The sequence below is a fragment of the Paenibacillus sp. SRL342 genome, assembly GCF_984798905.1.
Genome location: NZ_OZ481791.1, coordinates 57,672 through 115,342, shown reverse-complemented (window position 1 = coordinate 115,342; position 57,671 = coordinate 57,672). Strand labels below are relative to the sequence as shown.

Below are 57,671 nucleotides of genomic sequence, written 5' to 3'. Positions count from 1 at the left end.
CTAAAATTGATAAATCCAAATCAAGTAATAAATGCATTGCTAAAGACTTTCTATGATGTTAGGATAATATCATAGGAGTTGATGAATCATGAGTAAAAAAGAAGAAATCTTAAACAAAGCTTTACCTATGTTGAACAGCGGAATGTCTGTACTCCAAATATCTAAAGTTATTACAGAAGTGAGTTACGCTACATTAGGCAGATATCTAGGTGAACATGCACCAAAGAAGCCGAGACTTACAGATGAAGATAAGGCGACAGCATTACAAATGTTTGACAAAGGGTATACAACTGTGGATATAGCAAAGGCATTAGGTAGAGATAACAGCAATATTGGGATTTTCCTCAAATCAACAGGAAGACAGCCAACAGGAAAGAGGTCTGGATTACTGATAGAGGAAGAAGAAAATATATGTCATCTTTACATAAATGAGTTGCTAACTACTAAAAAAATTGGAGACAGATACAACGTCAGTGAAAGGACAATCGCAAAGATAGTAACTGACAATGGTTTTAAGTTACGAAGCAGTGGAGCGATACCGAAGATAGTCAATCACGATTATTTTGAGATCATTGACACAGAGGAGAAAGCGTACTTTCTTGGGCTTATAATTTCTGATGGTGGAATTATTAAAAGCTACAACAGAGAAAATCGAAATCTATCTATCTCACTTTCGCTTGATGAAGCTGATGGATATATGGTCGAGAGATTGGAGAGCGTCTTGTGTAACTCTACGGGAACAGCAAAACTAGATGTTAGAGGTTGCGTATCCTTTAGAGGTTCGTCCCGCAAGTTAACAGAAGACCTTGCTAAATATGGAGTAGTGACAAGAAAAAGTGCCTTATCATACTTGCCAGAAGTTAAAGAAGAACTTGTTCCACATCTCATTAGAGGTATATTTGATGGAGATGGTACTGTATTCAAAGCTAAGAGTAGAAGTGGAGCAACATTCGGATTTTATGGCACAGAAAGAATCTGCAATGAAATCAAATCTTATCTTATCGAAAAGATAGGTGTGAGCAACAACAAGGTATTCAATAAAACTGACTCCAATGTAAGTTTTGTATACTTCTCCAAAAAGGCTGATGTTAAAAATTTCTATCACCTCATGTACGACAACGCAACTATTTATCTTGAAAGAAAGCGTAATGTTTTTATCAATCATGTTAATACCGAGGTAATCATTGAAAGTAACGAGTCAATGACACCGTAACGCATAGGGATTGAAACTGCTTTGCAGAATAAAATATCCCCAAGAGTGTCCACCACGAATACTGATAGAGTATACCTGTCTCTTTGACAGCCTAACGTAATATCGAGGGTGAAAATGTATGCTGAACTCACCATGAATAGACATGGGATGCCATGAAAATGGAGGGAGGAAACTCCCAGAAGTAGAGGATAAAAAGCCTTTACGATAACAAAATTGAAGAAGTCGATGGAACTGATGACTGAGTGTAAAGCTGAACTATGGGCTGGACTCAGTAAACGTGGATGGACTTCAGATCAACTGGAAACATTGTGGGAGATCATGATTGACTTTGCATCATATTCCTTTAATAAATCTCACGCTATGGCTTATGCAATCATTGCATGGCAAATGGCGAAACTTAAATACTACCATCCAGTAGAGTTCATGACCGCACTGCTCAACAGTAAGATTGGTAAGATTGATGAGTTGTCTCATTATATTAGTGAGTGTCAGCGCATGAACATAAAAGTCAATGTTCCAGATATCAATAAGAGCCAAAGAAAGTTCACCTATGAAAATGGTGAAATTATTTTCGGTCTTACAGCCATTCGTGCCATTGGTGATCCTACTGTTGACTTGATTGAGAATCTGCGGAAGCTGTATGGCGAATCGTTCAACTCTTTTAAAGACTTCTACAGTTTCACTGTACAAACAAGCAATATTTCTAAAACTGCTGAATCAATAGCAAATCAACAACTGGAAGTTTCTTTTGACATGCTTCCTTCTGACGCAACAATCAACCTAATCAAAGCTGGAGCATTCGGTAACGACAAGAATGATATTCTTACTCAATTGGCTGAGACAACTTACACACCTCTTAAATGGACTCCAAAGAAAGGTATGCCAGCTAAAGGAGATTTCAAAAAAGCTAACTACGAAATCTCTGATGAAGACTATTCTGATAAATCAAAACGATATGACATCTTCAACAGCTACAAGCATAAGGACTACTTAGCTAAAGAGAAGATTAGGAAGCAGAAACACATTGACAAATTCTTTGAGAAGTATGTGGGGGATTTTGAATCTTATGAGTTCGATACAATGGGTGCATATCTAACTATAAGTCCATTTGATAAGTATAGAAAATCTATAAAAGATTTCTACTCGTATAAAGATGGAACTGACAAAGTGTTAGTGGTAGGAACCATCGTTAAGAAGGAAGTTAAGAAGTCTGGTAGAGGTGGACAATACGCCAAGCTTAAAGTCTTGACCCCACATGGAGTCGTTAATGCTAAAGCCTACTCAAGTCAATACAGTGAATTTAAACATCTTCTAGACAAAGGAACCAACGTTGTTATCCTTGCCAAGCGAAGCAAAGATGAAGCGATCGTATTCAAAATGAAGACGTTCGATGAGTGGAAAGATTTGATTGATAGGAAATTAGAGTACAAAGAAAAAGTGAAGCAAAAGGAGGTTGCTGTTTAAATGAAGACATTTACCGAAGAACAACTTAAATTGATTCACACAGCAATGATGATTCAAGGTTTGAAGAATGTTGGCGTTTCTCTTCTTGCTAATGACGAAGAAGAGAAGTTTATTCAGATGGTTTTTGATGCCCACAATAACCTAACAGACGAAGAAGTCGATGTGATGATGAGAGAGACAACTGTAAGATATCTTAAAGACTTAGGCTTTCTCAATGAGTAAAAGATATAAGATCAAATCAAATGGAAAGCTATTTGAGGAATGGATGAGGGTTTCAGCAAGCCCTCATTCCAAGCTTTTTCTACATGGAGCATCTGTAATTCAGAATGATATGGAGATGACAACACAACAGTTGAATGCTTGGTATAAAGAGGTTGGCCTAATGATCGAAGCTACAGAAGAACACTTTGAGTCAATTATCAATGAGATGAAGCAGTTAAGAAAGAAGACAGTTAATTACATTACCAATTTAAATAAATAGGAGAGTGATTTTAAATGAAGTATTCTTATTTTGTTTCATATAAAGGTCTTAATGATAATGGAAGCATATCAGACGGAATGATTGATATCAAAACAGATACACCAATTGAGTCATATGAAGATATTATGAAAATAGCAAAATACATTGAAAAGAATTATGGGTGCAAACAGGTGGTCATCAACAATTATATTAAACTTGAACGTTAGGAGGTGAGTATTTTGAAAGAATATTTCGTAATTATTGTGAATGTAGATTACAACATGGAGTCTGAAGACAGATATTATAGTCACTATGACAATTATCCACCCACTGAAGAAGTTGAGAGAGCATTAATTCATTTTAATAACTTCCGTAGTCCAACATCAAGACTTAAAACAACTTCAAATTACGCAAGAGTAGAGAAGAGGTATAGACTCACTTCTTAGATGTTATCACACCATATTTAATTGGCTTTCTTCACTCCTACAAAAGTGATTGCCAAATAAATATGACGGAGTGATATAAATGGAACTAAATCTGACTTTGCCAGTACCAACATCTATCAATAAGCTGTACGTGAATGAATTTCAATGGGATAAAAAGTTGAGGAAACGTGTGCCTACTGGTAGAAGAATCCTATCAACTGAAGGTCGAAAAGTTAAAGCACAAATTCAAGGACGTGCAAGAGTTCAAATGCTTGAACAGCCTGAATGGGATTACGAGTGGACTAAAGATAATTACGTTTACCAAGACACTATCATCTACTTTGCCAGAAGAGGATCAGATGATAATAACATATACAAGCTTCTAAATGACTCTCTTGAAAAAGTAACTTATGAGAACGATTCAAGGGTGCTAGTCAGAACCCAACGTATTGTGTACGATACAAAGAACCCTCATATAGAGGTAACGATCAGGCCAGTTGATTTTGTGGGTATCTTCGAGAATCAGAAGGTGTTAGACGACTTCTCTCTAAACTGTCAGTCATGCTCAAAGTACCGTAAGGGTGGATGTTCGATCCTCAAGGATTCGATTGCTGGAACAGTAAGAGAAGAGGTTGGTAGTATATACGATCCAGTATGCACAGCCTTTAAACCAAAGAAATAAACTTAAGACTGCTACTATATGTGGCAGTCTTTTAAATATGCGTTGACGCATATTACATATTAGATTATACTAACTATAGTAACTATGATAACCAAATGCATTGGCGGTGTTCTTATTGACTAACGATAAAAAAACATTCCCTTTAAGGATTAATAACCAATATTCTGATGAGATAAACTGGTATGTATTTCATACAGGAAGTAAATCAAAACATCAATACATTCTCGATGCAATTGCTGAGAAGATCGCTAAGGACAAAATAAGCCTTATGGAAAAGGGGCTAGTCTATGATGAGAAAGCGAACGGAAGCTGAAGTTGTATTTTTCGAAGACATTAGAGACAAGAAACGTATTGCAAGTAATATATTTAAACGAGTTGCTACCAGAAAAGGTGGCGTTAACTCTGCTTTAAAGACTCCATACCACTACATGACAAATAAACAGAAGAAAGAACTTAATGGAGAGGTGATTAGTGTGAACGTAAATGAAGTGCTATCGAACACTAAGTTTAAAAAGCTAGATAAAGGAACACAGAAGTTAATGTTGGAAGCGTGGAGAAAGAAATTAAAAGATGTTGAAATATATGAAAAGATGGGAATAGCATCTAACACATATTACCGATATCTGAAAGATTTAGATGTTAAAAACAGAGCAACATTAAAAGGAACAGTCAAAGAGAATGGAGATGGAAATACTCCTTTCAGGATCAATGAGTACTACACGTTAACCTATAATCAGTTTAAAGCTTTAGATAAAAAACAAAAAAGAGAAGTGGCTCAAATTATTTTTGACAATCACTCTATCATCGAGGTATCCAGAGAGTGGAATATTACACAGGCTAATATTCGTTCTTTGAAAAAATATTATTGGAAAGATAAAGTATCCGAGGAAATAACCGATATAAAAGAAGAGGGAGCGAATGAAGTGATGATTGAAGAGTCACCGAAAGCGGTAACACCTGTGGTCACCGAACACTCACCTATTGTAACTGTAGATAATTTGGTAGAGAATTTCTTCTTTACATTCAACAATCAAGATGGTGACAGAAAGTCAATTATTCGAAAGCTGAAATATCTTCTGGAGGAACTTGAAGATACAGATGAATCAACTAAATTCGATGTTCACATGACCATACGTGGCACAGACCAAAGAAGATAACAAGTTGGTATTAATAGAACTACCATCATATACTAAGGGGACTAACAACTATGAAAAAATCATTAAGAGACATTAGAAACATTGCTACAGGAGTAATAGCTGGTATCGCTCTGACAGCTACAACAGCAGTAACGTTTGCAGGAACAGATAATATTCAAGCACTCTTTAACCGTGATCTTAAGTTTGTTGTAAATGGAGAAACCGTTAAGTCTGGTTCTCCTGCTTTGACAGCTAATAATTCTACATACCTTCAGCTTAGAGATGTTGCTGACATGCTGGATTATAAAGTTGGTTACGATGGTAAGACTAAGACTGTTACACTAACCGATCAAGGATCGATAACGCCAGCAAAAGAAACAAGCACGAACAACACTACGAATACAGCAAGCACGAAGCCTAGTGCCGCAAAAGATGATCTAACAACGAATGATTATGACTACCGTAAGCTTCCAATCACATTGGATCGAGGAAATGGAGACATCAGTATGACGTTGAACTCCATTACTCATGACGATGAGAAAGTATATTTTAACTTTTCCATTTCAAATCCTACAGGCAGAAAATTTCAAGTAATGGGTGAAACTTCAGCATCGAATATGGGTTTGCCTGACAAAAAACTATTCGGAGCAAAAACTACTAACCAGATGTATGACAAAGAGTACGAGTATCAAATTGCTTATAACAAGTCTAACTTCAGCAGAGACACTAAAAATGTAAGAATAAATCTTAAAGTTAACTATTACTCGTTAGATATGTATTCTTTCAAAGTAGATACGACTGGAATGTTTGACGATCTTTAAGATGTGTGATATTATATTATAGCTTGCTGTAGGGGTTTCATATATTTTTGTTCGGGTTTAATGTGAAACATTCTACAGAAAAAGACTATTGGGGCAATAACCCTAGTAGTCTTTTTTATGTTTGACTGCGTTTCTAAGAACTGGTATTATTAGGAATATCATTATTCGACATTATGATTTATCATTGGCCTGACTTTAGTGGGGTTAAGAAAACCAAGAGAAAACGCCATCACTATCATCATTGTCACCATTGTTGATTGATGATAGAATAATAGCCGATCCTATGGGATCGGTTTTTAATTCCGACTATGGCCACTCGGATTAATCTGAAAGGATGATAGTTATGATCAGGAAGCCTTTACCTCAGTTTAACTCTCTTAGTGAAGCTAAAGCGTTCTATGAACAGTATGGTAAGCTAATCTATTTTGGTCGTGCTGGCGAAAGATATGAATACTGTGTATATAACTATCATGTAAGAGACGGTCGTATGTTGCCTTTAAACATATATGATGATGGTAAAGTAGAACTACGATGTTGAATGACATAAAGATACCCACCAAGAAAACCCTTATAAAATAAGGTTTTTTTTGTTTTTGGTAGGGAACTTTGTGTCAATTTTTAATGACATAAAGTTCCCTACCAGGCTGGAATTTGACATAAAGTTACCCACCAGACTGGGGGACTGACATAAAGTTACCCACCAGACTGGAGAATGACATCATAAAGTTGCCTACCAAGTTCCAAATTTGCTCCGTTAATTAGAGACAAAGGGCATAAATGCATGAAAGTAGGGTACTTTGTGTCATTTTGGTAGGGAACTTTGTGTCAATGTACATACGAGAATAGAGTTGGTTTACATAATCCTAATTATGTTAACATACATATGCACAAAAGTCGTATTTTGACTAAATGTCTAGAAATAGGCAAAAAAATACCGATCCTCCTTTTGAAAAAATCACCGACCCCCACATGGAGGAGGATCGGCTTACCTAATTCACATTAAGAGAGGATGGTCTTAAATATAGTGTATCCCACTATCCCATCTTTATACATCTAATATTATGATCCCCAACCGTGACCTTCAATCATTATGTCCACTCCTTATATGTAAGACCGACATCTTCCTCTGAATGTCGGTAAAAATAAGCTTTACAATCGATATCAAAACCGTTAAGCTTACCGTCTTATTATAACATATAGATGCGATAAAATGAAAGATCAAGTGGGACATGAACAAGATGCGATGATGCATTACTATAATGAATTTCTCACTATATGAATTATTCACAATAGGGAATGGTCTACGGTTTCGCCTACTTTTTATTTCTCGCTCCACTCTACTGTTCTACAAACGAAAAAAATGCACCCTCCCAATTAAGAGAAGGTGCATTTGGTTACTTCGTACTTTCCTTTGTGCTTAAGATGTCAGAAACGACACCGATAGCAAACCCTACGATGTCGGCAATCGTTTTTGAATCGACTTTATCTTTGATTGCTTTGGGCAGTTTGTTATAAAGACCCAAGACAATCTCCGCTTCTTTCTCACGAAGTTTATGCGTGAGATTATCAACCACAACATCATAAACCTTATTACCTTGCTTCATATACAATACAACAATCAGAGCGATTAAAAGTAGCGCAACAATGTATTCCATTAAATCATCTCCTTATTTAATTTGTACTAAAATCTTTTGAAGCAATTGAACATAATCGCGAAGGTCAGACTTGTTCATAGTTTGAATAACCGAGAAAGATACTGACTCATCGATACTTTCAAGTTTAACTTGCTCAACTCCAGTTTCAACGCCATCAACGATCACTGGTACAATTGTGATCTTGTTACGCTTATCCGCATCAATCGGAATCTCCACTTCGCTGATTACTTCGGAAAAATCTGAATAACGTACTACGACTTCCATGAAGATCACATCCCTTAGTTATTTTTTTTAAGCAATAAATAAATTTGAGGAACAAGTCCTTTGCTGGTGAGCCAATCTTCATCCTTATCCTCATATACATCCACTTGCTCACCAGCTTTTACTTCATTAACATCTGTCGTTGCAACACCTTGAAAAATTGGTTTTGGTGTTTGTTTGGATTTCTTCCTAGTAACAGCTTTCATGCTGTTTACAACGTCCTTTGTACCTTCCAGATCAAGAACCACTTCATTTTCTTCGAGAATAGTAAATTGCTCCTTGTCCACCATATAAACCCCTCCTTAGTTTTGTGTTCTGCTGATAATTGCGAATGTCAGTGTAGACAACTCACCAGCAGTCAGTGTTCCATCATTTACTTTCTTAATCCAAGTTTCAGGACTATTGATTACAGGTTCACCATCAACAATTACCTTCCCAAACTTTTTAACGCCTTCGATAATCAATGTCTTTTGCCAACTAGCCATCTCCATTGGTTCATCATCTCCCCTGTCTTTTTTATCCACTACTTTAGGTGCATTGAGAATTTCATTCAGCTTATCTACTGTCTTCTGACCAGCAACACCATCAACAGTGAGTCCATTATTGCTTTGGAAATCTGCTACAGCGTTATATGTAGCCTTGCCGAAGTCACCATCAACAACCAATCCGTAACCAAGTGTGTTCAGTTTTGATTGTAGCGCAACAACGTTATTGTTCTTGTCTCCCATTTTGATCACTTTCTCAACTGGGACTGGAACTGCATCCACCTGAGCACCAGAGCATTCCTTGTATTCAGCAATGACATCATTCAAGAATTTAGACCATGTAATCCCCATCTTAACGAATGAATTCAATGCTGGATCAGTCTTACGCTTAGGATCAAGAACGTAGTGACCAGTAATGTATTTGGCTGGATCAAGTTTAAACTTGTAACATACGTATGCAATGTACCAAATATAACGCTTATACGACTCCTTATTGTCAATCTTTCCTCCATAACACAATTCAGCGCCGATAGCGATGTCATTTGCATCATCACCATACATCTCATTGTCTTTGGTGACATTGTACAAAACATGCCATGCTTTCTCTGGTGTACCTGTAGTTGCAGGAATACACTCGATAATATCTTTGTCATCAATGAATGTATGCGCTGAAGCCGACATTTCATTTCTGGAGTTTTCGTAGTAATTTACATTTCCTTTTGCTGTACTTCCCGGATTTCCCGTATCATGACCTACAACAAAACCAACTCGTGGCATCTTGATTCCCGATCTTCGCTTAGTACCTTTGGTGAGATATTGCGTTTTAATCTGATATTTCATTTTAAAGGCCATATTTTTATCCCCTCCTAAAAAATAAAGCTTCCGATAGATTACGGAAGCTTCGTGGTTGTGCTTGTGTCTACTTTCTTGGTGTCTAATTCTTCGTTGTCTGAGTAGTCAAATTCAACAACAGGCATCTTTCTTTTCCCTGATGTCGTAAGACTTTCTGCCACCTTGATTCCTGTAAATGCTCCGAGTTCATACATCAGCAACATAAGCAAGTTATCTGAGACATCACCTACGACCGTAACCTGATGTAGTGCAACAGTAAGGGTAATGAAAAATGCTAGGATGATTGCAGAAACCTTAGTTTCATCCATTGATAGTCCATCTTTAATCCACTTCATCGGGTATCACCTCATCTTGACTCTTGTTTTTGAAACTCTGAACCTGTTCCGTCAGAAAATCGACCTTCGTTTGTAATCGTTTATTATCCATAGTCAACTCTAGATTGATCAAGTGAAGTTGAGCCACTTCTCCACTAAGACTTCTGATCTCAATCCTTGCTTCCTCTAATTCTAGCTTGTAGCTGTTCATACCATCCTTCAACTCTTGTCTAAACGCTTTCTCATCCTCAGACAATGCTTGTCTATCATTTACAGCAATATCTTTTCCGTTTGTGTTTTTTACAGCTAAGAATGTACCAATAGAAGCAGTAATTGCTGTGAGTGCAGGAATTATAATTTGCATTACTTCAAACGTCATAGGGTTCACCCCATTTCTTTATTTGTTTGCATCACTCCCTCTTTATATAAAGTGATAAGTGAGAGTTCAATTTAATTAATAGACAACACGACTTTGCACAAAAAAATAAGAGGAATGCCCGATCTACTGGACACCCCTCTTATTTGACTATAATCCTGATTGACTCAGCGAATATAGTACATCAGTGAATAATGAATCAAGTACACTGAGATTACAGTTGTACTTCAGTAGAACCAGTGAAGCTATCTTGTTTCAACTTCAGTGCCGTAATTGCAGTTTCAATACGTGTGACAACAGTGTCTGCAAATGCATTTGCCACTGTCTCAGCCTTATCACCATATGATGCTTTGGTAAACACTCGATTAATTGGAAGATCGGTTGGAAGATATTTATATGTATCTCCGATTGTTGTTTCGGGTGTTGTACCACCCTTAACAGTTAACTCTCCACCAATATTTACTTGCACCTTGCCGAAGTCTTCGAACAACTCTGTTTCTTCTGGTTGAATGTCGGTAATAGAAATGCTTACCTCATAGTTGTTGTTAGACAATTTCTTATCGATCACCAATCTCATCTACATTACCTCTTTCTTTTGTAAAATTTTAGGTTCATAATAGAAAGTGTTAGCTAGAGCCTATTTTTCTGATTTTGCACCCCAACGATTTATTGAATTTACCTGTCATTAATGTAAATAAAATCTATATTTTATTTACTCTTCAAAGTATCTCTCCTCAGTGCCACCATCAGTCAAGATGACAAGATAGTCACACTCAACATCATCATTAATCATGATTCCCACTGATGCACTGGAAGCCATACCTTTTTCCATTAACTCATCTGCTGTGAAATACATTCCACTCTCAAAAACCATTTCATTGGACAACATTCTATTTGCCATCTCAATATTCATCTCAATACGAACTACATCGTCTTCCATACAAATCATCTCCTAATTTTAAATTTATCTGTTGAACAGTGTCATAAACGATCCCGTAATCTCTTTGATCCGATTTGTAGTCTGTGGATGAAATACAATGCAATCATATTTCCTATCACCACTAACACCACCTACATATGCTTTAATCGGAATACTTGCCGAATCAAACTGCTGATTAATGTTATTGACTACACCTGAAATTCTCGGAATCACTTCAAAGCCATAACTAGCTTCAGCAATAAAGATTGTATACGTGGTATCATCATCCATCTGGAAGGATAATGAATTATTCTGCGCTGTAATAACTAGTGTCTTATTGATCTCATTATCTCCCCAGATCCTGCTATAAATATCGGTATAGTTGTCCATATTAACCTCTCCTTATTAACCCCTGCCTTTCGACAGGGGCATGTATTTTTAGATGATAAAGTAGTATCCACCAAACGTACCACCGACATGGAAATACGACTGTAAGTCACTTGCATCTCTCTGTCTGATGAGAGCGAAGGTATCAAGATCATTGTCTCCTGCTACTCTTGGATAAAGGAATCCATGTAAGTCTGGTCTTGATACACCCATCGTAGATTCGACTTCAGAAACTTGTCTAACCTCAAAGTGACCAACCAATTCACTTACACTGTAAATCATCATGGTAGCACTCAGTTCTTCTCTATGTTTAACGTACAGATTTCCTTCAAAGTCATAAGGAACTCTGATCTCCATGAATCCTGCAATCTCTGGTCTGCTGACTGCAACATATGAATCTAAAGGCGCATAATGCGGAACCTCAATCGTTGCATTCATATCGCTGTTATCACGTACTTTTACGATCATGAATCCACCAATCTCAGGACGAGATACAGCCATTGATGCTCTTACATCTTCATCGATAGTGTTTTGTACTTGAAGTCTACCATTCATATCATGTGATCCAATTGCACGAACCATCAGTTTAGCTTCGATATAATCTCTACTAATCGTCAGGAATGAACTCATATCACTATCTCCTGCTCCCCTAACTACGAGTTTGGATTTCAGCGAGATGTTAGGATCAACTGTGAACCACGCCACTAAATCAGGTTTGCTTACTGAGACGATTGACTCTTTAGAATCACTTGTTTTTATCTGCACTGCGAACGTTGCACCGATCTCACTCTTATCTCTCAATGCTACTGAGAGTCTAGCATGTTGATCTGGCTTGCTTGCATTAAAATAAGAGTCCATATCGTTGAGTACTGGAACTTCAGGTCTGTGAACGTACAGGGAGCCTACGAACGAATCATCCCAACCATAGTCACTGTGAACAGTCAACATTGCATTCAGGTCACTGTTGCCAGCACCGTAAATGAACATTGTGGAGTTAATTTCAGTTCTACCCAAACTTTGAATCTGATTTGTGATATACGAGATATCAAGTATAGGCTTAAATCTACCTTCTCTCGTATAGAAGCTTGTAGAATGACTGTCGCTTGATCTGATGATTAGACCGAGGTTATTTACATTTCCATCTACCCACTTCAGGAACAATTCTCTTAAGTCAAACTCAATGTATCTTTCTACCTTATTGATGGTATATGTGTTACTTATAAATTCAATTGCATTTGGCTTATTGGCATGTGTAACACCCATCTCAAACCACTTAGCATCTGGCAATTGCAACTCAATGTTAGTTTCATCCAAGAAATCACCAACATAATACAATCTCATGTTTGCCTTCTCTAGCAACAGCAAATCTTGCACATATGTTCTTACGTTATCAAACTTGATGAATGATTCTAAATATTCATCTTCCACAGATGATAATGAATTACCTATCATCATACGCTGAGAGTCACCATAGTTGATTGTCTGAAGATCACTTCTACTTCTTGTTGTAGAATCTTCTGTGCTCACGATCTCTACATTCTTTCTTGGTGGAGGTAAAATCTCAAATATACCAAACATCCTATTGTTAGGTCTGATCTCCAAGAATGAATCTAAATAAGTGGAACCTACAACTTCCAAGAAAGCACTAATTTCACTGTTACCACGATACTTGATGTCCAACGTAGCATTAAGGCTTTCAGTTGCCTGTGCTCTTACGCTCAAGCGAGAATGTAATGAATCTTCTCCTCTTGATCTGATCAACATTGTTGAATCTATTTTACTATCTCCTGTTTGATACAAAACAAAAACACCCTCTATTTTATTAGAGAGTGTTCTTATTTTGAGTGTACTGTTTAAATCCTCGTATTCCCAAACGTCATTCATTCATCCTCACTTCCGATCTCATTGTATTGAGACTTATTAAGCCCTGTCTGCATTCATCCTAATTTCGAATCTTCCAGATGGTGTCTCATCTGCTGTTACCACTGTGCTGATACGCACAGCAAACTCAACCTGTTCTCCTGCTTTAAGTACATCAGGATACAACAACTCAGGGAGTGGGATAAATGGTGATTGCTCTTTAGACAGTTCCACTTCTACTCCATTAAGAGATGGCTGTATACATGTTAGAGAGATGTTTTTAACATCATAACCAATATTATTCTTCAACAACACTTTCTGATCAATGGTTGTTTGTCCTGCTATAATCTGTCCAAAGTCCATATATTTCAATACTTCTCCGAAGGCAGTACTGAAGAAGCTTCCTAATTCATCAGTGAACACTAATCCTGAGTGTGTTCCTATAAATGTCATTATCCAAGAGTCCGTTTGACCCCAATAATCTTCGAATTCAACCTTCAGCGTATTATCTACACCAAAGTTAATCATTCTGTCGTCAACCACAAAGTTGATATCAAATGGAGAATTTTGTAATGGGGTAAACTGACCATTCGCTGGATAATATGGACTACCATTCAAGCTAACACGATATCTAACCTTACCTTTGTCCACATCATCTAATACACCTTTAAGCTTGTTTCCTAAGAAGGTCAAGTTTATTGTTGCTGTTGTATTGAGAAGATAAAAGGCAACATCTTCAACCTCTACGCCATTTCGTGCCGCTTCAGCAATCATCTTAACATCTTGAAGTTCTACTTTATTCGTATAGTGCTTACTATCATCAAGGTAGTATCCGATTCGAGTGATCTTCTTTGTCTCTTCGAGTGGTATCTTATTGAATTCATCAATACTCATACCCTTATTCCTGATGATCGTCTTATCAATCATGTCTAATGCTCTCCATTTGTCAAATCGATAAGTCATCCAAGTCAATCCAGAGTCTAGAGAAACAACGAATTTCAAAGTGCCATCAATATGTTCGGGTGCTATCGTTGCAACAATTGACTTTAGACCACCATGTAAAACAATGTCTGATGGTTGCACAATTAATTGTTCAAACGGTAGTGCGTCATACGTTAGCATCATGTCCCGATTACCTGCAATTACCTCTTCATCATTCGTCCATGTAACCACGTCAAAATCTCCCTCAAGTTCATCCAATGGGGAGTAGTTAGCCGTGACATTCAGTTCTGATGATGTTTTACTTGGATCATCTGTATAGTATAGAACGTCTACATTATCACCCAATTCTTCGTAGAGGGTAAACGGTTCAGTTTCGATTGTAATCGTTGATTCGGTTTGATTAGGGTCGTCAGTGTACTCAATGATTTTGATCTCTTTGTCTTCCCATTCTTCCGCTAGTGTGAAGGGATCGGTTTCGATGTTAAAGGATGTTTCTGTTTTGGTCAGGTCGTCAGTGTAGTGACACAGCTCCACTTCGCCAGTAAGTTGTAACCATGCGGATTCAGGAATAAGTTCAAGGCTTGAATTTCCATAATTAAGATAATCTTGTTCTGACACAGTAATACCTATATCAACCCACATAGAATCAGAGTAATACTTATATAGGTTGTTGTTGAGGATAACAGTTTTTTTTTGATAAATTATCTCAAAAGGCTTTAATTGACCTGATGCGACAATATCAATAGCATCTAAATTCACAAAGGAAGAAGTATTTGTTATTTCTACACTATGTTCAGTATCATCTAAATTTAGTAGTTCAAAAGCAACTATCTGATTTTTTGTTGCTCCTGATTGATTCATACTATAAATAGTTTTATCAATTTTTACTTTCACGTCAGAATTATAGGTAGTGCTTATTGTACTAATTATTCGAATTTTTTCCCCTGTAAAATTAAATCTTATACTAGCCGAAATATCTGAAGAGGCTGTTAAGGTTCTATCGTAGTAATTAGTAGAACTGTAATTGCTCCACGTTCCAGTATAACCTATGTTAGCATCTGCGTTATCAAACCTTTGCCACCCTGATTCTGGCGCTGTTAGCACTTGTCCTAATGCCATTCTCTCAACACTCCTTTCTAAATTCTAAATTAAAAAATCATTTCACGGACTTATGTGATTGATGCTTTCTTGATTGGTATTTTTGATGTGTCTATTTTCTGCTTGAAGACTTTGCCTGAACCTAGTAATTCTGACGAACTATTTATATCACTTATCGATGCAATATTGTCATATAAATTTATATCAACACCTTTACTCATTCCATACTTGTTAAAATCACTCTCTGATAACGAAGGAACTTTTACAAGCTTTGGCACGATTATTTCAAACATTTTCAATTCATTCACATCTGTATAGTTTGCAAAACCATTATTCGCAGTCCAGTTTAATCGATACATTTTAAATTTCATATTGTGCCAAGAATCATCTAAAATATATTCTTTATCAGTGAACCTAACTGTCCATGTCTGATCGACCTGTCTATCCAATACAGTCCAATTCAAACCATCGTTTGAACCTTCAAAATTCCAATCTTTAGGCATTTTGTTTAGGTGGGTCGAGTCGTTTGATCGAACTACATACTTATATAAAGAGATGGCAACAGGAAATTCATATCCCAAACTTCCAACTCCCGCACTACCACTTGCTGAAACGTATCCTTCGGCATCATCAATACCGTTGAATGCTTTCCACGGAGGATAAGTTGTATTATACATATTTTCAGCAAAAGCCCTGCCAGATGGTACAGTATCAGATGTCATTTTAGGTATAGATGTACTTGCACTTTTACTTTCGGATATGATGGAAAGTGTTTCGCCTTCTGATGAAATCAAGAATTTATTCGAAGGATAAAATCCATAGGCTGTATATCCGTTCGGGACAGGATGCACAAATGGAGTTGCTCCAAAATTCACAGTAAACACTATTGTATGAGAACCAGAATTCCTAAACCATGGAGCGACTTCAGTAAGAGATTTTATATTTGTATGTGATACACCCATACTTACACCGTTTTTATAGTATTCAAGGGTTCCATTATCCAAATCTAGTGCGATTCCAATTACATCATTTATTTGCCACGATGACCCATAAGCCGTGTTTTCGGGATATTTGTTGCCATTGCCAGTATAGATACTTCGGGTTTTTTCATCTGCTTGACTATTTGTTGTAATAACAAAACTTTTGTCTGCGATTCCTATAAATAATGCATTAGTTGCACCTGAAATATATTTAACTTCCCAATACCATTTCCCTTTCGTCTTGTAGTGTGTAGCCCTAATATTTCCTACACCAGTAAGTGAGTCTGTTAAATTATTATTAGTCAAAACATTTCCTGTCCCATAAACATCTAGAGGATTAAGTGATACATTTACAAATGGCACTAATATCAACTCCCTTCAAGATAAAATAGAACACATCATATAGATGTGTTCATAAAATTTAGCCAAGCGTAATTTTATCCACTCGGCGTTTTGACATATCAATTGTGTGTTCAAAGATTTTACCTGAACCTAATAATGATTTATCATTTTCAACTGATTTTAATCTGTCTAGTATTTCATTGACAACAACTCCATCAGATCCATACTTTAAACATTCTGTTTCTTCTCCTTTTGGCAATTTAAATAAGGTGTACCCACTCAAGAACTCAAACATCTCCAATTTAGCAACAACGGTTATAGAATTACCAAAGTTTTCCTTTACATGCAAGCGATAGTAAATATAAGGATGGGTGTTCTTAATATTAAATTCTCTAGTTTCACTTGCGTTCCATACAGAAGTAATGCTTTTCTCATCTAATACAATCCAATTCACTCCATCATTTGAAGCCATGAACGACCATGATTTTGGAGCACTATCCTGCGCGGAATTTCTGCAAGTAATTTTATATTTTGATATTATCTTTGGAATCGGGAACTTATATTGAATCCAAGCATTCGTTACTCCTGTTGCTGTTGCCCAAGCATCTTGTCCATTTATATTGGTTTGATTGAATGCTAAGTAAGGCTGGTAGCTAGTAGCACTAGAGACTGAACTAGCAGACGCTTCTCCACTTGGTGCCGTATTAGATGTCATTATAGGTATTGCGTTATTAGTTGAAAATAAAACAGGAGGAGATGCATAATATCTCCCACCAGATAAAAGTAAGGTTTTATGCTTTATATCATAATGCGAATATCCTTGCGGTACTGCATATGAGAAATCCTTTTTATCAAATCTAGCGGTTGCAGTTGAAGGTACATTAGTTCCTGATGGATTTCCGTAAAAAGGATATACAGTTCCAAGAGATTTTACGTTAGTAAACGCTACGCCTTGTGACGCACCATTCTTCCAGAACTCAATTGTTCCAGCATCCATATCCAATAGTACGCTTATGATATCTCCTGAGCCAAAAGTGACTCCATAAGAAGTGCCCGAAGTTCCTCCCCACTTAGCCGCTCCACTAAAATAACCTCTATGATTTGCAGTGTTCCATATCTGTCCGCCTGTGGTAGTGCTAGTTACACCTACTATTGCACCTGCACTTTGTATCAGCACCTCCCAGTACCATTTACCTGAAGATACTCCATCTCCAGTAGCTATCGTAGACTGCAAGTGAGTAGGGAGTGTAGCAGTTAAATTATTATTACTCAAGGTTACGCCAGTAAATGATCTCCATGATATGCTCATATCCTTATTAATGCCCCCTCTCTATATGAAACGATTATTCTATAAACAAAAAGAAGTAGAGCGTTTAAGCCCTACTTCACACTTACACTTGTTATTTCAAAGTACTTCTTCAGATCAATACTTCCTTTGAATATCTTGCCTGATCCTAGTGCTCCATTGGCAGTCATAGTCTGAATGAAAACTTCATTCTTCCTATCAAATACAGACAGATCATCCATTCCGTCACTAATAAAAGTGTCTTCCGATGGTAAAGTTGCGGATATTGTCTTCCAAGTTAAAGCTTCAGCGTCAAACCTTTTATACGATCCTTCATGATTAATAAATGTTGATTGCATTGGACGAGATGTTATTTCAAGCAAAGGTCTATAGCCAAAGGAATTACCATAAGTATTTGATGCTCCAGCACTTAGAGAACTCGCAGTACTACCACCTCTTCGCATACGAGCAGAGGAATTCCCTGCCACTGTTGTAGTGTTCCAAGTAAGAAAACCATAGTTCCAAACTAAATTGTCTCCAGCAGTGATTGTTCCATTCAAGTTTGAATTAACAATATAATTTATCCATTCATTGTCTGCATCAGCACCATTTATTCCACCAGTAGGTATTCTAAAATCATAATCATACTTATGATCATTCATATCCACTCTTACACCAAAAACATGTCCAGCAGAGTTGAGACTGTCCCATGAAATGGTATGCTGAATGGCACGATCTGCAATCAGTACCTTTTTGCCATTGTATTCGTCCACCATAATGAAGTAAAAATCACCATTTGGTGTTGCTGTACTTGTAACAGGAATGAAACCAGAAACTTCTTTACCAAGTCCACTGAATGAACCAACCGCTCCTGAAGTCGCAACGTAATTGCATCTGATCCGCTTACCAATCTCAAGTTCCGCAATACTTGTGACTTCATCAGGATGAAACAAACGACCTGTATCGTCAATATCTATGGCATCAATATCTAGACTCCCTGTACCAAAAGCCAGTTCTACTGTATGCTCTATATTTGTGAGGTTTATCTTTTCGAATGTTAATGTCTGAAATTGAGAGACTCCATTTTGGCTAAAAGTTTCTTCAACTCCATCTATCTTAATCTTAACATCACCTCTTGCTGGATCACGATAGCCTATAATTCTTAACTTTGTCCCAACAAATTTAAACGATGCTTTAGCGTTCACATCCGTACTGTAATTATTGCTCCCGTTATAGTAAGAAGCATTCGAAGTATTTATCCAACTGCCCTCGAATTTAACTTCACCTCTTTGACTATCATACCTCTTCCACCCTGCTTCTGGTGCTGTAAGTGGTTGTCCTAATGTAGCCATCTATTACACCTCCATATATTCAAATACAGGACGAAATCCAATATAGTTTTGTGATGACGAAGATAGTGTAAAAGCTATATCTCTATTGTCTGATCTTGATTCATATCCACGCACAATTCTCATGGCACTAGTTGCACTTAAAGATGTTCCAGCATTTGTAGTCCATGTGCCAATAGCTGGAGATTCTTTAGTCCAAGAAAAAACATTAAGATGATGCCAAACATTATCATCATTGAGCTTCACCTTTCCACCCAAATGACCATTTTTGATATACTCATCCCACTCATTAATTGTAGGGAATGCTCCAAACCCTAAATCCTTCATGCTCAAATTTCCGTTTGCGTCTGCATATCCAACACCGCCAGATATGCTACGGACTATTCCAGAGACACCACCAAACGTTTTAGGCAACCCTTCAATGATTTTACTACTGTTCATGGAATCCCATGTTACTGTGTGATGCCTTATCCTATCAGAGATCAAAAGACCTTTATCTACTTTAAGAGCGTACCAGTAATAGTTGTTTAAACTTGCTGTACCTACTAGTCCGCTTACAGGTATTTCAGTAGTACCAAGAGTCCCATCTATAAACTGTTCTCCAGCAGAGTCGTATCGCCAAACAATATAATCACCGATCTCCATGTCTGCTATGTTTGCTCTTAATTGTCCTGTCGTTGCTGGAACTGGCATAATATCACCCCTTCTTTACTCTAATCTTATCTAGCTTTTTAAACTTAGATCCTTCAATAGTGCTTATAAACACCGAACCATCTATATTCATCTTTTCAATATAGTTCTTTTTCAGAGACAATGAGCCACTTTCACTCTCAATAAATCCATTGTCATACTTGCCGATCACATCAAACTTATCTGCGTAAAAATTAGAATCTAAACTCTCTGAGAAAATTTCAATCTTGATTCTTGCATATTTAGCAGGAGCATTAGTGATCGCTCCTGTAGGTTGCGTTTCTTCATATTCGCCCCACGTAAAACCATCTTCAGATGTTTGAACATAAAGTTTGTAGGTTGCTCCACCAGCTATATCTAATGTTCGTGCAACATTCTTAAACGCTGTAATCTTATCTTGTATAAGAATGGCTTCGGACTCCCAATATCCATTTCCCACATAGATCGGATTGCCATCTGAATCTTTTCCTATTTCAACAAGTTTAAGAACATTATCCTTAAAAACTGTATCACTGAATTTACCTTTAGATAGATCGACTCCAATACCTATCTCTTGAATAGCCATATCATCTCACCACCATTTATTTAATTGTCCAGTTAATCATTCCAGCCATATCTTTCTTCAAGTCTGCTTTGATTTCATCAACCACCGCACCATTCCTACGAATGATAAGTTTCCCACCCAAGTCTTTATCAGCAGATATTTTAATCTGCATGTATGCAGACTCGTCAGCAGGAATAGCCATAACGCTTTGGAAGTTGATATTGACACCAGACAGCTCCATTTTCTTTTTATATCCAACATTGTATTGCATGATCTTATGGGTAAATGCACCCTCACCCTTTGCCATTGGATGTGCATCAGATACAGCATCTTTATATGTGATCAAGTCGTTATAAACCATTGCTCTACCTGTGAGTGGATATTCAACACCATCTGCTTCATATGAGATTGTGATTCTGTGATTGTTGATCGTGAATACGCCATTACCTACATCGAAGTAAGCTTGAGAGTCTTCTCCAATCAAACCAAACTTAACAACCTTATTTCTGTCGATCTTGTAGAAATCATTTGACTTGCCACCTACGAAATCAAACTCTGCAAGATGATTTCCGTCATAATATTCAGCCACCCAAACAAAACTCTGTCCCTGTACAGGGGATTTCGTCATCTGACGATTACCTAAAATAAACATAATTGAAAACCTCCATTGTATTGGATATAGTAGATAAAAATAAAAAGGATGAAGAACAAATTAATGTTCTCCATCCTATAAAGTGATTAGTAAAGCTGTATTTTCGTTTAATATAACAGGACTTTCTTCAGTTCTTATACATAGCGATAAGATATTCTAATTTTAAAGTCTTGTCTTCCGGCATCAGCATTAAGCGGAACGACCGCCTGCAAGGTTACAGTAATAAAGTTACCAGCAGAGTTTGCAGGGCTACCATCATTTTGTACGCCATAGATTTCTTTGGCACTTGGCTTATGATTAATTGCTACAGTATCCCATACAACCGAACCATCTGTAACTGATGTTCCTGCTGTAGTAGGCCATGTAGGTGCTGAACCACCCGATGTACCTGCTGTAGTAACAACGTAAATATATCCATTAGCCACAGAAGGATTAACTGCTTGTCCAACTGTATAAGCTGTACTTGCTACCCAAGTAGTAGCTGTAAGACTCTTACGGTGTTTGGTTGTTCCTGTAGTACCAATCGCCTTACTGAAGTCTGCACCAATTTTAGAGGATGCTTGACTTAAATCATTCTCGCCAAGTGAATCTACTTGAGCGTGGAACCAGTTGTCTTTTACAGATTGAACGATCTTACCAACAGTATTACCTAGACCACCATCCATATCACGAGTTGTGATTGTGCAATCTTCCATTTTAGATACATCAGCTATACCGCCTTTATTATTCCAAACGTTAAACGTAAAAATATTACTTTCATCTCCTGCGTCAATAACTCCAAAGTCGAATGGAGTTGGAACTTGTGCCGCATGTGTAGAGTCATACCACATGATAATTGGTTTTGCCATTTATATCATTCCTCTCAAATTATATAGTTGTTTCAATAATCACTTCTAACGTGACATTCTGAAGATTTGCTCCTTGCTGAAGGACTTCGAGCCTGAATAGATCGCCTTCTTGCACATCGCTATCAAATATTGTTGCAGTTCCATCATCGAAGTACTTGTCATATCGAATGAAGACATTATTGGTCATGATCGTATTCCAATTGACCATATCTCTTGATTTCTGAATGACAATCTCTGTGTCTGTATCACCTTTGATTCCACATAGAGCCTTAACCCCGATAATATTCCCTTTGAATGGAAATCTAGCAATTACTGATTGAACACCAGTAACAGGAAAAGAAGGCAACACAAAAACAAGCACTCGCTTCGAGTATGTTTTCTCGTCGATTACTTGTAGTCTTTCATAATCTTCTTTTGACAAAAGCCCATCGATATTTTCATCTGCTAGAGGAATATTTCCTCCAAACATATCAATCGGAACCCAATCGATCCCATCCCAGCGATATCGAATACCAGTATCATAAACTTGCACTGTCCATCCAACTTGCGGGTTCGGATACTGAACAGCAATATCTGTCTCCAGATTCACATAAGGAAGAAAGACAAGCCTTGTTGTTTGATATGCATCCTTAGCCATATCAGTAGCTACAATTGCTTCTTCTTTGGCTTTAATGGTTTCGCTCGTAGCCTTTTCAGATTCATCAATAGTGTCCAACATTAAGTCTCGTATCGCTTCATAATCTCTGATTTTCTTTTCTGCGTCATATATACTTTCTTTTACTCTTTCGATAATCTGATCTAAAGACTCTACTACATCATTCATCTCATCTTGATGATATATTCTACTTGAGGGATATTGAATAAATCCTCTACCCTTGTATATAATGTTCACAGTTTTTGACTCATGAGATTCATGAAACTGAATGACTCCTGTCGAATAGTTAACGCTGAATTGATTCTCTAAAATCATCTTCTTTGGAACACCTTCATAATTTATTTCCATTAGTCCAGCAATCCTTACCCTTGTAAACTTGTCTGGGATTTCAGAAAGAACTACTTTTTGCATTCCCACTTTCAAATACTCTGCCCTATCTATATAGGGATCTTCTGCTGTGCCATCTCTCCATATAATATGGATTGGATCAAGATATGAATAATCTGAATATGGCATGTTTCTCACCTCCTTTTCAGCTATCATCCAATATTCACATTACTACTTCCACCACCATTTATAGTAGAACTTGTTCCTGCGTGAGTGCTCACACGAGAACCTTCTACCGAAACTGATTTGCCGCCAATAAATACACTCTTGGAATTTCCCACAGATACACTACCTGAAGCACCCGAATGTGCTCCACCTGTGTATCTTCCATCAGGAATGGAGTACTGATCTGTTTCGTCTGTTCTGTCTCCTTGTAGTACGGGATTCTTCCCATTAATGAAAACACGACTAGAGGAAGCTATGCACTTCCCCTTGACAGTCGCACTCGTTGTATAACCACCAACCCATCCATACGTAGGCCATCCATCTGAATCGGTTCCAGTTTGCTCATATCTTTCATAGCTTATATGACCACTTGCAGTCGTATCAGCTATTGTTGCATCATTTAAAGCTACTTTCGGCATTTACTATCATCTCCTAGTTGATATCGATTCTAGTGCCTACAAGTTTGATTCCAGTAGAAGAAATCTCAATATAATTACTCGCACTAGCTTCAAGACGAATTGTATGACCATTAGTGTAAGCCTTAATTCCTGCTCCCTGAGATTCTAAGATAATCCCTTCTGTACCTGAACCAACTTGGTTAGTCATCCAGATTCTTCTTGTATATGTTCCCGGTGCTTTGTAATCAAACTTGAATGCGCTTTGATCTTTGCGGATAAATCCAATTTCATTGTCACCATTACCATTACCAATGCCCAACTTAATTGCCGCAAAGCCAGCGTGACCTTCGCCTTCAACAAAGAATTTTAACTTTTCAAGGTCATTTTCGATATCACCCGTTCCAGTGTAGAAACTGAATATGTTATCTCGGATATAAATATAGTCTTGCACTTCCACGCTATTCAAAGTCTTTAAGGCGTTTACAGTAAGGTTTGATATGAATGAGCCATCAGGAAGTTTGATAGGTTCTTCATCTTCATCTCCAACAACGACTAACTTCTTCGCTCTCAATGTTCCATCAGTATGAATCCAGAATCTCGGATCGCCATTAACATCAATCGCAATACCCTCATTCGCATTCAAACGAATTTGCTCTCCATTTTGACCATTGATCGTGATACCATCAAGCCAATCAAATATAATTGCATCTCCAAGCTTTGCATCAAGGATTCTAAGTTTTCTTGTGCTCAATTCATCAGCGTATAAGTTGCCTTCAAGATCAACATAAAATCTCTTCTCCCAAATGGGACTACCAGCAGTTCCAACGTTCTTCTCGATCTTGATGCCTTCTGTAGCGTTTAGCGTGGTTCGGTTCATCATATTACCTCTGGTAACTACAATTCCGTTTTCAGCATCGATTACAGTATTATTGTAGTTTCTGCCCAACTGCAAAGAAGACTTCTCTAGGAAGTCTGCAAGTTTGGCTCTAGCACCTTCGTAGGCTTTATAGAAATTTTCCCAAACCAAATGGAACTGATATCTTGTCGAATGAAGATCATTGATGATATGCGTGGTTCTATTCATATCTGCGAATACAGGATTCATGTAAGATGTGAGTGCATTGTACGCTGAAACTAATTCATTCCCTGAAGATTGTAATTGATTTCTAGCGTCATCCAAACCATAGTAGGATGAATCTCTGTCATTATAAATAGTGGTTGCGTACCGATTTATTTGCTCGTTTAGGGTCACATACTGCTTGGTAATGCTCTTATACACATTGGCTAATACGATCTTCTCTGGAGACATAATCACATCATCTAAGATGATAGAATCTATTACAGTGAAGTCAAAGTTGAGTGCATCTGCATCAAGTAACACATCTCCGCGCTTGGTCTCAATTCGAAGGCGTTTTGCCACCAGATCCTCTGCAATGAGGGTTCCATCTTCGTAACTTGAGTTTCCAATAGAAGCATATACTTTATTAGTCCATTTGTTATTTTCCCACTTCTGAAGCGCCAAACCATTCGTAGCATTCAGAACCGAACGATATTTACCATCACTTCTTAGTGCGATAAATCCATATTCTCCAATAACAACGTTATTGTAGTACTGACCCATATTCAGTCCAGAATAGAATTGTGCATCTTCAATTTTGTTGCGAAGATTTTTCTCTTCATCGTAATAATTCTTAAATTTCAAGATAAACTCTGCGCGATCTGGGATCTCGCTTGTCTGTTCTGTCTTAGGGGAGTTTACGTTGATATTCAGAGGTGCTTGACCAACAATATCAATGTACTGTGACATGTAATTCAACAACGAGGAATAAGCATTTGTCAGCGGTGTTGTAGAGTAAAGATCAATCGTACTTGAAGACTTAGAGAAAAACTGAGAGTTAATATCGAATATATCATCTCTTTGGGAACGTTTGTATTTATCAGCTTGTTCAAGCATCCTGTGGTATCCAGCTTCAATCTTGTACAACTCAGTAATGATTTGCATTTTCTCCATAGTGGTCAACTTGTTATCCATAACGATATTCTTAAAATCACCAATATCTAAATAGTTGCTCTCAGAATCAAGAATGACATCACCAATGTTATTGACGATTTTAATATTCTTAGCTACCAGATCATGAGTATAGAGTGTTCCATCGCTTGGATCAGCCCACATGATCTTTTCCCATCCATCAGGATATTTACTTGTGTCGGTAGTTGCTCTCTCAATAACAAATCCTTCTCTATCATCAACCTTAACTCTTGTAATATCATTGAATGACCAAAGACCAAATACGTCTGGATTCTCATTCACCAATCCAAGCTTCATCACGAGTCTTCCGTTGCGATCAAAGATTTCACCTTTGGAACCTTGGAATTTAAGTACTCCATCCTCATCTTCAAGTGCAAGATTCACACCCATGAAAATTTTTCCGTAAATCCTCTCACCAACAATACCAGTTCCAGTAATAGCATGTTTCCAAGTATTACCACCATCGTTGGTAATAGCTAACATACCATTCAAGCCAACAAGATATGTCAATGGGTCGTTCGGATCTCGAATAATAAGTCCTCGATCAGAAATCTCAATAACTTGATCTTTTGCACCAAGAATAGCTTGCTTATTAGCATCCCAAATGTTGTTGATGATTTCATTAATAGAACCCTTATTTTCTAGCGACAAATCCCACTTCCATGAATCAATGGATACTGTTGTGGATGAACTATATCCCTTGTAAAGCATATCGAGAAACTTATCTCTGTTGGCTACGTCCTTCACATTACTTATGGTCACGCTAATCTCTTCATCTTCAAAGTTGTATTCTATTTCCGTGATCTTAGCCTTGAACACAACTTTCAGTCGTTCATGATCAATCCCGATAATGTCACCCATACCTAACTTATCCCAGTTGCGTTGCTCAGTAATCATCGATAGGAAGTTCACTAATTCAATCTTCAAGGTGATCTTCTGCTCTTTTAATTCTTCGAATGCCTTCATACCTTCAACAAGGAGATCCTTTGGATCTTCAATGTTAGAGTCTTGCCATTCTTTCTCTATGACATATTGATTTCTCTCGTCAAGAATTTCTGGTCTAAAGTTATTTTTAACGTCCAACAGCACTTTGAGAAGATTGATCTCATTCAAAACACCCAAATGAAGGTCTTCTTGTATAACAATTTCTGCTTCCTTCGAGCCGACTTGATATTCCTTGGCTCTGATCTCTATTAGTTTGGCATTCAGTTCTGCTGTTAACGAAACCAAATCGCTCTCCAAAAGAGTTTTATCTTTAAATGTATTGTCCAGATGATCAATATCATCGTTCATCTTAGAAATCCGTGTATTCAGTACATCTCGTTCATCCAAAAGAATCTTATATTCTGTTTTGAGCGTAGCCAATTCTCTCTTTTTCGTATTAATGATAGAGTTAAATGTTTCACGCTTACCCACAAGAACTGCAAATGCATCCTTGTTTTCTTGCAATAGCTGGTCATAAGCAATATTGGCATGGCACAACTCATCTGACATGTAGTCGCTGTGCTTGACAACCTCATGTTCTTTTAACTCGATTTTCACATTCGATACTGAGAACATTTGAGCATAACCCAAGAACCCGTATCCTCCAACAATATACGAACTTTCTTGAGCACTTAACACGAGTCTATTGTCTATCCATACTTTAATTGTGTCATTGTAAACTTCTACGCTCATTGTATAGTTGACATTGTAACTCCAACCATCAACTAGCAAAGTCTTATTGATTAGTGTTTCCACGCCATTTTCCACCTTATAAACTCTTACATGTGAATCAGTCCAGCCGAGACCACCATTAACTTTACCCGACTCCCAACCAACATAATAATAATTGTTTGGGTCTTGATACCCTACAACTGTACCCATCATATTGTCTCCATTAATTGCTCTAAGTGTCCCAGTAACTTTATAATTTTTAATAGATACACTATAATCATTCACAATCAATGTCTTAGTGTTAGCGGTAGACACACTATTAAGCAAACCATTCATTACTTGCCAATCTTGATCGCTGTGTTTCCAAGTGTTTTTGATTGTCGTCCCACTCGGATTTTCATTGCTGTAACTCTTCACTTCTTCATATGGATAAACGTAGTAACCAAAGTCTTCGATCCATACTGTTCCTGTAGGATTAATCTCACGAATTGAAATGTCTTCTTTGCCATACATCTTCATTCGAGTGAAAACTTCTTCAGCATTATCTTCTTGTGTTAGTGACTCCAAATATTTACCATACTTGATTTTGAAACCCTTGTTCTGACCAACGAGATCAGGCTTCACGAAGCTTACAGTTCTACTTAGAGTGTTCCATGTCACCAGTGCATTAAACGTCTTAGAGACCTCGAATACGAGTTCTAGGACTGTGTTGGAGGATACTTCTAATCCTCTTCGCTTCAGATCAAACTCACTGTCTACGTATCCAACTTTCCAGATGGTATCTATCAGCAGGTCATTCAGTATTTCAGTTGCAGTCTTAGAGATCGCTTCATATCCACGGATGATTTTATCATTCATTTCGTATCCCAATGACATCGCTTTAATCTCAACTTGTTCACCATCTGATTGACCATCTTTATTGATATTTGTGATAACAAAAAATTCAACATACGATCCCAATACTAATTTGACAACATATCTACCTCTCATCATTTCGTAATTTGGATTCATCTCCATTTGATGATTTTTTTCAACATAAACTGGTAAGGCAAAGTTCATCTCATTCAATGCACCAAGCTTCTGATTAAAAGTGATATCAAAGGCTTCATTCATTTTGGAGACAATTTGCTTGCTAGGTTTACATAAGAATAATTGAGGTTTTACTGGCTTCCTCTTAAAATCAATATCTCCAAGTCTCAACATAAAGCGATCATCTCCTTTTATCCTTGTAGCGTTTTAAATTCATGTCTAATTGTCAACTCAAAATCTCCCTCACCTGTTAACGAGTTCTCTCCTACTTCCAACTCAATGAAAACATCATTGTGATCGTCATATCGATATGTGAGTGGTAGGTTGGTAACAATATCTTCGTTTTCACAATCCACATAAACTTCTTCGTTGTTATTTAGATTGTTGAGAATAAGCATTTGACCATTTGTCTCATTGATCAGTTTGATCATTCCGCTTCCATTCTTTTTCGTAATCCACAACTCTGGCTTACACAAAGTATCACCTGTGTTGACTATTGTATGAGAACCTACGAAAGTGTACGAAAATGATTTGAAGATTGGATTAACAGTTCCTTCGCTCTCCATCTCAACTTTATATTGAAATTTTGCGTATTCCATTCCGTAGTAATCGTCTCGGAACAACTGACCATAAGCAACACTGTTTATTTTGATCCATTCTCCCCATGTAGAAGAGTCATACGAGATTCTGATAAAAACATCTACAGTTCCATCGTTAGCTGTATAATTCAAATCTATTTTTTCAATATAAGTCTCGAAATTCGAATCAATCGAGAACTCATCAGATATATAGATTGTTTTTTGCGGAAACAATTCAAACCATTTCTTCATCTAGTCACCTCCAAAAAGTAAAAAGGCTACCAGATATCGGTAGCCCACATTGATTAACCTATAACAATAACACTGTACTGATTGACTGTTGGTGCAACACTAAATTCAACAATCACATTATTTATATCAGGATACTTGACGATAACATTGCTGATTAAAGCAGATTGTGCTCCCAATTCTCTCACCGCAACAACTGCATCTTGAGTATCAAGATTGTGGTTGATCGTGAACACTCTCTTAGTTCCATCACCAATTGTTTCCTTATACTTTCCTGCGACACTTAGATTCTTTCTTGCGTCCTTAGCATTAGTTGCACCAGTTCCACCCTTATCCACTTTGATCGTATCCGCTTCCCACTTACCTGTTGTAATGGTACCAACAGATTCAATGGTATTCGTATCGCCTACAGCGCCAAATGGTACAAACTCGCAACTCAACCCTTTTTCTTGCCAAATCACCGTCTTATATACAAACCATCTGACACTTCCATCTACAACCGTTGATCCAGATACATTCGTCCAATTCGGTTCCCCTACCCCTGATGTGCCAGAAATGATACATTTGTAGTAGTAACTCTTGTCTCCGACAGTCGATACAACAATATCATCAATAGAATAAGTATAGGAGGACTGCCAGATTGTATGACCAAACAAATCAAAAAAAACACTATCTGGTGTAGTAGGGAACGATGGCTCACTTAATGCGCTTGTCCCACTCGCTATACACTCATAATAATGTCCATTGTTAGCTTGTGATATTGTTTTGTCTTTTAGATTATATGTCGTCTGTCGCATCCACTTTGGAGCAAACGCTCCTGTCCTCAAATTAATCCACCCTGAGAAACTACCAACGTTAGGGACTCGGTTCCAAATCTTCTTTCCAGATTCGTAAACTCTTCCAGATATCAGATATCCCAAAACATCAGATACAGTTTCATCAAACGCATCGTCTAACACTTTGAAGTTTTTTGACAACTCGTCAAGTGTTAAGTCTGCTTCGTCATCCAAACTAGGTTGATATAACTTCAATTTTTCTGTTGTCATTATAAAATATCCCTCCACTTCATTCCAGAGAATCTTCTCCACGTCTTATCTATCTTCTTCGTAGTTAGTGATCCATTAACAATTTCAACGTTTTCCATGTAACCCATGTCATAATTAAAAGTGTTTTCTACCGCACTTTTTGTTAGTTTTGAACTACCAAACTGCATCTTTTCTTTCAAAGATTTTTGAGCATAACTATATGAACTGTCACATCTCATTTTGAGTGTAATATATCCCTGCTTTGCACCATTATGAAATAAACTGGAATCACCTTCAATCATGCAATAAAAAACACGGTTGGGGTTATCCACCGTGTAGAATGGTTTATAGTAAGGTTGAAACAGCCATCTCGCAACCTCTCTTAGCTTTCTTTCATCATATCCATTCTCAAACGCAAATGTTAATTCAAACTCAATTGGTTCTTGTTCAATGGATTGAAAATACGGTTTATCTCTGCCAGCAACTTTGGATTCCACAATGCTTCTTGAAGGAAGGAATGTTTCTTCAAACATTCCTCCATCAATAGTGCAATTGAGAAGACCCATGTCTACAGAGTGAACACCATCATAATAAAAATGAATTCCCTCCAACATTAGAATCGTCCTCCCTTAGTTCTCTTGATTTTATTAACAATCTGATCAGCAACAGTATCAGCAACCTTTTTGTCAGCGTTACCTTTAATGTTGACCTCAATGTTATATTCGTTATGCTCCGATTTCTCAGTTGTACTTGTTTGTTGTACTGGTGTGGCAATGTTGCTCATAGCGTTTACTGTAGGAACATTCGAATTAACTTTAGCTAAAGCTTGAGTTGCGTTCAGAATGTGTTCGGTTTGTTTCTCGTTCAAGACAATTTCTTTTTTGTGTAGGACACCGAGTCGTCCTTCGTTGCCACTCCAATCGCCCGTATATCCACCAGTATCAAATGTGTAAAGTTTAGTTTTTCCATCTTTTTGATACCATGTTCCGTTTTTATACACAGCACCAATTTCTTTGCCTAACTTCTGGTTTTCATCTAGAAGTTCTTTCTTTCTCTTGTCATCTGCATTATGCCATTCAAGACTGTTTTGCTTCATCTGTTCGATCTTTGGCTTATCTTTAGTTGCTTGGTCTTTCGCTTTGTCCGCTTCCGTTAGTTCGTTATTTTTAGGAGTATCAACTGTCGGCTTCAAGTTTCCATCCAGATTTGTTGTATTGTTTTTAGTAGTTGAGTTTTCGTAAGATCCGATTTTTAATGTGCTCAAATCCTTCATTGCATCAATGGCTTCTTGCACTTTGTAAGTAAAGTTTTCAGTAACTCCTTTACTCAATTCAGCCATTCTTTCGGTAACGTTACTCGACCATGTATCAATGTTCTTAAACATTTCATCGAAGTTACCTGCTAAAACTTGTTTACGCATCTCAGCAAATTTCTTCTCATTGTTTAGTTCAGCTTCCCAGTATTCCTGTTTCTTTTTAGCTTCTTCGTCAAGAGAATCAACAAGATTATCTAGATCGTCTTGATATTTTTCTTTTCTGTTTTCCAGTTTTTCTCTTTCAGCATCAAGATCATCTTCTAGATTATTTTTTCTCAGTTCAACTTGTCGATCATGTTCGAGTTCAGATAGCTCAAGTTCTTTGTCTGATAACTCTTTCACTAATGCAGATTTTTTCAGTTTAGCTTCATACGAATCATCCATTGAAAGAATATCGATTTGTTTTCTGAGTTCATCTGTTTCCTTGATAAGTTTGTCAGCATTGTTTTCGTGATCTCTTGCACTCTCAGCACGATCAATGAGTTTCATTTGTTTGTCATAAGCTTCTTGTAAAGCTTTCAACTCATCATCGATTTGTTTTAATCGCGCATCATGTGCTTCCTGTTCAGCTTTTGTTTTTTCTTCGTAATATTTCTGATCAGCTTCCTGCATCAGTTGAAGTTGTTCTTTGTAAAGTTCGACATATTGATCAGATATAGTTTGATACACTTGTTTAATCTCCAAGTTCGTATCTTTTATTTCGTTCCCCACTTCTTTTTGTCTTGCCTTTTGATTTTTAATCTCTTCGGTAATCTTCTCTACCATTTCAAGATTGTCTCCATATAGAGCCAATTGACCTTCGAGATACTTGATGTTTTTAGCTATGTCAGCCTGTTCACCTTTGTTTAAGGAGAGGATTTGACGAAGATAATCAATACGTGTTCCATAGTCAGCATCATCTTCTAAGTCATATTTCATCTTATCTCTGATGTCAGAAATAGCATCAGCATATTTCTCTGCTTCATCTGCAAACTGCCACAGATACTTTTCAAGTCCAGAATTAGCAATAAGTGTTTCCACTTCAGTTATGCTAGTTGCCATACTGTAGATAGCTTCCTTCTTCGCTCTAATCAGTTCGTTTAATTCATTCTTCTGAGCATTATTTAGATTCTTATTTGTGTCTCTTTCTTTAATCAAGAAAGCTAACTCTTCTTTGTTGAACTTTTGTTCTTGACTCAACAGTTTCAGCTTTTCTTTAGCATGATCACGATAAGCTTGTGTTGTAGAGTCGTACAGAGACATAGCATACTCTTGGTAGGCAATATCATCAGACATCGACTCTCGCTGATTGTCGTACAAAGAAATCATACCTTGAACTTGAGTCATTCGAAGTTCGCTAATCTGACTTGCAACAGAATCAGATTCAGAACCGAGTTCCCTCAGACGATCCTCTGCTTCTGAAATTTCCTGTTGAAGTTCTGCCGCTACTGCTCGTGCTGTTTTTCCTTCATTTGGATTAGATTCAATTTGAATTAAACCTGTTTTTTCAAGCTTCTTCGTTTTAATTTGTTTCTGTAACGATGCTATCTCAGCATCAATCGCTTTTTTCTTTTGATTAGTCAGATAAATCTCTTGGTTGACCGATTTCTTATAAGCTTCAGTCCAAGTGCTATTTTCGGATTGAAGTTTTTGTTGAATTTCAATCTGTCTGTTTAAGGAAGCGATTTTCTTAGCATACTTATCTACCACAAAGATAGCATCTTGCAATTCTTTTTTTTCTTTTTCTTTCTTTTCTTTTTCGGGTTTATCCAGACTACCGATTTGTCCGAGTTGATCAGAAATTTGTATATTTGCAATTTTCTCCATAGCTTCAATATCTGCTTCAGTGTTGGCAATATTCTGTCTACCAGCAACTACAGCATCTTGTAACGCTTTAGCTTGATCGTTTTTCTCTTTTGTTACCTTGCTTACATATCCATCCATAAGAGGATTAGAGAATCCACTGCCAGATGTTACTGTTGGTTCTTGTGCTTTAGCGGCATCAGCCGTAAAGGGAGCACTGTTATTATTTATTTTATTCGCAAGGTTATATGTTTTCATTAAGCTAATGATGGATTGCATCTCGGTGTAGTTAGCATTGATAGCTGTTCTAGCTTTTGCAATTGACTGTTGAGCCGCTAGTTTTTTCTGAGCCAAATCTTTTTTGAACTCTTTTTCCTTTTCTCTTGCCAATTCTTTAATACTATCCTTTGTAATTTTAAGAACTCCGTTTTCCACTTTCATTGTTTTTATTAATTGAGGATGTTTGCTTATCAAATCTAATGTTGTACTTAATGACAATTCTTGACCATCTTTCAGCGATCCATAAGCAGAATCAAGATCCCCTATTGTTGTTATTAAAGTTTGGAATGGATTCATTACATCGGCAGTGAATTCAAATGGCTGTAACTCTTTGTTCGTGATTGTGTTATATGCTTCCAAATGCTTCTGTATAATTTGATCATACATTGAGATCATCGGATTATTTGGATCAACTTCTTGGAGTTGGGCTTTCAATCCTTTTATTTGATCTTGCACCTTCTGAAAGTTTTCAACTGTAGGAGCCATCATTTCATCTAAATTTATTCCATTTGTTTTCATGTTTTCAAACGCTTGATTCACATAATCAGGGATGTTTTTTAACGTTTTCTCGATGTCAGGGCCGAAATCAGCAATGTTTTCTGTTAGATTCTTTTTTAACTCATCTAAGAATAAAAACTGATTAGAGTTAATATCTATGTTCAAATTGTCAGTAAGAAGGTTGAATGATTCATCAATTACCTTTACTAGTTCACTTGATTCGCTAGTGACAATACCTTTTGTTGTTTCGATTTCTTTTTTCCAATGCTCTCTGAAAGATTCAGTTTGATTGCTCAACCCTTCAATCATCTGCAATGCTTCATCTACGTTCTGTGTTTTCGACAATACTCCTTGTAACGATTGATATGAGATTGCATCTCTAGATTCTTCAGGAATCTTAGCATATGCATCGATTATTTTTTGCCTAAATGTATCAACAACATCAAGATAGTTTGATTCGTCTAGTGTTTTCACTTCGTTTTCAAGGTATTCTTTTGCAACACTAAACATCTCTTGAGTGCCCTCTGATTTAACAAGGTTATTTTCAGCGTCTTTGATTTTTTTTAATTGTTTTTCTACATCGCTGAAATCTGTTTCTCCAATAGTGATGTCTAATTTCTCTTGCCTATCTTGCAGTAAAGCTTGTTTTTGTACTCTAATAAGTTCTGATACCTGATCGGTGGTTTTCATAACTGCTTCGCCTTTTGCATCATAGTAAGCGATAAGTTCAGGCATTGTTCCCTTGATTTGATCTATTGTTTGAAGGTATTTTTGTTCCTCTTCTGTCGATCTTTTAGTTCCTTTAGCTTGCAATTTCATAAAATCGCTATAATTAAAATCTTGTTGTCCAAAAGTCTCCTTATATGCATCTAAGAGTTTTCCAGTTTTATTTATTTCTTCATCTAAATAAGCTGATCTCTCTCTGCTTGCTTGTCCAAAAGCTGAGAATATTTCAAAAATTACTGATGCCGCAATACCAATTAAAGATAGTTTTCCTGCGAACTTAAGGAGATTCACAAGTATTTTACTGAACTTTCCAGCCTTCCCTGCAACACCATCAAATTTATCCCCTAACTCTCCAATTACAAAAACCGAATCTCTAAGTTTTTTATTGGCTAACAGAGCAAACAAACCTACCAATCCTGTTCCTATGTTGGCTCCACCCATGATGTCTGTAATTTTAGTAAGTAAATCAACTAAAACAGTACCGAAATCGATGATTCCTTTCATAGCGTCAGTATCAATCAGAGTTATCCAGAATCTTTCAACCGCATTGTTGAACTGTCCAATTTTGTATTGGAATCCACCCATATATGCATCAAACTCTTGTGCGGCAGAACCAGCAGAATTTGTGGCAGATACAGCGGCGGCTTCAGCGTCATCCCAGTTTTGAATAATTGCGGCTACAACGTTACCTTGTTGCTTTCCACCCATTTTCTCTACGAGGTTCGCTCTTTCTAGATCAGAAAGTTTATCCCAAATACTTACTACTTCCTCAAAGATTTCATATGTCGATTTAAATGTTTGACCATCTTCTTCCATGATCTGAATGGCACTTTCGCCCATCAACCCAAACTGTTTGTTAATTCGATCAAATGTATTTTGAAGAGATGACCCCAGTTCTTCAACTACCTCTCCCTCTTCGGACACACCGCGCAGTCTCATGGCAACTGTCTTGAGGGAGTTACCAACTTTTGCAGGGTTTTGAATAATTGAGTTAGCGGCGGCAGACAACGCAATAGCTTCTTCCATTGAGTTTCCAGCTTGATTCATTACAGCGGCACTACGAGTCATTACTTGCCCGATTCCGTCTGCGGTAATTGCGAAATTATTCGACACTTCATTGAACATGTCAACAACTTTTCGAACGTTGTTTCCAGCATCATCTACTTCTACACCAAAACCTTGAATCGTACCTGTGAGATTATCACTTGCTGTTTTAACATCCATGTCACCAACATTGGCGTATAGAATACTATTTTTACCAAGCGTTGTTGACTGTTCAAGAGTATATCCTAATCTTTGGAATGCTGTAGTAGCTTCAATTACATCTTTTGCAACAACACCTAATTCTCTACCCATATCGGAAGCTGTTGTCTTAAATGATTCTAATTGTTGGGCACTCGCTTCGGTTACTTTTTGCAGATTAATCATTGCGGCATCTATATCTAGTAGAGACTGGAATCCTTGTCTAATCTGTTCCATGGTTCCATAGACAACCGACATTGCCGTAGCCCACACTGGTACTTTCTTGAGTGCATTTCCGAGTTCACCGAAAGTAGAATTTCTTCTTGCTTGATCGTTGTCTCTAAGTCTACGAGATTCACTGTTCAATCGATTTATAGATTGTTCAACTTCTCGTGTGGCTTCATCAAACTCTTGTCCTACTTTATTCCCTAACCCAGAAACTTTTTGTCTAATCTCTTCAATGATTCTGTTTAATTTAATGGCTTCAGACGAGTTTACACCAAATCCTTTTGTTGCTCGATAACTTGCATTCTCGAATTTATCATTGAGAGACTGCTCTTTCTTGTCTCTCGAATTCCCACCAGAGTCAGCACCCTTTTGTTCTCTTGCTAATTGCTTAAGTGCTTGGATTTGCTTCTGTAGTGCCCTTTGTTCTTCGTAGGATAGTTGTGTACCACGCTGTTTAAGAGCGTTGATTTGTTGTTGTAAAGCAGTAGACTGTTGTTCCATCTGCTGTTGTCTTTGGAGGTTCTGTCTTTCCTCTTGTGCAAGTCGCGCTAAGGATTGTCTTCTGGCATCAAGGGTTGCTTCCTCTTTTGCAGATATACTTGTACCCTTCTCTTCTAAGGCATTAATTTCTCTTTGAATACTCGCAGACTCTTTTTTGATCTTATTGATCCTATCGTCATTAGATGCTTGCTCTTTAGTCTTTTTGACTACATCATCAATCATATCTCCATATTTATCAGCAGACTTAACTGCACTTAATTGATGATCTGCAATCAATTTGAGTCTTTTGGCTTCATCTTTCCCTGCCTTAACAATATCATCGTTCAGTTTAAGAAGCTTTCTCATCTCATCTTCGATTAGAGCAACATCTCTCTTCGAAGTACTGAAGTCTAACATACTATTTAAGCCTTTAGCATCATCAACTATATTGGTAGGAACGTTCCCTTGTTTTCTGATATTATCAATCTTCTCATTGTTTCTTCCTTTAGTTATGTTGCGAGTCTCTTGACGATCTGCACGTTTCACAGACATACTATTCAAGCGGTTTATTTGAGTCTCAATGCGCTTTAAGTCCTGCTCATACGTCTTAGAATCCGCGCTAAGGCTTTGCATGGACTTCCTGACACTATCGAACTCATTGTCGTTTACAAAGCCCTGAGACTTGATTTTGTCGATATCCTTACCCCAATCATGGGTGTTGACTCTAATTTTTCGCTGTTTGGCATCCATGTTTTCATAACGAATAGATTCTGCTTGTTTTCTAAGCATTTCGTCATAAGCCTTGTTTACCTTTTTTAATGCGTTCTCAAGTTGAAGCATATTTTCAGCCGATTTAACGCCAGCCACAGCGTCATTCATATTAGTTTTGTCTTTTTCTGACATATACTTGTTGTCGAGTTTACCGCCATTTACTTTTTTGTCAATCTTCTCGTATTCACTTTGTACTTTACGTCCAAATGCAACTTTCTTTTCTTGGCCTTGAATCTTTGTAAACTGATTCTGAATTTCTCGTAACTTCTTTTGCAGTTCATCTAAATTCTTGAAATCACCAGCATCCAATTCTCCAACCAGTCTACCCATTTTCTTCTTAGAAGCAGGATTAGAAAAATTCTTACTCTCGACTTCAGCTAACTTATTAGCCCATTTAATAGCTTCTCTCGCTTGCACTTCTTTTGCTTTGTTTGATTGCAACATTTTCTTTTCTAGCTTGTCATAATGCTCAATTAAACTATTGATAGCTTTTATTTCGCCATGGAACCCTTCGTCTCCATTAGCCATCATCAGGTTAAGTTTAGTCAGTCTCTCAGTAAGCTTCTCAACCTCACTGAGATTAGACTTTGTTACATTTTTCATAGAGTCGATCTTATTCATGGCCTTACTTACATAAGCATCTAATGCCGCAAAATTACGTGTATCAACTGGAGACTTATCAATTATTCCTCCATTTTCATCTTTTCCTTTTGTTTTCGTCCTACTAGAAAACTGATCACCAGTTGTGATGGTCTGCATTTTATTTCCAGCACCATCCGTTTTTTCAACAACCTTCATTAGTTTTCCGAACTCATTTCGTACCGCTTGAAGTTTTTTTTGCGCCGAATCTAAAGATCGAGTAAGCTCATCTCCAGCTTCAGATAAGTCTATTTTAGAAATACCTTCCAACTTGGTTTTAATATTCTGAATATCTTTTGATTCACTTTTCAATCCAAAGTCTACATCGATCTTTCCTAACTTAGAAAACAGTTCTTGAATATTTTTTACCTGCTTAATCACTTCGTCTTTATTGTCAAGAATTAGATTTAGCTTCATCTTATATGTAGAGCCAATACTCTCAATAGACTGCTTAATTTCTTTTTCTGCGTTAGACATATCCACGCCAATTAAAATATCAAAATCGGACATCTATAAACACTCCCTTTATGCTGTATTAAAAAACAAAAGGGAGTGCATTATACACTCCCTTGAAATTACTCGTATTCGATTTCCTCAACAATTTCACACCATCTGTCGTACTCTAAAGCTTCTCTACCTTTAAAAGTCTTATCGCAGTTCAAAATTATATCTTTTATTAACAGCAGTAATTTCTTGCGTTCTTCAGTCTCATCGATAATAAAGTCTTCATTGAGCAACATGTAGTATTCTTTATTGAACGCTACTCGGTCAGGAACATCATATGCTTTATTTTCTCCCATTTGGATAATGATCGGATTCCCTTCCTCGTCAAAACGTGCATACTGACGAATCAACTCTGCATGCTCCTCTTTGATTAATGCGGCTCTTTCAGCTAGAACATTCTTCACGAATCTTGTTCGTAGATTTGATTCATAACCCTTCATCTCAATACCCATTAAAAAATTAGCAAACATTTCAACCTCTTCGTTTTTCATTTTCATCTAAAACACTCCTTTTTCTCTTATAATTCAAATTTCTTCTTAGAGTCTTGTAGTTTTTTCATGTCTCTCTGAATATAGTGCTTCAACGTTGTTTCAGGTGAGTTGTGGTTCAAGAGTTCTTGAACTTCTTCCAGTGCCATTCCTTTGTTATACAATAGGGAGCTACCACTGTGCCTGAAGTCATGGGGATGCAAATCTGGTACACCAATAATGCTACCGATCTTTTTCGTCCATTTGGTCTGCATGACATTATTGCTTGCTTGACCCCAAGTTCCATTGTATTTAGTTATAAATAGATATTCACATTCAGCACCCATCTCTTTTCTCTTGTTCATCCATTTTTCAATCAGGGTCATTGTCAAATCCGAACATAAACCATTGACAAGTTTACCTTCTTTTTCTTTGATCTTCGTGATCATCCCAGTTTCAAAGTCAATTTGATTAACCTTTATATTATTTACCGCATTCACGCGAAGCATGGTTGAAATGGAAAGTTCGAAATAAAGCTGAAGTTGCAATTCATCGTTGTCTTCAAAATATTGTCTGATGGCGGAAACTTGGTTTTCAGTAAGGAAGGTTTGAATAACCTGCGGCTTCTCTCCTGCTCCAATTTTTGGTCGTTTTATATAATCTAGTGGGTTGGCCTTTATCTTTCTCTTCATTAGAAGATACAAAAAAAACGAGGAAATAGAACTCAGTCTCCGCTGAATCCTTCGCTCGTTATTCCCCAAAAACGTAACGCAAAAAGCTACGTAGTCTTCTATTATTTCGACCATATCTTCCATTCCGTCATTACCATTGTCTTCATCATCTTCACCTTTTAAAATCTTAATAATATCTTCTTCGTCAATTGCCCCAGATTTATATTTGTCACTTATAAATACTAGCCACTGATTGAAGTCTGACTGATAGTTGGTTTTTGACGAGTCACTTAGATTCATACTCATTGCACCAAAGTATCTCTGAATATGTCTTTTATTCTTCTCAGAAACCTGCTCCATTTTTTCTTTAGTCGCATAACGTACATACTTCCTCTTCATATACTCACCTACTTATTCATAAAGTTCTTCAATTTATTGGTTATATCGCTCTTATTTAAATTACTTTTCGCATGACTCATAAAGTCCCTTGGAGCATAGAAAGGCACGAATCTACCACCACTATGTCTAGCGTACATAGAGTCATAGCTTGGATATCTCGAATGCTGTACAGTATAATCGGTTAATCTAGCCCACGATCCACCTCTGATAATTAATGGTGCAAGCAAACCAGAATCACTCTTTGCTCTCGCTTCATTCACAACCATAAAGTCAAAGCCACTTACACTTGAATTAAGAGTGTAATCTTTCATTGTGCTCTTATCTCCTAATCCACCACCAGAAAATTCTCTCCTATTATATTGTTTGGGAGTATAAACATTGTAGACTTCCTCAGTGATGGATTTTTGCATCTGCTCTTGCACTACAGGAAGAACTTTCTTTTTCATCCCTTGTTTTGCTTTTTCAAGAATGGCCTTCTTAAGTGCGCTTACATTTTTAACAGCCATAGGCTTAATCCATCAATGATTTATCTTTTAGTTTTTTTCTAACTTGCTCTTTGAAGAATTCAACCTCTTCTAAGTTGCTATCAAAGTTGTTTACGACATTTGAGATTTCTCTGTGAATTTTATCAATCTCATCTTCGTCAAACGCGATAAGTATCTGAAATAGTGCTCCACTATTCGTCATATGATCGATTGCCTTTAACTGTTCGGGAAGCTTGTCAGGTAATTTCAGTGTGGTGAAATGCTTAACAATAAGGAAGATCATGTAGGGTGTAAACACTTTGTCCATTGCATCATTTCCACTTTTAATACGCACTCGATCTAGCTTATCTACCAATTCTTGTACACATTGAATTACCTGAATAGTACTGAAGTGTTTGAAAATTTCTACTTTGAAGAATTGAATCTTTTCATCAATATCTAACTGAACGACAACCTCTGTTACGTTCTCGTATTTTTCACTTGCCCTCTGAATGACCTCATAACTTAGTTCTTGCAACTGCTCTGTCATTTGAAAACCTCCTTTAATCTCGCATGTTGTGTCCGTAAGAAGACACAAAAAAAATGGTGAAAGGGAAAATCCCTCTCACCATTAAAAGTGTTTACTCGGTACTTTTTTCAGCACTTTATTGAATTTTAGTAACGAATAATTTTAACCATATCAGTGCTCTGTGGATCTTTAAATACATCAAGATTCATATCGAACACAGATGGGTCGCCATCAGGTTGCATTGTAAGTGTAAACGCGGAACTTACTTTAACCTTCGGCAATACAATCTGAACCTTCTCGTCTTGTCCTGTTGCTTCAGAACGCCACACTGTTTTACCAACAAAACGGTAGTAGCCGCCAAATTGATCAGATTTCAGTGTAATCACTTCTGCTTCAGTAACAGTTTGATACGTGAAGTAAACAATTACCTGAGTTCCAATAGCAAGAGATGCCGCTGGAACAGAAACATCTTTACCTGTCACTGTGATAGAAGCTTTAGTAACCTCTTCGTCTTGGCTATAACCATCAGTAGTTTTATAAATCTCTACGGAACCAACGTCTGGAGTTTCATCCAGAGCGAAAGTAGAGTTGCCAGCACCATCGTCTACAGTATAAGCAAGAACACGTTCAAAGATTGTTTCAATTTTCTTCTCCAACTGAGTACCAGATTGCATAGCGATTGCTTTCGGGTTCGCCAATGCATCCTGAATATTAAATGTTGCAGTTCGGTTGAAGTCCCAACCAATCAAACGTGGTGCTCCTTTACCGCCAGTTGCATATACAGTTTCAGCGGCGTTTTCTAGATTGGACAATTTAAGCGTGTCCATAAACAGTTCAGCTTTTCCAGTCAACAGATTATACAAAATACCATCTACAACTTCCTTAACACCAAATCGTGACATGTGTAATCACTCCTTCTAACATTTCTAATTTATTGCGCTCATAGATAATAGTGGTTAAGGCATCCAAACTTCGTCTATTTTGGATACAATCAACCCTTGCTTGACCAATGCTTAATTTTAATATTCTGAGCACCAGCTAACATAGATTTAATACTGATGTCGTATTGATCGATAATCTCCATGCGTTTAAACTTCCTGTACACTTGGTAGACTGTCATGCCAATAACATTTAGTTCGTTGATCCCGTAAGACTTAGAGGAGATGGCTGATAGAATGTCATAGAAGTCTACTTCAGAATCCTCATTACTCTCTTCTGTGGCCTGACTCTTCCTCTTCTTTAATTCATCCCTCTTCTTTGCTACAGCATCCATTTGTGCTTTTAGCTTCTTAGTTTCTTCGTCTACTGGATTAAAGCTATCTTCCAATCTCTTTTCTTCAAAACTATTAATATAATTTTGCCACTTCAAAATCTCTTGTACCTGATAGTAGTTATCTTTATTTATTATTTTGACATCATCATCACTGATGTTCACGAACACTCTCAACTCATCTTTATCGAGAACAATGTCACCTCTAAAGAAAAGTTTTAATGCTTCTTCGAAGATCATTTCAATTTCACGACCAGCATGATTTAAGAGTAGTTCAAGCACATGAATATCCTCTCGTGTTGAGTCTTCAAGAAAATCATTCGAATCCAACGTGAGGATGTTCAGGTATTTCATATACTCTGAATAGCCTACATCTACAATTTCTTGTACAGTGAGAGGGGTTATGTCACCATAACCTATTGCGTTAATAGGTCTTCCAGAGAATAGTTTTAACTTCAAATCTATATCACGCAAACGATCACCCCTCTCTTAGAACTCTGTAGTTGTTGCTATAAGTCTGACTCCTTCAAACTCTTCATTAATAACTGTGTGATCAGCTTCTACGAAGTGAAGTTCTCCAAGCCCCTGAATATTATTATCCTTAAAGATTTTCAAAATTAAATGTAGGATCTCATAAGGTCTAATGATCTTCTTCCCATCATCTGTGAGTAGCCAGATGCTTTTGTGTACCACAATGTCAAAAAGAACAACAGTTCTACCAACGTGACTATTGTTTGTAAACTTTAAGTTTGGATAGTAAATGTGCAACTCAGTTCTAATATCTTCTTTGAAGTTCACATCAAATGGATATGGAAATATTCTTTCAGATGTGCCTTTGGGTGCAATAGCATGAGGATCGATTGACTGTTGAGAGGGGTTATCTCCTGTCCAACCGATGTAATTGATAAGCTTCTTATCCTTGAGAACTTCGCCAATAATAGCGATTATATTTTCTGATAATTTTTCGAACTTCATTGCCATCCACCCCATCCTGAATTACCGCTTGTGTCAGCAATCTGATTTTCCTTATCATCTGTGTCTGAAGTATTTGTAAATGTGAGAGTGAGATTTAAAACTCCAACTCCGTTGTAAATATCTGATACCGAATCAATAGAAGAAACCTCATATGCTGTTTCATCAAAAATAAACCTCATCTGAGGTTTAATGGTTTTCGTATCTTGGTTGTACTGCACCTGCACTTTAAACTCTCCTTTAGAGGAGTAAATCACCTTCGTATCATCAATCTCATATGTCTCTCCTTGCGCTGAACACTTATATTCCTTGATCGATCCCGTAGAGTCTTTCCACTTTAAACTCCGATTGCAGAGTTCGACATCTGCCTTCGGATAAACTTCATTATCAACGGAATCTACAATCAGGTAAGTATCATTCTTTATCTCTACATATGATCCTAGATCAACAACACTATTTGGTCTTAGAAGTAGATCGATCTTCTTCGACTTCTTCCTGTTGATAATGCAGTCCGCTTCTACTCCATTGATCTTTACCACTCTATAAGATGGAGACTTACTAAACATATCGTTAACATGAATAATCGTGTCATTGATAATCGCCTGAGTCATATTAGGATTATTTTTTCCAAGCATTTTTTGATAGAGAGTTAAATCCATTTTAATTCACTCTCACTTTCTCGATCAAATGGATCGCTTTGAAAACATCGCTTTTCAAGAGTCTATGATTTTCATAATTCAAACCTTTGAGAGTTCCGCTTAATGAAATCATCTCTTCTCCATAAAATAATTTAGAGTTACCAATAATCTCCCTGACAAGAGAGTCAACATAAAATCCAAGTGTGCTTACATTCTCCTCATTCATTGGGATAATTTTAAAGATTCTCCCAATCAACTTAGACATGTAAGCATCTAGGCTTACCCCATCAATCTTACCCATTGGTGTCATCATGACAATTCATCTAGTCCATTTTGATAAGAATAGACAACCATCAAATTAGAAACCTCTAAATTTAGAGATTTAACTAAATTCAAGAGTTGTCCAAGATGCGCTTGCGAGGAATATATTTTATACTCTTTGTCAGTTAGGATTTGCTCTAAGTTCTTGATGTGAGTGACTTTTCCTGAAACATAACTAATGCTCATTAGCGTAGCTAGAATTTCTTTTTCGAAGTCATTTAGCGTAGAGTTAAACGTTTGCTCTTTTACATTGATACTCAAGTCTGTTGTTGTACCAGTGAAGCGAACTATCGCACTTCTAAGATGCTTGTACAACAAGGCTTCCAAGTCTCCCGTCTCATTAAGAGATATGAATGAATAGTCAGTTACCTTAAATAGAAAGAAATCATATACATCTGTGAGAGGAGTTGACATAGAAATTACCCCCTCAAACCGATTTCAACATTGAATCGTTTGTTCAAGAATTTAATCTTCTTGCTGGAGTCCAGTTCACCAGACTTCTCTAATTCCATTGCTCTAGAAACGATTAGGTGTTTAATGCCTTTAGGGGATTTTTCTACAACGTCTTCGAACTCAGCTTGGTTCATATTAAAAATCACATCAATTTGCTCAGGGTTCTTGATGTTCTCATACATTTCAGTCAACTTAAGTTTTTCAACGGCTCTATCATCCAAAACTAAAATGAAAGGTTCATCGAAGAAACGGCGATAAGATGTGCGCATTCCAAGAAGTTCTTGATATTCAAGATGATCAATATCCCCATATTCATTCCATCTAAACTCATTTCCAGTTCTTTTCGATGTATAAATCAACTGTCCATTTGTGACATTCATGACAGGGATAAGCTCAAATCTCTCGACTTCAGTATCTTCAGTTTTCTTCTGAACAACTTCTTTCTGCTCTGCTTCAAATTCTTGACGTGCCTTCTCTTTTGCTTCAGCCATGATCTCAGCCATCAACTGTTCCTTCATCGCCTTCATCAAGTCCTCTGTAACAGCCTGTGATGCTTGTTCCTGCGCTACATTTGTCTCGCTAGACTCATCAATCGACTCGGCTTCCAACTCTCCTAGAATTGATTCTAGTTGCGCTAGAGACTTCTTCATGAGATTAGCCTTCGTATCAACCTCTTTGATTTTCAAAATCGCTTCCACCAATTGTGCTTTCGTCATCGTCATATAAAACATCTCCTTTTTCTCTCTTCTTTGTAGTCCACTCTAAGGACATCATATTAATAAAATAAAAAAGCAAGGAAGACTGAAGTCCTCCTTGCTTTAAGTGAATCTGCGCTCAATCGCGCGGGGTGCTAGACCCACAATAAAACTACTATGCGATACGGTAGATACCATATTTAGCCGCAGAAAGTACCGCTACACCAGCTTTTTTAATGAAGGTGTAATCACGTTGGAAGTCTTTACGGTTCGTGCCATCTCCCTCAACGATCATGGAATCGCCTTCCATTACCAACTTAACGAACTTATCTGGAGTCTTAGGAACTACCATGATGAAGCCATTGTCAATCGCAAACTCATCAGAACCTACTTTATGTGCTTGCTTGATAGCCATCATTTCAGTGCCGTGGAAGTTACCGTAGAAACCAAAGTCGTTTTTACGCTCCACAGTCTTCTGAGACTCAGTACCATAGTTTATCTTCGCTAGTGCCGACTTAGTACCCAAAATCATTACATCCATTCCTGTAGCCGCTTCGATGTGAGCAATCAATTCATCAAGCTTGCCTTCAGAGAATGTACCAGATACAGCGTAAGTGGAACTCAGTTGATTGTAGCTGTTATAAACAGCGTCATAGATCAAGTTTTGAATTTTGTTCTCGTAAGAACGCGCAACATTCGCAACCAATTTAGCAAAGTCTTGGCGACCAGCCAACAGTCGGGAAAGTTCTTCGTAGACAGCTACACCCATGATGTAAGTCTTAACTGTCAATTCACCAGTATCCAAGCGGTCACGGCGAAGGTCGCCATTACCATCAGAGATGATGGCTACGTCAAACAAACGATTTTCTTCAATAGTGAACACCTTAGCGTCACCATGTTCAATTACAACAGTCTCTACGAATGTATCGAACTGACCTTTAATGCCTTCTTCAACCAGAATATCCAATGCTTCTTCCAGAATCGCGAACAGGTTAGGGTTGTTACGGAAAGATTTAGGTGTCAGCTTCTCAGAACCACCATTCTCAGCGATCAACTCTCTACGAAGCACCTCCATTGAATCAGAACGAGAAAACTTAGTTGCTTCTCCTTCACCGCGATATACTTCAATTGCCAATTTAGCAGTATTATGCATCTGTATTTCCTCCTTATAATAAACCTCATATTTTTTAGAAAATCACCAAACAGCCCTAAGTTTAATTAGGGCTGTGGGGCTTTAGTAAATGTACTTTCTTTAGTTCTTTATTAGGCTTTAACAACACGAAGCTGATAAGCAACGTCAGCGTCATAACCCAGAGTAGTCTTGCGAACTACTTCCAGAACCAAACTAGTTTCAGCGACTCCTTGCAGACCGTCAGGGGATGCTTCCAGCTTCAAGGAATCCAACTGTGGAACCACAAATTGTCCTACAACTGGTGTTCCATCAATCAAGTCGGCTGTGAGTGTAATTACATCACCTTTTACCAAGTGATATGCACGACCTTGATCACCTGCGTCTACTTGGAAGTGCTTGAGTCCTGCTTGACGCGGATCAGGCATTACCTCTGGTGTAGCGTGGAGCAAGAATTCATTTTTCAACTCTGCATCAGTTGCCGCTGTCTTTACTGCATAAAGTTCAGTCTCATCACCGACCAGTGCTCCCAATTGTACAAAATGTCCATTCTTCAGTACTGCTGTGTGTCGGATGGACTCAAGGTGTCCACCAGTAATCTTATCCAATCGAGTAACTGCCATTTTATTTCCTCCTTCGGAAAATACCATAATTTGATTTGTATTTGTTTTTAGGGTGGCGCACAACTGCCCCACGATCTTATGATTAATTCACACTCATACCATGCTTCTTAAATAACTCAGCAAAGCTAGATGGAGTAGGTGTTTCTTTCTCTGGAATCACACCAATTTTCATGCTGTAACTCGTATTCCCTTTAGGTGCGGAGTACTTGATAGCCTTACGACCAACCATCTCAAAGCATTTGGATTCAATTTGTTCTAAAGTGAAGTTATGAACATTCTCGCGAATCTCAGAAACATCTTCGTCTGAAAGCTTGTCGAACTGAGAAATTACTTCCTCAGCCAAAGCTTCGTGCTGTCCCTTAAGTACATCTGCTTGGAATGATTTTAATTCTGTATTCTCTGTTTGATACTGTTCGAAGCTAGAACGCATAAGTTCAAGAGCATTCTTCTCGTCGTTCGTTAGGAACGATGCAAAAACTTCACTAACAGAGCCAAGAGAAATGTTATCTCCATCTTTTGCATACTCTACCTTATGGAACTTCTGACCATAATCGTCTTCTACGATAATGTGAGTTTCATATACTGAAACAATATAATTCCAACTCCAATCCTCTTCTTGACCATTTGCTAGAGCAATATGTTGATCAAGTCCTGCATAAAGTTTGGTACGAATATCATCGTGAGACAATTCAAATCTAAGTGAGAACTTATCTGGATCAGTTGCTTCTGGCTCAGGATCAGATCCTTGTCCTTCTTGGGAGAATTCGCCTTCTGGAGTACCACCTTCAGGATCGCCTTCTGGTTTTGGATCAGGATCAGCTTCAGGTTCACCTTCGGCTTCAAAAACTTCTGCAAGTTTTAGCTCCAAATCCTCAACAGAATATGTGGTAACATCAACACCCTTTTCAGAGAGTGCTTCAGCGGTCGTTGAATATTTAGCTAACAATTCTTCAAGATTCAAATCTTTCACCTCCTTTTCTTGACTTCTTTCAAAGATCAATTGAAACTCTTCTAATTTACGGGAAATCTCTTCTTGGTAAACTTGAACATGAGACGAAAAGTTCACTTCTACACTAGCTTTTTGCATCGCTGGTAGAACATCTTGTCCCAATAAACAAGCACCATAGAATGAGAATCTGGTAAAAACAAGAACTCCTTCTTCGTTAAATTCCGCATCATAATCATCGTGTAGCTCCATTGACTGTGAGACTTCACCGAAGTTATTCAGGATATTTACTCCATCTTCTAACTTAGTCCACATTAGTCCATCGACCACAAGGTATTCCAAATCATTATTGAAATCACCTTTCTTAATTTCGAAACGAGGATTACAATTCTCAGGGATCACCCCATAGGCTTGTCCAACATAGCGAGTTTTCAGGTCGCCATCCTCAACAACAAGTTCTACTTCATGTCCCCTGAAGTCTTTATCTCCTAATCTGGATTCTTCTACATAACCTAAGATAGGAGTATTCTTCAAAGACTCCATCGCATCCTCAACAGCTTCTTTTGTGAAGATGCTGTTGTTATAATTTTGTCCTAAGTGCATGAGCCATATTTTAACTTTTTGGAAACGAGTATCAATTTGATCTACTTTCTCAAAAACAACAGGAATAGCCTTGAGTACATTTTTCATTGTTTTCACCTCCCTCTATTCCCTGTCTTTGTTATCTTCACCCTCTCGTTGAGACTCACCTTTTTCAGAAAGATCATCTTCATCAACTTCAGGTCTTCCACCTTCTTTTGTACTTTCTTCATCTCCTGATTGCGTATGAGAAGAAGTCAATGGTCTAAAGTTGTCAGTCAACATTAAAACCTGTTCTTCTAGGAAGTTCATTGACACAACCGAACTAGGAGAAATACCAAGACAAGCACAAAGCATGATCTTGACTGGGAGTCCATACTGAGCACTCTGAATAAGTTCTTCGATTCTCTCTTTCCTGTTAAAGATAGTATTGTCAAGGATTCTTAGACGGAATTTAAATGATCCGCTAATTGCATTCTTAATCTTCCCTGTTCCAATTCTCTCCAACTGCCTGAGAACACCAAATACCTCTGCTTCATCTACACTAATCGATTTAGCTAAAGAAGACGTTCCACCTTCAGGGTTAAACAACTGTTTAGCCGTACCTGCTGATGTATAGAAAGCATTTTCAGCGTTTGCTACATTATCAACTTCAGACTTATCTTTGCTAAATTCAACCGTATCAATTTCAAAAGGCGTACTAAATATCCCTATTTCATCTGGAAGTAGAGCCGCTGTTTTATTGTGAAATATCGCAACCGTTTTTAAGTCCATTCGGAAATCGTTATTCTTATCAGAACCTTCCCTCATCGGAATCTTCTCAACAATGAATTTGTAATTCCCCATAACTGCACTCGCTAGGCGTAATGCTTTATAGGACTCGATGTCGAAAATGTCTCCAAACAAACCAGCAAATGGAGGAATGTCATTATAAGACTCCTCATTAACTTTGATGCAGATTGATCGTGAAGGATCAACCTCTTGCCACTTCGGTTTACCAGATTTATAGGAATTGTACATTTTTACAAACTCTTTAGGGTACAACTCTAACTGATCTGCATTTCTTTCGAAGTATGATACATCAAAACTAAAAGTGTAAACACCGTCTGCAATTCCACTGATTTGGCAGAAGTCATAGGGAAGCTCCTTAATGAAGTAGGTATCTTTAGTGTATAACTCAAAACCGTAGAATGTTCCCAGTTTCCAAGCAGACACCAGAGCCTTCCTGTATTCATGTCTGATATTCATCAACTCAACAAAATCAAGAGTCTTATTATAATTGTTGCGCAAGCTTTTGATATTCACATTTTTAGAAGTGTCTAATCCATGCAATTCAACATAATAATCAAGAGTAGCCATATTTGCATAGTAGTTGACCAGTCTTCGATAATGCGGTGAAAAGTCATACAGATACGCACTCATTCCTTGCAACTCTTTAGCATACCTTTTAGTATTAGCTAGATATGTCGCAACGTTAGCCTTTGTGTAAGACTTGGTGATAGCAGATGTATTCTTGCTCAAGTCTTTAACAACCATTTCTGTTACCTTGGCGAAATCTAATGGAATAGATATCGGCTTATAATCTTCTTCACTCATTTAATGACCATCTCCTTTCATCGTATAGTTGTTCTCGCCTTTCTTCCCATAAAGAATGATTCAATGTCACCGATATCCTCTTCACGCAAAGTAAGGTTTCTCTTTTCTTCTAAATAAATCCAAAATAACCCATACTCCAATGCGGAGAATCGGTCTTTTTGTATCGATTTGGATACCTGTCTAACTTCGGTATTATTTCCTGACTGCTTGTAGTCCAAGTTCATAATCTCTTCTTGTAAGAAATCTGTCATTACAAATGGTCTTAGCAATTCGCTGTGCAACTCTACATCTTTCTTAGCACTTACTAATCTACCTTTAGCTTGAGATTCAGACTCCAAAAACTTAACTTGATTATTAGCCATCCATTGAATGAATAGATTATGAATATCACTTGCCTTAGTGTCTTTAGATTGAGATTTAATGGCAAAGACCATAGGAATGCTATTTGCAGTCTTATACTTCAAGTATCTCTCATCATTAACAACCTCATATGGAGGATTAGAGTCAATCTCCAGAACCAACTGATCGACTAGACCTTGACCTAAGCCATTGGCATCCACAACTAATATTCTTGCCCTAAAGTCATTCACTTTCTGTTTTAAAAAAGTAGCTTGTTGTCTAAAATGACTTCCCTCGAACGTGTAGATGTTGACTACATGTTTCGTGTACGTTCCATCACCTTTAGGTGTGATCTTAATGACTACTAAAGCCGACTGAGCATTTGCATTACCTTCTGACCTCGCTACGTCATAACTCAATACGTATTCAACATTCTTATCTTTTACAGCCTTCTCTTCAGCCTTATCGAGAACTCTAGCTTTACGAAATGTCTCAAGATCGACTAATGAATTTTCAGAACTTCCTGACCATACGCTCCCATACTCTCTTAAAAATGAAATAGGATTAAAGTTAGGTGACTCTTTTAGATCGTTAATATATGACAGTGACAGCAGTTTGAATCCTGACTTAGTTTCATATTTTGTAGCCATTTCGTAACTCGATCCAATAATGTACGCTGACTTCTCTGGAGGATCGGTCTTAGGGTTATATTTAACCATGTCATACATATATTCTTTAAGAAGGTTGAATGCGAATGATTGCTTAGTACCAGCAGTCGTTACAATAGTTATTTTTTTGTGGAGTTCATAAGGGTCTTCACCGCCCATAGCACTGTATCTTGTATTCGCCATAATCGGAAGTATAACTGTATTGAAACTCTCCTCATCAAATCGTTCATGAATAACCTCCTCTACTGATAAGCCTGTTCTACGTAACCCCCTCGAAGATTCAGAGTTTGCTACAACGTCAAGAACAGAACCGTTTCTAAAAAATAACTTAGTGTAATCTTTCTCAAATCTAATTCCTTTTTCTTTCAACTCATTCTTCAAAATCGGCATGAATCCCCAAATGGCTTCAATATTCTGTTGAGCAATTTGTGCCGCCATTTGCTTTTGTGGTGCAGTAATCATGATCTTTGCGTTAGGATATAAGATACATTCAATATACTTCCCAAGTATTTGAGTAAAAGATTTAGAACTACCGCGAGTATACGTTAGAAAAGTTTTACGATACCTGAACATAACCCTTAACATAATTCGCTGAAAGAGGAGAAGTTCAAATTTAGAGTCTTTGGGTAAAATAAAGTCAATAAAAAGATCAGGGTATGATCTAAATAAGGCTAAGTATTTTCTCCAGTCCTCAATGGTAGCTTCAAATGATCTTACTCTATCGTCAATCCTCATACCTCTTCACCTCTATCAGAAGCAAGTGTTCCGTTTGCCTTTTCAAGAGAATCATGAATATCATCTGGTAGTTCCATAAGTCTTTCGTGACCAACAATCTTTCTTGTGTAATTAAGATTTTCTAAAATGATCATATCTACTAAATCCATGCGTTCTTCAATTGGCTTAGGTTCTGTGTACCCTCGCTTCTCTACTTCCTCAAAAACAACACCAAACGATCTCATTCCCGATGCTTCATTAGCACTCTTTCTATCAATAGGACGAAAACCAGAGGATTGTAGAATTTTCTCATAGCGATCATTATAGTTCTTGAATGCGCCATCATCATCAGTTTCCAATGCTCTATCCATCTTAATTTGAAGCTTACACAGATAAATCAATTGCTTCTTCAACTCTGGAGCAACAACACCATTAATATTGTCCATTTCAGTGTAGAAGTCTTCCATCTGTAGGTACTCTCTATTGGTGAAGCCACCACCATATTTCAATGCGATCTGCTTGGTAAGTTTTATTGTTCCACCTTCGGTTTCCAGTTCCTCAATGTCGTCAATATCATCAAACTTATGCTTATATATATCTGTTTGATTTTCACCTTCAAAATCGCTGTCTGCCCAACTTGATGTCTTATATTGCTGTAGAGAGTTAATCATACGGAAGTATGAACCAACTGTGTCGCTATCGTTATCTTCTGCTGATTTCCAAACCTTTGCTATAAATGGTTTGTCAATCCGCTGTAATGTCGTTTTAACAGATTCGATATTATTTTCATCGATCATATCTTTAAGACATTTTTTACATACTGGTACATGTCCATCGAACATAATGGAATTGGATGTATAAAAATCACTCACCAATCTGCTTTTTTGACATTCCCCTTTACATTGTTTTCTTAGTGCCATTCATTCACCCTCTCTCTAAAAGTCAAAATAAATAAATGACCACTAACAAGGAGTTAGCGGTCATTTATTTTAATACTCATTAATAAATCCTGTAATAACTTGATCACCTGCAAGACGAGAAATCTTTACACCTTCATCAAAAACCAACTTTTCATCACATCTAAACTTGTACAAATCTGAAGCAGGAATAATCTTTTCGTAACCAGTCCAATCAATATATTGTTGTGCAGAGTGCGGAACAACAACATAAAAATCATACTGTATAGCAAAGTCAATTAATGCAGTTGTCTTACCTACACCTCTTAAATATCTATCAGTATGAATTGGCTCCCGTTTTATTGCCGCTTCTTTGAGTGCCTCAATAATTTGATTTGTCAATAAGGGGATTTCTAGTTCGTCTCTTAAGTTCATTTAAATCACCATACTTTCTTGAGTTTTTAAACATTTTGCAAATCAATTCGCTTAATGTCGATCTCATCAAACGAATTTACGATAATCACTCCTTGTGATGCGTTGGATAAGAATTTACCTTTCACTCCATAGTTGTTAGCGCCCATCAATGAGCCAACATAAGCTTCGTATTTGTTCTGACCAACCTCATTAACCGAAAAATGATGCAAGTGTCCCATTGCTAAAACATTATAGACAGTGTTGTCGATGTCAGCATGGCTAGCAAGTTTCTTATTCCCCTTCTCATTATCTCCATGAACAAACTTGAAATTGTATTCATTAAGATAGAATGAAGTGCTGTAGTTGATATTATCAACTTCAACATAAGTAATACGATCAGCTTTCGCATTTTGAATAAAATCATTAATCATGTAGTTGATTACAAAGATTGTAGAATCTCCATCAATATTGTCGTTTTTGTCTCCATTCATTCGGTCATGATTGCCACCAATACCGCGATATGTGACATTAAAGTCTTTTGAAAGATTAACAATAAAGTTTCGAATCAACTCATATGCTTTGACAATTTGCATTGCTAGTGGAAATTCTGCTTCGTGGGCTTGATTGACTTTACGCATGGATACATGTTCAGTCATATCACCCATGCACACAACATTGATTTCTGTAATATCTTCATCACGCGCAATCTTCTTGACGCGAGAAAGATACTTCTTCACACGTTTCTGAGCGATCTCATAATTAAAGTTGTTGCCTTTTACATTATCTACTGTTGCCCCAATATGCCAATCAGACAACATTACCACCATTTTTCCTTCATCAACAATCGGGAGCCTTTCTTGATAAACAAAACTTGGAATAACCTCGTTAAGTTCTTTCAACAATGTATTATGAACCTGTTCGGCAATCACACCAAATAAAGTTAATTCACGCTTCAACTTGCCAAGCTTCAAGCTTTCCATCTGCACCTCACGTTTGGTGTAGTACATCTCCCCTACTGCTTCTTTAATAGAACTCAGTTTGGAATCCGCAACAAGATCAGCTTGCTTTACACGAGTGTCGATTGTCCCATTGTCAGTCTGAAATTTCTTAATCATTTGACGATAGTTTTCAGACACTTCGCTATCTTCAAAATTTTCTTTCCTCATTAGACGTTCATGCTCTGTCCAGTTACAACGATATGAAGGTGATGCCATTTGAAGTTCTCTTTTGATTTTTGTAGCAGTATCAAGATGCTCTTGACTAACTGTTACTATTTCACCTTCTTTATTGGTGTATGATCTCATCTTATTCACCTTCCAGCTTGTCTTTCATGCTGGCAGTGATAGACATCTCTTTCCCATTGTACTCATTAAGGATTTCAGCAAGATCATGAACAACCTCTTCTCCAGTCTCAGCATCCAACACCTCAACAACCTTCATATCTTCAAGATTTAAATAACCTTTAACTGCGTGACTAAGTGTACGTGTAGATTTTGGTTCTTTCGCCATATTGAACATCTCCTTTTATCTCATGTATGAAACTATTTCATATTAATTCATATATTTTCGTAGTTTACAGTAATGTACGATACATTTTTAAACAGTTTCGTTCAATTTCTTACCTATCTCTAATCCCATGCTGTATCCATGCTTATAGCCTTCGTTGTAGATTTCTGCGTGTTTTGCTTTCTCCGCATCTCTAATGTGCTTTGGCTTTTTACGATCCTTCCTAACTTTTTCCTTCATAAAAGAAGTCACCTCCATGAATTTAAAAATCCTTATACAACAAAAAGGGCAAGTCACCCTATGAAAAGTGACTTGCCCTTTTTGAAATTTATTAAGCCTTGACTGCGTTTTTGAGAGTTGCTTTAACACTTGCATTAACTTTGCGTGTAGCTTCTTTAGCCAGTGTTTCACCAGTCTGTGGATTACGTACTGTACGTGCGGAAACTGGAGTTACTTTGAAAGATACGATACCATTGAAGTCCAAAGACTCATAGTCTTCAAGTGTTGGAACTACTTTCAAGATGTGATCCAATACCGAGTTAACTGTTTCACCTGCGGATTTAATTGTTACACCATGTACCTCTGCATACGAACGAATAAATTGATCTTTTTTCATTTTAAAACATCTCCTTTTATCTCTTATATTATTTTGAGTTCCATTAAACCTATACTTTCTTTGGCTTCCTTTCACTCCTACATAACTAATAATGTTTTGCACCAGACATTTTATGCTTTTTTGGCAACCACATCATTTTGGTACTTTTCTTTCCTACATTTTTTGCATACATTCCTTAAACCTGACTTCGATCTCTTGTTTGGGTTGAAGTATTTCTTCGTTAGTAGATAATTCACTTTGCAACAGTTACAAGTTTTATACTCACCTCGAATGGCGTATGTATATACCCAATCTTCTCGTTGTTGCTTATATGTTTCTACAATCATGTTTGGGATCGTTTCTCTTGTCATCTTACTAAGTCTAGGCTTTGTCATCTTAAGATCGTACTTCTCAATTAAACCTTCTATCATTTCGTCATGCGATCTTCCTTCTACCTTCCACACAAAAATATCCTTCATATATCCTGTAATATCCGACTTCTCAACTAAATCTTCAAAGGCTAAGATGATAATCTTCATATACCCAAAGGTATCATCGTAAGATGTTTCTTTGAGATCGGCGTAATCTTCAACTAGGACTCTAATGATCTCTGGGTCGTCAAATCTAATGAATGACAATTGGTTGAAATCTGGCTCAGACTTGCAGATGCTCTGGAATCTAATATATCCTTTCAAATCGTTCTTCATTGCAATCTCATCTTTTTGGATATCAGTTCTGATCCACTTAAGCTTTTTAACTTCTGTTAAAGTCATTTTGTTGCCATTTGTATCTTGACCAGATTTGATCATCTCTGTCATCTTTTCAATCGTCTTTCCTGTTTCCTCCAACTCAGGATACTCTGCTCTATCCTTATCGTTAACTTTGATCTTCGGCGTTTTGATGATTGATCTGTTTGTCTCTTTTCTAACCTCTTTGAATTTGATAACCTTCTCTATAGAAGCTTCTCTGCTGTTGTTTCTTTTTTGACGATAATCAGTAATGGTATCTTCGCTTGCGTCAAGGTCTTTCGCATATAATAGGTAACTAGCCAAACTTTCCAAGTCCTTAGCTACCCTTGTGTTCTCACTCAAAACCCCTTGTTGACTAACATGCGGATTATAATGGTTCGTATAATACTCGACTAATTCATCGTCATTTTCTTCTATGATTCTATTTACCAGACTCATTCTTTCTTCAATAGAGTCAATATTATAATTCAAGCTATCAGACATTTTCTTCATATATTGAGTCACCCCTTCGGTGTTGTTTCGTTTCTATATTTATAATTATAGTACTTTCTTGAGTTACCGCAAACTCCCCCTATACTACTTTTTTTATAAAAAAAATCCTGCTATTTTTTCAAATAGTAGGATTCATATAGTTAAGCTACCTTCAACATATCTGGCAAGAACGTCTGTCTTTCGGTGGACTTGTTAGTCTCCACAGCATGTTTAAGCGCCTTAAGTTCTATTGGCATGAACAAGTATTCAACAGCCCTTGTCATTGCTGTATAAGCCAACTGACGATTCAACAGTACATACGATGAGTAATCCATTGCGAACACAACATATCTCCATTGACTACCTTGACTCTTATGAACTGTGATCGCGTATGCCAAGTCAACTTGAGACATTTCGGATTTGGTGAGTCTGATTTCGCCAATACCCTCAAAATCGACTATTACTTCCCCTACTATCTCTCCATCTACGACTGCTGTTGAGTCAATATATTTGATAATTCCAATAGTACCATTCCAGAGTTGCTTATTGTAGTTGTTACCATTCTGAATGATCTTATCTCCTTCGATGAAGGTTACATTCTTTCTCTCAATCTTATTGAGGGGATCAACATCTTCTGGATTCTGATTAAATATCTTCTGGCAAGTTTCATTAATACTCTTAGCGCAATTCACACCTCTGGTCTTCATTGGTACGATAATTTGGAAGTCTAAGATATCTCCTTTAAACTTCTTGGCTAGGCTGATTACTCGTTTGAATACATCATCACTATTATCATATCCATATGTCCAAAGGTCTTGCAGTTCACCATGCTTACTTAACCCCATCTCCGCTGTGCCAATGAACTTTCTGCCTTCTCTTATCATGTTTGCAC

58 protein-coding genes (1 of these 58 only partly in view) are annotated in these 57,671 nt (G+C 37.3%); 9 read left to right on the top strand and 49 right to left on the bottom strand.

Annotated features, from left to right (window positions below; genetic code table 11):
* Nucleotides 1-88: 88 nt before the first annotated feature.
* The 9 genes from AC4E8D_RS32665 (at nucleotide 89) to AC4E8D_RS32625 (ending at nucleotide 6,201) form a co-directional block, all read left to right on the top strand.
* On the top strand, nucleotides 89-1,213 hold the full coding sequence (locus AC4E8D_RS32665) for a hypothetical protein (RefSeq protein WP_490206563.1): 1,125 nt from the start codon (nucleotides 89-91) through the stop codon (nucleotides 1,211-1,213).
* A 225-nt stretch (nucleotides 1,214-1,438) separates the two neighbouring features.
* The gene (locus AC4E8D_RS32660; RefSeq protein ID WP_490206562.1) at nucleotides 1,439-2,677 is read left to right on the top strand and encodes a helix-hairpin-helix domain-containing protein; all 1,239 of its coding nucleotides are present in this window, start codon (nucleotides 1,439-1,441) and stop codon (nucleotides 2,675-2,677) included.
* Nucleotides 2,678-2,899 (top strand): hypothetical protein, encoded by a 222-nt coding sequence (locus AC4E8D_RS32655; RefSeq protein WP_490206561.1) that lies wholly within the window; start codon nucleotides 2,678-2,680, stop codon nucleotides 2,897-2,899.
* Nucleotides 2,892-3,158 (top strand): hypothetical protein, encoded by a 267-nt coding sequence (locus AC4E8D_RS32650; protein WP_490206560.1) that lies wholly within the window; start codon nucleotides 2,892-2,894, stop codon nucleotides 3,156-3,158. Before AC4E8D_RS32655 ends, AC4E8D_RS32650 begins: the two co-directional genes overlap by 8 nt.
* Nucleotides 3,159-3,172: 14 nt before the next feature.
* A complete protein-coding gene (locus tag AC4E8D_RS32645) occupies nucleotides 3,173-3,364 on the top strand; it encodes a hypothetical protein (protein WP_490206559.1) in 192 nt (63 codons plus the stop codon).
* Between the two features lie 298 nt (nucleotides 3,365-3,662).
* Complete coding sequence (locus AC4E8D_RS32640) at nucleotides 3,663-4,244, top strand: RusA family crossover junction endodeoxyribonuclease (RefSeq protein ID WP_490206558.1); 582 nt, start codon at nucleotides 3,663-3,665, stop codon at nucleotides 4,242-4,244.
* A 115-nt stretch (nucleotides 4,245-4,359) separates the two neighbouring features.
* Entirely contained in the window at nucleotides 4,360-4,557 is a 198-nt protein-coding gene (locus AC4E8D_RS32635) for a hypothetical protein (protein ID WP_490206557.1), read from the top strand.
* Nucleotides 4,532-5,401: a hypothetical protein gene (locus tag AC4E8D_RS32630; RefSeq protein ID WP_490206556.1), complete on the top strand. Its 870-nt coding sequence runs from the start codon at nucleotides 4,532-4,534 to the stop codon at nucleotides 5,399-5,401. Before AC4E8D_RS32635 ends, AC4E8D_RS32630 begins: the two co-directional genes overlap by 26 nt.
* A 50-nt stretch (nucleotides 5,402-5,451) precedes the next feature.
* The gene (locus AC4E8D_RS32625) at nucleotides 5,452-6,201 is read left to right on the top strand and encodes a stalk domain-containing protein (RefSeq protein WP_490206555.1); all 750 of its coding nucleotides are present in this window, start codon (nucleotides 5,452-5,454) and stop codon (nucleotides 6,199-6,201) included.
* 1,394 nt (nucleotides 6,202-7,595) lie between these two features.
* On the opposite strand, the gene AC4E8D_RS32620 is transcribed toward AC4E8D_RS32625, so the two are convergent.
* The 49 genes from AC4E8D_RS32620 to AC4E8D_RS32380 form a co-directional block, all read right to left on the bottom strand.
* The gene (locus tag AC4E8D_RS32620) at nucleotides 7,596-7,856 is read right to left on the bottom strand and encodes a hypothetical protein (RefSeq protein WP_490206554.1); all 261 of its coding nucleotides are present in this window, start codon (nucleotides 7,854-7,856) and stop codon (nucleotides 7,596-7,598) included.
* 12 nt (nucleotides 7,857-7,868) lie between these two features.
* Complete coding sequence (locus AC4E8D_RS32615) at nucleotides 7,869-8,120, bottom strand: hypothetical protein (RefSeq protein WP_490206553.1); 252 nt, start codon at nucleotides 8,118-8,120, stop codon at nucleotides 7,869-7,871.
* Between the two features lie 14 nt (nucleotides 8,121-8,134).
* Complete coding sequence (locus AC4E8D_RS32610) at nucleotides 8,135-8,407, bottom strand: hypothetical protein (RefSeq protein ID WP_490206552.1); 273 nt, start codon at nucleotides 8,405-8,407, stop codon at nucleotides 8,135-8,137.
* A 12-nt stretch (nucleotides 8,408-8,419) separates the two neighbouring features.
* Complete coding sequence (locus AC4E8D_RS32605) at nucleotides 8,420-9,454, bottom strand: peptidoglycan recognition protein family protein (protein ID WP_490206551.1); 1,035 nt, start codon at nucleotides 9,452-9,454, stop codon at nucleotides 8,420-8,422.
* Nucleotides 9,455-9,492: 38 nt separating this feature from the next.
* On the bottom strand, nucleotides 9,493-9,789 hold the full coding sequence (locus AC4E8D_RS32600; RefSeq protein ID WP_490206550.1) for a hypothetical protein: 297 nt from the start codon (nucleotides 9,787-9,789) through the stop codon (nucleotides 9,493-9,495).
* The gene (locus AC4E8D_RS32595) at nucleotides 9,776-10,147 is read right to left on the bottom strand and encodes a hypothetical protein (protein ID WP_490206549.1); all 372 of its coding nucleotides are present in this window, start codon (nucleotides 10,145-10,147) and stop codon (nucleotides 9,776-9,778) included. Before AC4E8D_RS32595 ends, AC4E8D_RS32600 begins: the two co-directional genes overlap by 14 nt.
* A 211-nt stretch (nucleotides 10,148-10,358) precedes the next feature.
* Nucleotides 10,359-10,721: a hypothetical protein gene (locus AC4E8D_RS32590; RefSeq protein WP_490206548.1), complete on the bottom strand. Its 363-nt coding sequence runs from the start codon at nucleotides 10,719-10,721 to the stop codon at nucleotides 10,359-10,361.
* 135 nt (nucleotides 10,722-10,856) lie between these two features.
* Nucleotides 10,857-11,084: a hypothetical protein gene (locus AC4E8D_RS32585; protein WP_490206547.1), complete on the bottom strand. Its 228-nt coding sequence runs from the start codon at nucleotides 11,082-11,084 to the stop codon at nucleotides 10,857-10,859.
* 24 nt (nucleotides 11,085-11,108) lie between these two features.
* Nucleotides 11,109-11,453, bottom strand: coding sequence for a hypothetical protein (locus AC4E8D_RS32580; RefSeq protein WP_490206546.1), 345 nt, complete (start codon nucleotides 11,451-11,453; stop codon nucleotides 11,109-11,111).
* Between the two features lie 48 nt (nucleotides 11,454-11,501).
* Complete coding sequence (locus AC4E8D_RS32575; protein WP_490206545.1) at nucleotides 11,502-13,334, bottom strand: DNRLRE domain-containing protein; 1,833 nt, start codon at nucleotides 13,332-13,334, stop codon at nucleotides 11,502-11,504.
* A gap of 36 nt (nucleotides 13,335-13,370) precedes the next feature.
* A complete protein-coding gene (locus AC4E8D_RS32570) occupies nucleotides 13,371-15,371 on the bottom strand; it encodes a hypothetical protein (protein ID WP_490206544.1) in 2,001 nt (666 codons plus the stop codon).
* A 50-nt stretch (nucleotides 15,372-15,421) separates the two neighbouring features.
* The gene (locus AC4E8D_RS32565; RefSeq protein ID WP_490206543.1) at nucleotides 15,422-16,693 is read right to left on the bottom strand and encodes an SPRY domain-containing protein; all 1,272 of its coding nucleotides are present in this window, start codon (nucleotides 16,691-16,693) and stop codon (nucleotides 15,422-15,424) included.
* Nucleotides 16,694-16,751: 58 nt separating this feature from the next.
* Nucleotides 16,752-17,981: an SPRY domain-containing protein gene (locus tag AC4E8D_RS32560; protein WP_490206542.1), complete on the bottom strand. Its 1,230-nt coding sequence runs from the start codon at nucleotides 17,979-17,981 to the stop codon at nucleotides 16,752-16,754.
* Nucleotides 17,982-18,052: 71 nt separating this feature from the next.
* Nucleotides 18,053-19,309, bottom strand: coding sequence for a hypothetical protein (locus AC4E8D_RS32555; RefSeq protein ID WP_490206541.1), 1,257 nt, complete (start codon nucleotides 19,307-19,309; stop codon nucleotides 18,053-18,055).
* Between the two features lie 3 nt (nucleotides 19,310-19,312).
* The gene (locus tag AC4E8D_RS32550; protein ID WP_490206540.1) at nucleotides 19,313-19,999 is read right to left on the bottom strand and encodes a hypothetical protein; all 687 of its coding nucleotides are present in this window, start codon (nucleotides 19,997-19,999) and stop codon (nucleotides 19,313-19,315) included.
* 4 nt (nucleotides 20,000-20,003) lie between these two features.
* Entirely contained in the window at nucleotides 20,004-20,561 is a 558-nt protein-coding gene (locus AC4E8D_RS32545) for a hypothetical protein (protein ID WP_490206539.1), read from the bottom strand.
* 16 nt (nucleotides 20,562-20,577) lie between these two features.
* Nucleotides 20,578-21,192 carry a hypothetical protein gene (locus tag AC4E8D_RS32540; protein ID WP_490206538.1) on the bottom strand — a complete coding sequence of 205 codons (615 nt, stop codon included), beginning with the start codon at nucleotides 21,190-21,192 and terminating at the stop codon, nucleotides 20,578-20,580.
* Nucleotides 21,193-21,326: 134 nt separating this feature from the next.
* Nucleotides 21,327-22,040, bottom strand: coding sequence for a hypothetical protein (locus AC4E8D_RS32535; RefSeq protein WP_490206537.1), 714 nt, complete (start codon nucleotides 22,038-22,040; stop codon nucleotides 21,327-21,329).
* 19 nt (nucleotides 22,041-22,059) lie between these two features.
* A complete protein-coding gene (locus tag AC4E8D_RS32530; RefSeq protein ID WP_490206536.1) occupies nucleotides 22,060-23,211 on the bottom strand; it encodes a hypothetical protein in 1,152 nt (383 codons plus the stop codon).
* A gap of 23 nt (nucleotides 23,212-23,234) precedes the next feature.
* Nucleotides 23,235-23,666: a hypothetical protein gene (locus tag AC4E8D_RS32525; RefSeq protein WP_490206535.1), complete on the bottom strand. Its 432-nt coding sequence runs from the start codon at nucleotides 23,664-23,666 to the stop codon at nucleotides 23,235-23,237.
* Between the two features lie 13 nt (nucleotides 23,667-23,679).
* Nucleotides 23,680-28,533 (bottom strand): phage tail spike protein, encoded by a 4,854-nt coding sequence (locus tag AC4E8D_RS32520; protein ID WP_490206534.1) that lies wholly within the window; start codon nucleotides 28,531-28,533, stop codon nucleotides 23,680-23,682.
* Between the two features lie 17 nt (nucleotides 28,534-28,550).
* Entirely contained in the window at nucleotides 28,551-29,189 is a 639-nt protein-coding gene (locus AC4E8D_RS32515) for a phage distal tail protein (RefSeq protein ID WP_490206533.1), read from the bottom strand.
* Between the two features lie 53 nt (nucleotides 29,190-29,242).
* Nucleotides 29,243-30,232 carry a hypothetical protein gene (locus AC4E8D_RS32510; RefSeq protein WP_490206532.1) on the bottom strand — a complete coding sequence of 330 codons (990 nt, stop codon included), beginning with the start codon at nucleotides 30,230-30,232 and terminating at the stop codon, nucleotides 29,243-29,245.
* Complete coding sequence (locus AC4E8D_RS32505; RefSeq protein WP_490206531.1) at nucleotides 30,232-30,825, bottom strand: phage tail domain-containing protein; 594 nt, start codon at nucleotides 30,823-30,825, stop codon at nucleotides 30,232-30,234. Before AC4E8D_RS32505 ends, AC4E8D_RS32510 begins: the two co-directional genes overlap by 1 nt.
* Nucleotides 30,825-38,681 carry a phage tail tape measure protein gene (locus AC4E8D_RS32500; RefSeq protein WP_490206530.1) on the bottom strand — a complete coding sequence of 2,619 codons (7,857 nt, stop codon included), beginning with the start codon at nucleotides 38,679-38,681 and terminating at the stop codon, nucleotides 30,825-30,827. Before AC4E8D_RS32500 ends, AC4E8D_RS32505 begins: the two co-directional genes overlap by 1 nt.
* Before the next feature lie 65 nt (nucleotides 38,682-38,746).
* On the bottom strand, nucleotides 38,747-39,172 hold the full coding sequence (locus AC4E8D_RS32495; protein ID WP_490206529.1) for a hypothetical protein: 426 nt from the start codon (nucleotides 39,170-39,172) through the stop codon (nucleotides 38,747-38,749).
* Between the two features lie 20 nt (nucleotides 39,173-39,192).
* On the bottom strand, nucleotides 39,193-40,212 hold the full coding sequence (locus AC4E8D_RS32490) for a tyrosine-type recombinase/integrase (RefSeq protein ID WP_490206528.1): 1,020 nt from the start codon (nucleotides 40,210-40,212) through the stop codon (nucleotides 39,193-39,195).
* An 8-nt stretch (nucleotides 40,213-40,220) separates the two neighbouring features.
* Nucleotides 40,221-40,718 (bottom strand): hypothetical protein, encoded by a 498-nt coding sequence (locus tag AC4E8D_RS32485; protein ID WP_490206527.1) that lies wholly within the window; start codon nucleotides 40,716-40,718, stop codon nucleotides 40,221-40,223.
* A 4-nt stretch (nucleotides 40,719-40,722) separates the two neighbouring features.
* Complete coding sequence (locus AC4E8D_RS32480; RefSeq protein WP_490206526.1) at nucleotides 40,723-41,226, bottom strand: hypothetical protein; 504 nt, start codon at nucleotides 41,224-41,226, stop codon at nucleotides 40,723-40,725.
* Between the two features lie 125 nt (nucleotides 41,227-41,351).
* Nucleotides 41,352-42,107: a hypothetical protein gene (locus AC4E8D_RS32475; RefSeq protein WP_490206525.1), complete on the bottom strand. Its 756-nt coding sequence runs from the start codon at nucleotides 42,105-42,107 to the stop codon at nucleotides 41,352-41,354.
* 89 nt (nucleotides 42,108-42,196) lie between these two features.
* Nucleotides 42,197-42,949: a hypothetical protein gene (locus AC4E8D_RS32470; RefSeq protein ID WP_490206524.1), complete on the bottom strand. Its 753-nt coding sequence runs from the start codon at nucleotides 42,947-42,949 to the stop codon at nucleotides 42,197-42,199.
* A gap of 15 nt (nucleotides 42,950-42,964) precedes the next feature.
* Nucleotides 42,965-43,456 carry a hypothetical protein gene (locus AC4E8D_RS32465; protein ID WP_490206523.1) on the bottom strand — a complete coding sequence of 164 codons (492 nt, stop codon included), beginning with the start codon at nucleotides 43,454-43,456 and terminating at the stop codon, nucleotides 42,965-42,967.
* Complete coding sequence (locus AC4E8D_RS32460) at nucleotides 43,447-44,106, bottom strand: hypothetical protein (protein WP_490206522.1); 660 nt, start codon at nucleotides 44,104-44,106, stop codon at nucleotides 43,447-43,449. The genes AC4E8D_RS32465 and AC4E8D_RS32460 overlap by 10 nt, the downstream gene beginning before the upstream one ends.
* A gap of 1 nt (nucleotide 44,107) precedes the next feature.
* Nucleotides 44,108-44,398, bottom strand: a complete 291-nt coding sequence (locus AC4E8D_RS32455) for a hypothetical protein (RefSeq protein ID WP_490206521.1) — start codon at nucleotides 44,396-44,398, stop codon at nucleotides 44,108-44,110.
* A complete protein-coding gene (locus tag AC4E8D_RS32450) occupies nucleotides 44,395-44,820 on the bottom strand; it encodes a hypothetical protein (RefSeq protein WP_490206731.1) in 426 nt (141 codons plus the stop codon). Before AC4E8D_RS32450 ends, AC4E8D_RS32455 begins: the two co-directional genes overlap by 4 nt.
* Nucleotides 44,821-44,825: 5 nt before the next feature.
* A complete protein-coding gene (locus AC4E8D_RS32445) occupies nucleotides 44,826-45,581 on the bottom strand; it encodes a hypothetical protein (RefSeq protein WP_490206730.1) in 756 nt (251 codons plus the stop codon).
* A 148-nt stretch (nucleotides 45,582-45,729) separates the two neighbouring features.
* Nucleotides 45,730-46,707 carry a hypothetical protein gene (locus tag AC4E8D_RS32440; protein WP_490206729.1) on the bottom strand — a complete coding sequence of 326 codons (978 nt, stop codon included), beginning with the start codon at nucleotides 46,705-46,707 and terminating at the stop codon, nucleotides 45,730-45,732.
* A 110-nt stretch (nucleotides 46,708-46,817) separates the two neighbouring features.
* The gene (locus AC4E8D_RS32435; RefSeq protein ID WP_490206728.1) at nucleotides 46,818-47,306 is read right to left on the bottom strand and encodes a hypothetical protein; all 489 of its coding nucleotides are present in this window, start codon (nucleotides 47,304-47,306) and stop codon (nucleotides 46,818-46,820) included.
* Nucleotides 47,307-47,388: 82 nt separating this feature from the next.
* Nucleotides 47,389-48,942, bottom strand: a complete 1,554-nt coding sequence (locus AC4E8D_RS32430) for a DUF8531 domain-containing protein (RefSeq protein WP_490206727.1) — start codon at nucleotides 48,940-48,942, stop codon at nucleotides 47,389-47,391.
* 15 nt (nucleotides 48,943-48,957) lie between these two features.
* The gene (locus tag AC4E8D_RS32425) at nucleotides 48,958-50,427 is read right to left on the bottom strand and encodes a hypothetical protein (RefSeq protein WP_490206726.1); all 1,470 of its coding nucleotides are present in this window, start codon (nucleotides 50,425-50,427) and stop codon (nucleotides 48,958-48,960) included.
* A 17-nt stretch (nucleotides 50,428-50,444) separates the two neighbouring features.
* Complete coding sequence (locus tag AC4E8D_RS32420) at nucleotides 50,445-51,896, bottom strand: DNA-packaging protein (protein ID WP_490206725.1); 1,452 nt, start codon at nucleotides 51,894-51,896, stop codon at nucleotides 50,445-50,447.
* Nucleotides 51,897-52,165: 269 nt separating this feature from the next.
* Nucleotides 52,166-53,068 (bottom strand): hypothetical protein, encoded by a 903-nt coding sequence (locus tag AC4E8D_RS32415; RefSeq protein ID WP_490206724.1) that lies wholly within the window; start codon nucleotides 53,066-53,068, stop codon nucleotides 52,166-52,168.
* A 69-nt stretch (nucleotides 53,069-53,137) separates the two neighbouring features.
* Nucleotides 53,138-53,479 (bottom strand): hypothetical protein, encoded by a 342-nt coding sequence (locus tag AC4E8D_RS32410; RefSeq protein WP_490206723.1) that lies wholly within the window; start codon nucleotides 53,477-53,479, stop codon nucleotides 53,138-53,140.
* A 26-nt stretch (nucleotides 53,480-53,505) separates the two neighbouring features.
* Entirely contained in the window at nucleotides 53,506-54,762 is a 1,257-nt protein-coding gene (locus tag AC4E8D_RS32405; protein ID WP_490206722.1) for a hypothetical protein, read from the bottom strand.
* A gap of 1 nt (nucleotide 54,763) precedes the next feature.
* Nucleotides 54,764-54,967 (bottom strand): YonK family protein, encoded by a 204-nt coding sequence (locus AC4E8D_RS32400; protein WP_490206721.1) that lies wholly within the window; start codon nucleotides 54,965-54,967, stop codon nucleotides 54,764-54,766.
* A gap of 87 nt (nucleotides 54,968-55,054) precedes the next feature.
* Nucleotides 55,055-55,204, bottom strand: a complete 150-nt coding sequence (locus AC4E8D_RS32395; protein WP_490206720.1) for a hypothetical protein — start codon at nucleotides 55,202-55,204, stop codon at nucleotides 55,055-55,057.
* 91 nt (nucleotides 55,205-55,295) lie between these two features.
* Nucleotides 55,296-55,580, bottom strand: a complete 285-nt coding sequence (locus AC4E8D_RS32390; protein WP_490206719.1) for an HU family DNA-binding protein — start codon at nucleotides 55,578-55,580, stop codon at nucleotides 55,296-55,298.
* A 110-nt stretch (nucleotides 55,581-55,690) separates the two neighbouring features.
* Nucleotides 55,691-56,800: a hypothetical protein gene (locus AC4E8D_RS32385; RefSeq protein ID WP_490206718.1), complete on the bottom strand. Its 1,110-nt coding sequence runs from the start codon at nucleotides 56,798-56,800 to the stop codon at nucleotides 55,691-55,693.
* 140 nt (nucleotides 56,801-56,940) lie between these two features.
* Nucleotides 56,941-57,671 carry the 3' portion of an AAA family ATPase gene (locus tag AC4E8D_RS32380; RefSeq protein ID WP_490206717.1) on the bottom strand. The gene runs 1,507 nt beyond the window's last position, so only the last 731 of its 2,238 coding nucleotides appear in the window; its start codon lies off the right edge, out of view — the gene reads right to left on this strand; it ends in the stop codon at nucleotides 56,941-56,943.

Bases quoted from the DNA above. Each gene is read 5' to 3' on its own strand.
- AC4E8D_RS32665 (WP_490206563.1), top strand. From the start codon at position 89: ATGAGTAAAAAAGAAGAAATCTTAAACAAAGCTTTACCTATGTTGAAC.
- AC4E8D_RS32660 (WP_490206562.1), top strand. From the start codon at position 1,439: ATGGAACTGATGACTGAGTGTAAAGCTGAACTATGGGCTGGACTCAGT.
- AC4E8D_RS32655 (WP_490206561.1), top strand. From the start codon at position 2,678: ATGAAGACATTTACCGAAGAACAACTTAAATTGATTCACACAGCAATG.
- AC4E8D_RS32650 (WP_490206560.1), top strand. From the start codon at position 2,892: ATGAGTAAAAGATATAAGATCAAATCAAATGGAAAGCTATTTGAGGAA.
- AC4E8D_RS32645 (WP_490206559.1), top strand. From the start codon at position 3,173: ATGAAGTATTCTTATTTTGTTTCATATAAAGGTCTTAATGATAATGGA.
- AC4E8D_RS32640 (WP_490206558.1), top strand. From the start codon at position 3,663: ATGGAACTAAATCTGACTTTGCCAGTACCAACATCTATCAATAAGCTG.
- AC4E8D_RS32630 (WP_490206556.1), top strand. From the start codon at position 4,532: ATGATGAGAAAGCGAACGGAAGCTGAAGTTGTATTTTTCGAAGACATT.
- AC4E8D_RS32625 (WP_490206555.1), top strand. From the start codon at position 5,452: ATGAAAAAATCATTAAGAGACATTAGAAACATTGCTACAGGAGTAATA.
- AC4E8D_RS32620 (WP_490206554.1), bottom strand. From the start codon at position 7,856: ATGGAATACATTGTTGCGCTACTTTTAATCGCTCTGATTGTTGTATTG.
- AC4E8D_RS32615 (WP_490206553.1), bottom strand. From the start codon at position 8,120: ATGGAAGTCGTAGTACGTTATTCAGATTTTTCCGAAGTAATCAGCGAA.
- AC4E8D_RS32610 (WP_490206552.1), bottom strand. From the start codon at position 8,407: ATGGTGGACAAGGAGCAATTTACTATTCTCGAAGAAAATGAAGTGGTT.
- AC4E8D_RS32605 (WP_490206551.1), bottom strand. From the start codon at position 9,454: ATGGCCTTTAAAATGAAATATCAGATTAAAACGCAATATCTCACCAAA.
- AC4E8D_RS32600 (WP_490206550.1), bottom strand. From the start codon at position 9,789: ATGAAGTGGATTAAAGATGGACTATCAATGGATGAAACTAAGGTTTCT.
- AC4E8D_RS32595 (WP_490206549.1), bottom strand. From the start codon at position 10,147: ATGACGTTTGAAGTAATGCAAATTATAATTCCTGCACTCACAGCAATT.
- AC4E8D_RS32590 (WP_490206548.1), bottom strand. From the start codon at position 10,721: ATGAGATTGGTGATCGATAAGAAATTGTCTAACAACAACTATGAGGTA.
- AC4E8D_RS32585 (WP_490206547.1), bottom strand. From the start codon at position 11,084: ATGGAAGACGATGTAGTTCGTATTGAGATGAATATTGAGATGGCAAAT.
- AC4E8D_RS32580 (WP_490206546.1), bottom strand. From the start codon at position 11,453: ATGGACAACTATACCGATATTTATAGCAGGATCTGGGGAGATAATGAG.
- AC4E8D_RS32575 (WP_490206545.1), bottom strand. From the start codon at position 13,334: ATGAATGACGTTTGGGAATACGAGGATTTAAACAGTACACTCAAAATA.
- AC4E8D_RS32570 (WP_490206544.1), bottom strand. From the start codon at position 15,371: ATGGCATTAGGACAAGTGCTAACAGCGCCAGAATCAGGGTGGCAAAGG.
- AC4E8D_RS32560 (WP_490206542.1), bottom strand. From the start codon at position 17,981: ATGAGCATATCATGGAGATCATTTACTGGCGTAACCTTGAGTAATAAT.
- AC4E8D_RS32555 (WP_490206541.1), bottom strand. From the start codon at position 19,309: ATGGCTACATTAGGACAACCACTTACAGCACCAGAAGCAGGGTGGAAG.
- AC4E8D_RS32550 (WP_490206540.1), bottom strand. From the start codon at position 19,999: ATGCCAGTTCCAGCAACGACAGGACAATTAAGAGCAAACATAGCAGAC.
- AC4E8D_RS32545 (WP_490206539.1), bottom strand. From the start codon at position 20,561: ATGGCTATTCAAGAGATAGGTATTGGAGTCGATCTATCTAAAGGTAAA.
- AC4E8D_RS32540 (WP_490206538.1), bottom strand. From the start codon at position 21,192: ATGTTTATTTTAGGTAATCGTCAGATGACGAAATCCCCTGTACAGGGA.
- AC4E8D_RS32535 (WP_490206537.1), bottom strand. From the start codon at position 22,040: ATGGCAAAACCAATTATCATGTGGTATGACTCTACACATGCGGCACAA.
- AC4E8D_RS32530 (WP_490206536.1), bottom strand. From the start codon at position 23,211: ATGCCATATTCAGATTATTCATATCTTGATCCAATCCATATTATATGG.
- AC4E8D_RS32525 (WP_490206535.1), bottom strand. From the start codon at position 23,666: ATGCCGAAAGTAGCTTTAAATGATGCAACAATAGCTGATACGACTGCA.
- AC4E8D_RS32520 (WP_490206534.1), bottom strand. From the start codon at position 28,533: ATGTTGAGACTTGGAGATATTGATTTTAAGAGGAAGCCAGTAAAACCT.
- AC4E8D_RS32515 (WP_490206533.1), bottom strand. From the start codon at position 29,189: ATGAAGAAATGGTTTGAATTGTTTCCGCAAAAAACAATCTATATATCT.
- AC4E8D_RS32510 (WP_490206532.1), bottom strand. From the start codon at position 30,232: ATGACAACAGAAAAATTGAAGTTATATCAACCTAGTTTGGATGACGAA.
- AC4E8D_RS32505 (WP_490206531.1), bottom strand. From the start codon at position 30,825: ATGTTGGAGGGAATTCATTTTTATTATGATGGTGTTCACTCTGTAGAC.
- AC4E8D_RS32500 (WP_490206530.1), bottom strand. From the start codon at position 38,681: ATGTCCGATTTTGATATTTTAATTGGCGTGGATATGTCTAACGCAGAA.
- AC4E8D_RS32495 (WP_490206529.1), bottom strand. From the start codon at position 39,172: ATGAAAATGAAAAACGAAGAGGTTGAAATGTTTGCTAATTTTTTAATG.
- AC4E8D_RS32490 (WP_490206528.1), bottom strand. From the start codon at position 40,212: ATGAAGAGGAAGTATGTACGTTATGCGACTAAAGAAAAAATGGAGCAG.
- AC4E8D_RS32485 (WP_490206527.1), bottom strand. From the start codon at position 40,718: ATGGCTGTTAAAAATGTAAGCGCACTTAAGAAGGCCATTCTTGAAAAA.
- AC4E8D_RS32480 (WP_490206526.1), bottom strand. From the start codon at position 41,226: ATGACAGAGCAGTTGCAAGAACTAAGTTATGAGGTCATTCAGAGGGCA.
- AC4E8D_RS32475 (WP_490206525.1), bottom strand. From the start codon at position 42,107: ATGTCACGATTTGGTGTTAAGGAAGTTGTAGATGGTATTTTGTATAAT.
- AC4E8D_RS32465 (WP_490206523.1), bottom strand. From the start codon at position 43,456: ATGGCAATGAAGTTCGAAAAATTATCAGAAAATATAATCGCTATTATT.
- AC4E8D_RS32460 (WP_490206522.1), bottom strand. From the start codon at position 44,106: ATGGATTTAACTCTCTATCAAAAAATGCTTGGAAAAAATAATCCTAAT.
- AC4E8D_RS32455 (WP_490206521.1), bottom strand. From the start codon at position 44,398: ATGATGACACCAATGGGTAAGATTGATGGGGTAAGCCTAGATGCTTAC.
- AC4E8D_RS32450 (WP_490206731.1), bottom strand. From the start codon at position 44,820: ATGTCAACTCCTCTCACAGATGTATATGATTTCTTTCTATTTAAGGTA.
- AC4E8D_RS32445 (WP_490206730.1), bottom strand. From the start codon at position 45,581: ATGACGATGACGAAAGCACAATTGGTGGAAGCGATTTTGAAAATCAAA.
- AC4E8D_RS32440 (WP_490206729.1), bottom strand. From the start codon at position 46,707: ATGCATAATACTGCTAAATTGGCAATTGAAGTATATCGCGGTGAAGGA.
- AC4E8D_RS32435 (WP_490206728.1), bottom strand. From the start codon at position 47,306: ATGGCAGTTACTCGATTGGATAAGATTACTGGTGGACACCTTGAGTCC.
- AC4E8D_RS32430 (WP_490206727.1), bottom strand. From the start codon at position 48,942: ATGAAAAATGTACTCAAGGCTATTCCTGTTGTTTTTGAGAAAGTAGAT.
- AC4E8D_RS32425 (WP_490206726.1), bottom strand. From the start codon at position 50,427: ATGAGTGAAGAAGATTATAAGCCGATATCTATTCCATTAGATTTCGCC.
- AC4E8D_RS32420 (WP_490206725.1), bottom strand. From the start codon at position 51,896: ATGATTACTGCACCACAAAAGCAAATGGCGGCACAAATTGCTCAACAG.
- AC4E8D_RS32415 (WP_490206724.1), bottom strand. From the start codon at position 53,068: ATGGCACTAAGAAAACAATGTAAAGGGGAATGTCAAAAAAGCAGATTG.
- AC4E8D_RS32410 (WP_490206723.1), bottom strand. From the start codon at position 53,479: ATGAACTTAAGAGACGAACTAGAAATCCCCTTATTGACAAATCAAATT.
- AC4E8D_RS32405 (WP_490206722.1), bottom strand. From the start codon at position 54,762: ATGAGATCATACACCAATAAAGAAGGTGAAATAGTAACAGTTAGTCAA.
- AC4E8D_RS32400 (WP_490206721.1), bottom strand. From the start codon at position 54,967: ATGGCGAAAGAACCAAAATCTACACGTACACTTAGTCACGCAGTTAAA.
- AC4E8D_RS32395 (WP_490206720.1), bottom strand. From the start codon at position 55,204: ATGAAGGAAAAAGTTAGGAAGGATCGTAAAAAGCCAAAGCACATTAGA.
- AC4E8D_RS32390 (WP_490206719.1), bottom strand. From the start codon at position 55,580: ATGAAAAAAGATCAATTTATTCGTTCGTATGCAGAGGTACATGGTGTA.
- AC4E8D_RS32385 (WP_490206718.1), bottom strand. From the start codon at position 56,800: ATGAAGAAAATGTCTGATAGCTTGAATTATAATATTGACTCTATTGAA.